General features: G+C 71.8%; 44 protein-coding genes, 4 tRNA genes and 1 other RNA gene. 27 read left to right on the top strand and 22 right to left on the bottom strand.

Annotation, left to right across the window (positions count from 1 at the left end; all coding sequences use genetic code 11):
* Positions 1–88 precede the first annotated feature (88 nt).
* An RNA gene (gene ffs / locus GCU69_RS12275) (signal recognition particle sRNA small type) lies at positions 89–183 on the bottom strand.
* Positions 184–313: 130 nt separating this feature from the next.
* Here ffs and GCU69_RS12280 point away from each other — a divergent pair.
* Positions 314–398 (top strand) — tRNA-Ser (locus tag GCU69_RS12280).
* Positions 399–879: 481 nt separating this feature from the next.
* Positions 880–2,667, top strand: coding sequence for a coagulation factor 5/8 type domain-containing protein (locus GCU69_RS12290; protein WP_098754447.1), 1,788 nt, complete (start codon positions 880–882; stop codon positions 2,665–2,667).
* A gap of 237 nt (positions 2,668–2,904) precedes the next feature.
* Here the strand turns inward: GCU69_RS12290 and GCU69_RS12295 are convergent, their stop codons facing one another.
* Positions 2,905–3,513 carry a TetR/AcrR family transcriptional regulator gene (locus GCU69_RS12295; protein WP_156206033.1) on the bottom strand — a complete coding sequence of 203 codons (609 nt, stop codon included), beginning with the start codon at positions 3,511–3,513 and terminating at the stop codon, positions 2,905–2,907.
* Between the two features lie 101 nt (positions 3,514–3,614).
* On the opposite strand from GCU69_RS12295, the gene GCU69_RS12300 reads away from it, so the two are divergent.
* From GCU69_RS12300 to GCU69_RS12330, 7 genes are all read left to right on the top strand, one after another.
* Positions 3,615–5,042, top strand: coding sequence for an amidase (locus GCU69_RS12300; protein WP_156206034.1), 1,428 nt, complete (start codon positions 3,615–3,617; stop codon positions 5,040–5,042).
* A gap of 232 nt (positions 5,043–5,274) precedes the next feature.
* Entirely contained in the window at positions 5,275–6,249 is a 975-nt protein-coding gene (locus tag GCU69_RS12305) for a DUF72 domain-containing protein (protein WP_098754445.1), read from the top strand.
* Between the two features lie 333 nt (positions 6,250–6,582).
* The gene (locus tag GCU69_RS12310) at positions 6,583–6,999 is read left to right on the top strand and encodes a YciI family protein (RefSeq protein ID WP_098752988.1); all 417 of its coding nucleotides are present in this window, start codon (positions 6,583–6,585) and stop codon (positions 6,997–6,999) included.
* Entirely contained in the window at positions 6,996–8,231 is a 1,236-nt protein-coding gene (locus GCU69_RS12315) for an RNA polymerase sigma factor (RefSeq protein WP_098752987.1), read from the top strand. The genes GCU69_RS12310 and GCU69_RS12315 overlap by 4 nt, the downstream gene beginning before the upstream one ends.
* Before the next feature lie 535 nt (positions 8,232–8,766).
* Complete coding sequence (locus GCU69_RS12320; RefSeq protein ID WP_156206035.1) at positions 8,767–10,311, top strand: M28 family metallopeptidase; 1,545 nt, start codon at positions 8,767–8,769, stop codon at positions 10,309–10,311.
* A 228-nt stretch (positions 10,312–10,539) separates the two neighbouring features.
* Positions 10,540–10,836, top strand: a complete 297-nt coding sequence (locus GCU69_RS12325; RefSeq protein ID WP_003999914.1) for a type II toxin-antitoxin system VapB family antitoxin — start codon at positions 10,540–10,542, stop codon at positions 10,834–10,836.
* A 144-nt stretch (positions 10,837–10,980) separates the two neighbouring features.
* On the top strand, positions 10,981–11,622 hold the full coding sequence (locus GCU69_RS12330; RefSeq protein ID WP_156206036.1) for a LytR C-terminal domain-containing protein: 642 nt from the start codon (positions 10,981–10,983) through the stop codon (positions 11,620–11,622).
* Between the two features lie 40 nt (positions 11,623–11,662).
* Here the strand turns inward: GCU69_RS12330 and upp are convergent, their stop codons facing one another.
* Entirely contained in the window at positions 11,663–12,301 is a 639-nt protein-coding gene (upp, locus tag GCU69_RS12335) for a uracil phosphoribosyltransferase (protein ID WP_098752984.1), read from the bottom strand.
* A 338-nt stretch (positions 12,302–12,639) separates the two neighbouring features.
* On the opposite strand from upp, the gene GCU69_RS12340 reads away from it, so the two are divergent.
* From GCU69_RS12340 to GCU69_RS33635, 5 genes are all read left to right on the top strand, one after another.
* A complete protein-coding gene (locus GCU69_RS12340) occupies positions 12,640–12,900 on the top strand; it encodes a hypothetical protein (RefSeq protein WP_156206037.1) in 261 nt (86 codons plus the stop codon).
* A 171-nt stretch (positions 12,901–13,071) separates the two neighbouring features.
* Complete coding sequence (locus GCU69_RS12345) at positions 13,072–13,608, top strand: tRNA adenosine deaminase-associated protein (RefSeq protein WP_235978436.1); 537 nt, start codon at positions 13,072–13,074, stop codon at positions 13,606–13,608.
* A 1,011-nt stretch (positions 13,609–14,619) separates the two neighbouring features.
* Complete coding sequence (gene tadA, locus GCU69_RS12350; protein WP_098752982.1) at positions 14,620–15,057, top strand: tRNA adenosine(34) deaminase TadA; 438 nt, start codon at positions 14,620–14,622, stop codon at positions 15,055–15,057.
* An 81-nt stretch (positions 15,058–15,138) separates the two neighbouring features.
* Positions 15,139–15,225: transfer RNA gene (locus tag GCU69_RS12355), tRNA-Ser, on the top strand.
* A 488-nt stretch (positions 15,226–15,713) separates the two neighbouring features.
* Positions 15,714–16,571 carry a hypothetical protein gene (locus GCU69_RS33635; protein WP_235978437.1) on the top strand — a complete coding sequence of 286 codons (858 nt, stop codon included), beginning with the start codon at positions 15,714–15,716 and terminating at the stop codon, positions 16,569–16,571.
* Between the two features lie 155 nt (positions 16,572–16,726).
* Here GCU69_RS33635 and GCU69_RS12365 read toward each other — a convergent pair whose 3' ends face one another.
* The 14 genes from GCU69_RS12365 to GCU69_RS12430 form a co-directional block, all read right to left on the bottom strand.
* A complete protein-coding gene (locus GCU69_RS12365; RefSeq protein ID WP_156206039.1) occupies positions 16,727–17,986 on the bottom strand; it encodes a tyrosine-type recombinase/integrase in 1,260 nt (419 codons plus the stop codon).
* Positions 17,987–17,996: 10 nt separating this feature from the next.
* Positions 17,997–18,239 carry an excisionase family DNA-binding protein gene (locus GCU69_RS12370; RefSeq protein ID WP_235978438.1) on the bottom strand — a complete coding sequence of 81 codons (243 nt, stop codon included), beginning with the start codon at positions 18,237–18,239 and terminating at the stop codon, positions 17,997–17,999.
* 53 nt (positions 18,240–18,292) lie between these two features.
* Complete coding sequence (locus tag GCU69_RS12375; RefSeq protein ID WP_156206041.1) at positions 18,293–19,318, bottom strand: AAA family ATPase; 1,026 nt, start codon at positions 19,316–19,318, stop codon at positions 18,293–18,295.
* A complete protein-coding gene (locus GCU69_RS12380) occupies positions 19,315–20,175 on the bottom strand; it encodes a bifunctional DNA primase/polymerase (RefSeq protein ID WP_156206042.1) in 861 nt (286 codons plus the stop codon). The genes GCU69_RS12375 and GCU69_RS12380 overlap by 4 nt, the downstream gene beginning before the upstream one ends.
* 86 nt (positions 20,176–20,261) lie before the next feature.
* Positions 20,262–20,513, bottom strand: a complete 252-nt coding sequence (locus GCU69_RS12385) for a hypothetical protein (protein ID WP_156206043.1) — start codon at positions 20,511–20,513, stop codon at positions 20,262–20,264.
* Complete coding sequence (locus GCU69_RS12390; RefSeq protein ID WP_156206044.1) at positions 20,510–20,710, bottom strand: hypothetical protein; 201 nt, start codon at positions 20,708–20,710, stop codon at positions 20,510–20,512. The genes GCU69_RS12385 and GCU69_RS12390 overlap by 4 nt, the downstream gene beginning before the upstream one ends.
* 18 nt (positions 20,711–20,728) lie before the next feature.
* A complete protein-coding gene (locus GCU69_RS12395; RefSeq protein WP_156206045.1) occupies positions 20,729–20,917 on the bottom strand; it encodes a hypothetical protein in 189 nt (62 codons plus the stop codon).
* 20 nt (positions 20,918–20,937) lie between these two features.
* Positions 20,938–21,189 carry a hypothetical protein gene (locus GCU69_RS12400; protein WP_156206046.1) on the bottom strand — a complete coding sequence of 84 codons (252 nt, stop codon included), beginning with the start codon at positions 21,187–21,189 and terminating at the stop codon, positions 20,938–20,940.
* Positions 21,190–21,329: 140 nt separating this feature from the next.
* Positions 21,330–23,600, bottom strand: coding sequence for a cell division protein FtsK (locus GCU69_RS12405; RefSeq protein WP_408055799.1), 2,271 nt, complete (start codon positions 23,598–23,600; stop codon positions 21,330–21,332).
* 151 nt (positions 23,601–23,751) lie between these two features.
* A complete protein-coding gene (locus GCU69_RS12410; protein WP_156206047.1) occupies positions 23,752–24,087 on the bottom strand; it encodes a hypothetical protein in 336 nt (111 codons plus the stop codon).
* Positions 24,084–25,085: a DNA cytosine methyltransferase gene (locus GCU69_RS12415; RefSeq protein WP_156206048.1), complete on the bottom strand. Its 1,002-nt coding sequence runs from the start codon at positions 25,083–25,085 to the stop codon at positions 24,084–24,086. The genes GCU69_RS12410 and GCU69_RS12415 overlap by 4 nt, the downstream gene beginning before the upstream one ends.
* Entirely contained in the window at positions 25,082–26,059 is a 978-nt protein-coding gene (locus GCU69_RS12420; RefSeq protein ID WP_156206049.1) for a DUF2637 domain-containing protein, read from the bottom strand. The genes GCU69_RS12415 and GCU69_RS12420 overlap by 4 nt, the downstream gene beginning before the upstream one ends.
* Positions 26,056–26,697 (bottom strand): GGDEF domain-containing protein, encoded by a 642-nt coding sequence (locus tag GCU69_RS12425; RefSeq protein ID WP_156206050.1) that lies wholly within the window; start codon positions 26,695–26,697, stop codon positions 26,056–26,058. Before GCU69_RS12425 ends, GCU69_RS12420 begins: the two co-directional genes overlap by 4 nt.
* Positions 26,694–27,005, bottom strand: coding sequence for a hypothetical protein (locus GCU69_RS12430; protein ID WP_176604570.1), 312 nt, complete (start codon positions 27,003–27,005; stop codon positions 26,694–26,696). The genes GCU69_RS12425 and GCU69_RS12430 overlap by 4 nt, the downstream gene beginning before the upstream one ends.
* A gap of 390 nt (positions 27,006–27,395) precedes the next feature.
* On the opposite strand from GCU69_RS12430, the gene GCU69_RS12435 reads away from it, so the two are divergent.
* The 3 genes from GCU69_RS12435 to GCU69_RS12445 all read left to right on the top strand — a co-directional run bounded on the left by GCU69_RS12435 (position 27,396) and on the right by GCU69_RS12445 (position 29,850).
* The gene (locus tag GCU69_RS12435) at positions 27,396–28,184 is read left to right on the top strand and encodes a GntR family transcriptional regulator (protein ID WP_156206051.1); all 789 of its coding nucleotides are present in this window, start codon (positions 27,396–27,398) and stop codon (positions 28,182–28,184) included.
* A 2-nt stretch (positions 28,185–28,186) separates the two neighbouring features.
* Positions 28,187–28,957: a glycosyltransferase family 2 protein gene (locus GCU69_RS12440; RefSeq protein WP_156206052.1), complete on the top strand. Its 771-nt coding sequence runs from the start codon at positions 28,187–28,189 to the stop codon at positions 28,955–28,957.
* A gap of 671 nt (positions 28,958–29,628) precedes the next feature.
* Positions 29,629–29,850 (top strand): hypothetical protein, encoded by a 222-nt coding sequence (locus tag GCU69_RS12445; RefSeq protein WP_156206053.1) that lies wholly within the window; start codon positions 29,629–29,631, stop codon positions 29,848–29,850.
* Positions 29,851–30,083: 233 nt separating this feature from the next.
* Here GCU69_RS12445 and GCU69_RS12450 read toward each other — a convergent pair whose 3' ends face one another.
* A complete protein-coding gene (locus GCU69_RS12450; RefSeq protein ID WP_176604571.1) occupies positions 30,084–30,653 on the bottom strand; it encodes a hypothetical protein in 570 nt (189 codons plus the stop codon).
* Positions 30,654–31,347: 694 nt separating this feature from the next.
* Here GCU69_RS12450 and GCU69_RS32640 point away from each other — a divergent pair.
* The 4 genes from GCU69_RS32640 (at position 31,348) to GCU69_RS12465 (ending at position 33,907) form a co-directional block, all read left to right on the top strand.
* Entirely contained in the window at positions 31,348–31,488 is a 141-nt protein-coding gene (locus GCU69_RS32640; RefSeq protein WP_170315836.1) for a hypothetical protein, read from the top strand.
* Between the two features lie 140 nt (positions 31,489–31,628).
* Entirely contained in the window at positions 31,629–31,922 is a 294-nt protein-coding gene (locus GCU69_RS12455; protein WP_098752981.1) for a Dabb family protein, read from the top strand.
* 131 nt (positions 31,923–32,053) lie between these two features.
* On the top strand, positions 32,054–32,884 hold the full coding sequence (locus tag GCU69_RS12460; protein ID WP_098752980.1) for an RNA polymerase sigma factor SigF: 831 nt from the start codon (positions 32,054–32,056) through the stop codon (positions 32,882–32,884).
* 189 nt (positions 32,885–33,073) lie between these two features.
* Positions 33,074–33,907: an RNA polymerase sigma factor SigF gene (locus GCU69_RS12465; protein ID WP_098752979.1), complete on the top strand. Its 834-nt coding sequence runs from the start codon at positions 33,074–33,076 to the stop codon at positions 33,905–33,907.
* Between the two features lie 701 nt (positions 33,908–34,608).
* Here GCU69_RS12465 and GCU69_RS12470 read toward each other — a convergent pair.
* A complete protein-coding gene (locus GCU69_RS12470) occupies positions 34,609–34,806 on the bottom strand; it encodes a hypothetical protein (protein ID WP_098752978.1) in 198 nt (65 codons plus the stop codon).
* Between the two features lie 221 nt (positions 34,807–35,027).
* Here GCU69_RS12470 and GCU69_RS12475 point away from each other — a divergent pair, with 221 nt between their 5' ends.
* The 4 genes from GCU69_RS12475 (at position 35,028) to GCU69_RS12490 (ending at position 40,316) form a co-directional block, all read left to right on the top strand.
* Positions 35,028–35,510: a MarR family winged helix-turn-helix transcriptional regulator gene (locus tag GCU69_RS12475; RefSeq protein WP_098752977.1), complete on the top strand. Its 483-nt coding sequence runs from the start codon at positions 35,028–35,030 to the stop codon at positions 35,508–35,510.
* Between the two features lie 17 nt (positions 35,511–35,527).
* On the top strand, positions 35,528–38,107 hold the full coding sequence (locus GCU69_RS12480) for an MFS transporter (RefSeq protein ID WP_098752976.1): 2,580 nt from the start codon (positions 35,528–35,530) through the stop codon (positions 38,105–38,107).
* Positions 38,108–38,253: 146 nt separating this feature from the next.
* The gene (locus GCU69_RS12485) at positions 38,254–39,108 is read left to right on the top strand and encodes a YceI family protein (RefSeq protein WP_156206054.1); all 855 of its coding nucleotides are present in this window, start codon (positions 38,254–38,256) and stop codon (positions 39,106–39,108) included.
* Between the two features lie 317 nt (positions 39,109–39,425).
* Entirely contained in the window at positions 39,426–40,316 is an 891-nt protein-coding gene (locus tag GCU69_RS12490) for an endonuclease/exonuclease/phosphatase family protein (protein WP_156206055.1), read from the top strand.
* Positions 40,317–40,739: 423 nt separating this feature from the next.
* Here GCU69_RS12490 and GCU69_RS12495 read toward each other — a convergent pair whose 3' ends face one another.
* The 3 genes from GCU69_RS12495 to GCU69_RS12505 all read right to left on the bottom strand — a co-directional run bounded on the left by GCU69_RS12495 (position 40,740) and on the right by GCU69_RS12505 (position 41,919).
* Positions 40,740–41,237 carry a hypothetical protein gene (locus GCU69_RS12495; protein WP_143671173.1) on the bottom strand — a complete coding sequence of 166 codons (498 nt, stop codon included), beginning with the start codon at positions 41,235–41,237 and terminating at the stop codon, positions 40,740–40,742.
* Between the two features lie 339 nt (positions 41,238–41,576).
* Positions 41,577–41,649 (bottom strand) — tRNA-Arg (locus tag GCU69_RS12500).
* A 180-nt stretch (positions 41,650–41,829) separates the two neighbouring features.
* Positions 41,830–41,919 (bottom strand) — tRNA-Ser (locus tag GCU69_RS12505).
* A gap of 611 nt (positions 41,920–42,530) precedes the next feature.
* Between GCU69_RS12505 and GCU69_RS12510 the strand changes: the two genes are divergently transcribed.
* Together GCU69_RS12510 and GCU69_RS12515 are read left to right on the top strand one after the other, a co-directional pair.
* The gene (locus GCU69_RS12510; protein ID WP_156206056.1) at positions 42,531–42,998 is read left to right on the top strand and encodes an SSI family serine proteinase inhibitor; all 468 of its coding nucleotides are present in this window, start codon (positions 42,531–42,533) and stop codon (positions 42,996–42,998) included.
* Between the two features lie 226 nt (positions 42,999–43,224).
* A partial coding sequence (locus tag GCU69_RS12515; RefSeq protein ID WP_156206057.1) for a PAS domain-containing protein occupies positions 43,225–44,971 on the top strand: 1,747 nt, incomplete at its 3' end.

The following is a 44,971-nucleotide window of genomic DNA, read 5'->3' on the forward strand; positions in this document are numbered from 1 at the left end:
CCTCGCGGGCGGACAGAACGCACGGGCCGCACCGGCGGCCCGCGCGGGTCGCGCGGCCCGGTCTGGCCGCCCGGGCCGGACGGGGAACGCAAACGCCCCCCACGCACCCGCCAGAGCCCACTTACCCTTGCTGCCTTCCGGCCCTGGGGGAGTTCGGTGAGATGGCGCCACGTGAGGGGCTGGCCCCACCCTAACCGATCCCCGGGGGTGGAATCGACCTCGCCCGCCACCCACGTCAGCTCCCGGACTCCATGATCCGGATCCCGCGGACCGGGTTCGCGAGCACTGCCTCACGTCTTGTATTGTTTGCGGCGGAGGATTCGCCTAGTGGCCTAGGGCGCACGCTTGGAAAGCGTGTTGGGGGCAACCCCTCACGAGTTCGAATCTCGTATCCTCCGCCCAGCCTCACCGGGCTGAACGAAGGCCCCGACCGCTCGCCGGCCGGGGCCTTCGTCGTGCCCGCGGCAAAGGCCCGGAGTCCACTTCCCGGCCCCCCGCCCCCTGTCCCCCGTCCCCCACGCCCACGCCCACGCCCACGCCCAAGCCCAAGCCCAAGCCCAAGCCCAAGCCCACGGGAGCATCCGCACCCACCGGGTGACGGTCAGGGCAGGCATCGCCGTGGCCGGCTCCGCCGCAGCAGACATCACCTCGGCAGGCTTCACCTCGGCAGGCTTCACCGCGGCAGGCTTCGCCGCGACAGGCACCCCCGTGACAGACCCCGGCCACCGGCTTCTTAAGTCCGGCTTAAGGCCTGCTCTCTTGACGTGTTCAGCACAGCCAGGGAACCATCACCACCAAATGAGAGCGCTCTCAAGAGCGTTCTCCGCCCGCTTCGTCGTGCCGTGTCCGCAGGTCACGGCTGAGGAGAAGTGTTCCCCCATGCAAGCTGCCCCCACAGCTACCCCGGCCGCGCCGCCCGGGCGCCGCAAGAAGAGGCTCACCGTGTTCGCGGCCGCCGCCGCGGCCCTGCTCATGGCCTTTCCCGCCACCCAGAACGCCTTCGGTGAGGATGCCCCGATGATCGAAGGCGGCGGAGACCTCGGTCCCAACGTCATGGTGTTCGACCCGTCCACCCCCGACATCCAGGGCAAGGTCGACGAGGTCTTCAAGAAGCAGGAGTCGGCGCAGTTCGGCGAGGGCCGTTACGCGCTGATGTTCAAGCCCGGCCGTTACGACAACATCAACGCCCAGCTCGGCTTCTACACCTCCATCGCGGGCCTCGGCCTGAACCCGGACGACACCACGTTCAACGGTGACGTGACGGTCGACGCGGGCTGGTTCGACGGCAACGCCACCCAGAACTTCTGGCGTTCGGCGGAGAACCTCGCGCTCAACCCCGTCAGCGGCACCAACCGCTGGGCCGTCTCGCAGGCCGCGCCGTTCCGCCGGATGCACGTCAAGGGCGGCCTCAACCTCGCTCCCGACGGCTACGGCTGGGCCAGCGGCGGCTACATCGCCGACAGCAAGATCGACGGCAAGGTCGCCCCGTACTCGCAGCAGCAGTGGTACACCCGCGACAGCGAGGTCGGCGGCTGGGAGAACGCCGTCTGGAACATGACCTTCTCCGGTGTCGAGGGCGCGCCCGCCCAGAGCTTCCCCGACCCGCCGTACACCACGCTCGACAGCACGCCGGTCTCCCGCGAGAAGCCCTTCCTCTACTTGGACGGCGAGGAGTACAAGGTCTTCGTGCCGGCCAAGCGCACCGACTCCCGCGGCACCACCTGGGCCGACGGCACCCCGGAGGGCGAGTCGCTGCCGCTCGACGACTTCTACGTCGTCAAGCCCGGCGCGACCGCCGACACCATCAACGCCGCCGTCGAGCAAGGCCTGCACCTGCTGTTCACACCCGGCATCTACCACGTCGACAAGCCGATCGAGATCAACCGGGCGGACACCGTGGCCCTCGGCCTCGGCTACGCCACGATCATTCCCGACGGCGGCACGACGGCCGTCAAGGTCGGTGACGTCGACGGCGTCAAGCTCGCCGGGCTGCTCGTCGACGCCGGCCCCGAGAACTCCGAGACGCTGATCGAGGTCGGCCCCGAGGGCTCCTCCGCCGACCACTCGGAGAACCCGACCTCCCTCCAGGACGTCTTCGTACGGATCGGCGGCGCAGGCCCCGGCAAGGCCACCACCAGCATCGTCGTCAACAGCAACGACACGATCATCGACCACACCTGGATCTGGCGCGCCGACCACGGCGACGGAGTCGGCTGGGAGACCAACCGCGCCGACTACGGCCTCACGGTCAACGGCGACGACGTGCTCGCCACCGGCCTGTTCGTCGAGCACTTCAACAAGTACGACGTGCAGTGGAACGGCGAGAACGGCCGGACGATCTTCTTCCAGAACGAGAAGGCGTACGACGCCCCGAACCAGGAGGCCATCCAGAACGGCGACACCAAGGGATACGCCGCCTACAAGGTCGCCGACTCGGTCGAGAAGCACGAGGGCTGGGGCATGGGCAGCTACTGCTTCTACAACGTCGACCCGACGATCCGCCAGCACCACGGGTTCCAGGCCCCGGTGAAGGACGGCGTGAAGTTCCACCACCTGCTGGTCGTGTCGCTCGGCGGCAAGGGACAGTACGAGCACGTCATCAACGACACCGGTTCGCCCACCTCCGGCGAGGACACGATCCCGTCGCAGGTGGTGTCCTTCCCCTGAACCGTCCGGTCCGGCCCGGCGCCTGATCCGCCGCGCGTCTCGTGATCCCGCCCGCCCCCGCGGGAGCGGCCCGGCCCGACGAGGCCGACGGCCCGGGCGGCCCGGGCGGCCCCGGTTCCGCCGTCCCTGCCGCTGCGGGCGGGCGTACGGCTGACGGCCCGTGAGCCCGGGCCCCGGTTCCACGCCGGGGCCCGGGCTCGTGTCCGGGTACGGGCGTCCGCGGGCCGGGTGCCGGGGTCATCCGCCGCCCGGCGCCCCGTCCGCCCCGCCCCACAGCGCGCGGAGACGGTCGTCCAGGATGCCGAGCGCGTCCTGCGGCGTGAGGTGACCGACCAGGACGTGTGCCGTGAGGCCGTCCGCGAGGGCGAGCAGGGCGCGTGCCTCGCGCCGCGGGTCCGCCGCCGGCGGCTCCGCCACCTCGGTGACGAGCCCGGTGACCAGCTCCTGCAGCGCCTCGTAGTCCTCCCGGAGCACCCCGGCCAGCCGCGGGCTGACCGCCGCCTGCGCGACGAAGGCCAGCCACACCCGCGCCTCGCCGTGCTGCTCCCGGCGCAGCAGCGACAATTCGGTGACGGCGTGGCCCAGAGCGCTCCTGGCCGACTGGGCCGGGCTCCCGGCGAGCCGGGCTTGCGCCCGGCCGAGCACCCGGGCGCCGACCTGGCCGAGCGCGAAGACGAGCATCTCCTCCTTGGTGCGGAAGCAGCGCTGTACGGCGCCCATGGACACGTCCGCGCGTGCGGCGACGTCCCGGAGCGTCACGCCCTCCAGCCCGCCCTCGTCCGCCAGCAGGCACACCGCGTCCGCGATCCGCTGCCGCCTCGCCTCCTGGTCCACCTGTCTCGGCATGTCGTCGGCTCCCGGCTTCCTCGGATGTTTTTCCGATGCGACCGCATCGCAACCAGTCCAATATTCCGATGCAACCGCATCGGAACAGGGGCAGGAGCGCCATGGACAGCACAGAGAACGCCTGGTGGGCACGGACCGCGCAGGCCCAGGCCGCAGCCGTCCGCAGGCGCGAGGTGTCGGCCGCGGAGATCGTCGAGAGCCATCTCGCCCGCATCACCGCCGTCGGCCCCGCCGTGAACGCCGTCACCCAGCTGCTCGCGGACGGGGCCCGCGCGTCCGCCGCCGAGCTGGACCGCCGGATCGCGGACGGCCGCGACCCCGGCCCGCTCGCCGGGGTCTGCTTCACCGTCAAGGAGAGCATCGGCATCCGCGGCGTACCGACCACGCACGGAGCCGAGCGCTTCAAGGACTTCACCGCACCCGCCGACGCACCGCCCGTGGCCCGGCTGCGCGCGGCCGGCGCCATCCCGGTCGGGCACAGCAACATGCCGACCCTCACCCTCGCCGGCGTGCACAGCCGCAGCGAACTCTTCGGCGACACGGTCAACCCCTGGCATCCGGGCCGCACCCCGGGCGGCTCCAGCGGCGGCGACGCGGTGGCCGTGGCCTGCGGGATGGCCGGGCTGGGACTCGGGAACGACGCCGGCGGCTCGGTGCGCGTCCCGGCCTCCTTCTGCGGGGTCGCGGCGCTCAAGCCCGGTTCCGGCCGGTTCCCCGCGGACCACCGGCTCGGGCCGGACGATCCCGCGTACGGCTCGCAGTCCCTGGTCGTCGACGGCCCCCTCGCCCGTACGGTCGCCGACCTCCGCGCCGCCTTCGACGTCCTCGCCGGCGCCGACCCGTCCGACCCGCGCGCCCTACCGGTGCCGCTGCGCGGGGAGCCGCCGGAGCGGCCGGTACGGGTCGCCGTCGTCGCCGACCCGGGCGGCGCGGGGGTGCACCCGACGGTGCGCGGGGCGGTGCTGCGGGCGGCGGACGCCCTGCGGGAGGCCGGTTACGCCGTGGAGGAGGTCGCCGACGTACCCCGGCTCAACGAGACGCTCGACGCGTACGGGGCCCTGGTGATGACCGAGTTCGCCCCCTCCTGGCCGGTGGTGCGGACGCTGCTCGGCGAGGCCGGCCACCGGTACATCGAGCTGGGGATGGCGAAGCGGGGTCCCGTCGACGGGCCGGAGTATCTGCGGCTGACCGGTCTGCATCTGAACATCCGGCGCAGCTGGGCGCAGTTTCTGGAGCGCTACCCGCTGGTCCTGGGCCCGGTGTTCACCGAACCGCCGGTCGAGCCGGGGCTGGAGTCCCGTGACGCGGCGGGTCATGAACGGGTCACCGGCGCGATGCGGCTGTGCTCGGCCACCAGCTTCGCGGGGCTGCCCGCGGTGGCGGTCCCCACCGGCCTGGCGGACGACGGGCTGCCGACCGGCGTCCAGCTGATCGGCCGGGCGTACCGGGAGGACCTGTGCCTGGACGCCGCCGAGGAGGTCGAACGGCGGCTGGGGGTGCTCACCCCGACGGACCCGCGCGGCGCCTGAACCGGGCGGCGCCTGAACCGGGCGGCGCCCGAGCCGGACGTCGCCTGGACCGGACGGTGTCTGAACCGGACGGTGTCTGAGTCGGCCGGACGCGCCCGGGAAGCCGCCCAACCCGCCACGCGGTGCCCGGTCCTGACGCCTCTGCACCGGTCCGGCCCGCGGGAGGGCGTCGCGGGACCGGCGCCCGTGACGGCCCGTCGTATCCGTTCCCGACGGGGGTAGCCGGGCCGGTATGGGCGGGACACTGGTCGGGACATGCTCGTGGACGGACCGTGCTCTGGTGGCGAGCGGCTGGTACCCACCGGGGCGGCGTGACGCCGAGGGGCGGCTGCGGTACTACGCCGGGCGCTTCCCGGTGGTCGAGGTGGACGCCACGTACTACGCCCTCCCGAGCGAGCGGAACAGTCTCCTCTGGGCGGAGCGCACCCCGCCGGGATTCCGCTTCGACGTGAAGGCGTTCTCCCTGCTCACCGGCCATCCCACCCGGCCGGGCGCGCTGCCGCCGGACCTGCGGTCCAAGCTCGCCGGGCGGGACGGCCGCGCGGGCCGCGGCACGGCCGGCCCGGAGCTGCTCGACGAGGTGTGGCGGCGGTTCGCCGGGGCGCTGGAACCACTGCGCGAGGCCGGGCGGCTGGGGACGGTGCTGTTCCAGTTCCCGCCCTGGTTCGCGCCCACCGCAGGGGCCGCGGAGCGGCTGGAGGAGTGCCGTCGGCGCACCGCCGGCTGGCCGGCCGCGGTGGAGTTCCGGCACCCGGGCTGGTGGCGGGAGGACCGGCGGGACGGCACGGCGGCGCTGCTGGAGCGCCTGGACACGGCTGCGGTGGCGGTCGACACGGCGCCCGGTCTGCCGCACTCCGTGCCGCCGGTGGCCCCGGTCACCGCGCGGCGGCTGGCGGTGGTCCGGTTCCACGGCCGCAACCCGGCCTGGGGAACGGGCAGCAAGGAGGAACGGTTCCGCCACCGCTACACCGATGCCGAACTCGCCGAGTGGCTGCCCCGGGTCCGGGACATGGCCGAACGGGCCGACGAGGTCCATGTGCTCTTCAACAACTGCTGCGGCGACGCCTCGGCCCGCGCCGCGGAACGGATGCGCCGGCTCCTCGGCGGCCCGGAAACGCCGGTACCGACGGAAACAACAGAAACGGCGGTACCGAGGGAAACGGCAGAAACGGCGGAAACGGCGGAAACGGCGGGACCACCCGGCTGACCCACCGGTGACGTTCGGGCGGACGTACGGACTCGGGCGACCCCGCCCCGGCGCCCCGCACGCGCCGGCCGCCCCGGCCCGTCGCCCGCGCCCCCGGGCGCCCCGTACCCCGCACTCGCAGGCGCCCCCGAGCACCCCGCACCCCGAATCCGGCACCCGCACCCGGCACCCGAATCCGGCGCCCGAACCCGCCCCCGGACCCGTCCGCTCATGGCCCGGCGGAGTGAATCGCAAAAAAATCCGCGCGAGGTGTCGAGAACCCGTCCCCCGCTCCGACGTCCCCTGTGAGAGTTGCCCACGAGGGGCGGCCGCGGAAGACAGAGGAGTCGAACCATGAAGTATCTGGTGATGGTGCAGGGCGCCCAGGCGGACTACGACGCGATGGCCGGCAAGGCCTCCGACCACAGCCCGGCCTGGAGCCAGGAGGACATGCAGGCGATGTTCTCCTTCATGAACGAACTCAACAACGACCTCGCCGAGACCGGCGAGATGATCGACGGCCAGGGCCTGACCGAGCCCGCGCAGACCCGCCTGGTCGGCCCCGGCAAGGACGGCCGCCCGGTGATCACGGACGGTCCGTACGGCGAGACCAAGGAGGTGCTGGCCGGCTACTGGGTGCTGGACTGCGCCAGCCTGGAGCGGGTCACCGAGATCGCCGCGCGCATCACGCAGTGCCCGGCGCCCGAGGGCGCGCCGAACCCGCCGGTCGTCATCCGCCGGATCCAGGAAGGCGGCGGAGGCGACGTGTGAGGCGTACCGCCGAGACCGAGGACCTGCTGCGCCGGCACGCGCCGCAGGTCCTCGGCGCGCTCGTACGCCGTTACGGGCACTTCGACGCCGCCGAGGACGCCGTGCAGGAGTCGCTGCTCGCGGCCGCCCGGCAGTGGCCCGAGAAGGGGCTGCCGGAGAATCCGCGCGGCTGGCTCATCAAGGTCGCCTCCCGCCGCCTCACCGATCAGCTGCGCAGCGACGAGGCGCGCCGCCGCCGCGAGGAGACGGCCGCCGCGCTCACCCCGCGCGACTCCTTCACCGCGCCGCCGCCCGGCGAGAGGCGTGCCCCGTCCGAGGACGACACCCTCACCCTGCTCTTCCTGTGCTGCCACCCGGATCTCGCGCCCGCCGCGCAGATCGCGCTGACCCTGCGGGCCGTCGGCGGTCTGACCACGGCGGAAATCGCCCGCGCGCACATGGTGCCCGAGGCGACGATGGCACAGCGGATCAGCAGGGCGAAGAAGCGGATCCACGGCGTCCCGTTCCGCCCGCCGGGCCCCGAGGACCACGAACAGCGGCTCGCGGCCGTGCTCCAGGTGCTCTACCTCATCTTCAACGAGGGCTATACGGCCACCTCCGGCAGCCATCTGCACCGGGCCGCCCTCGCCCGCGAGGCGATCCGGCTGACCCGCTCCGTACGCCGGCTGCTGCCCCGGAACGGCGCCGTGACCGGTCTGCTGGCGCTGATGCTGCTCACCGACGCCCGCACCCCCGCGCGCACCGGCCCGCACGGCGAACTCGTACCGCTGGACGAGCAGGACCGGAACCGCTGGGACCGCGAGACGATCGCCGAGGGGGTCGCGCTGGTGGAGGAGGCGCTGCGCCAAGGCCCGGCCGGGGTCTACCAGTTGCAGGCGGCGATCGCCGCGCTGCACGACGAGGCCGCACGCGCCGAGGACACCGACTGGCCGCAGATCCTCGCCCTCTACGACATCCTCGTACGCCGGGCCCCGGAGCCCATGGCCGAACTCGGGCGGGCCGTGGCCGTCGCCATGGTGCACGGACCGGGGGAAGGGCTCGCCGAGGCCGGGAAGCTGGAGGACCGGCTCGGTGGTCATCACCGGTTCCATGCCGTGCGCGCCCATCTGCTGGAGAAGGCGGGGGACACCGAGGGCGCCCGCGCCGCCTACGAGTCGGCGGCCCGGCACACCCTCAGCCTGCCGGAGTCGCGCTATCTGCTGATGCGCGCGGCCCGGCTGCCGCGCGACTGAGCGCCGCTGAGCGCGGCTGAATGCCCCCCGGGCCGGCCGGGGCCGGGGGACGGGACGGACACGCGTTACGAGCCGCTGCCGCAGCCCGGTCCGGCGGCAGCGGTCACCGGACCCGGCCGCACCGCAACCGCAACCGTCGCCGAACCGCAACGCGCCGCCGAGCCGCCCCCGACACCGAGCCACCACCGCCCGACACCGAACCGGACCGGACGCGCGCACCGAACCCGACCGTGTCCGAATCGGAGCCCGCACCCGACCCGGCCGCCGCCGGACCCGAGCCCGTACCGGACCGCGATCGTCGCGGACCGGGGCCCTACCCCCGTCCGCGGCCGTCACCGGCCCGGCCGTCTCCGGAGGCACTCCCACCGTTTCGGCGCCAAAATGACGATGACTTGCGGCACAGCCGTTCCCACCGGGGCGTGCGGTCGCTAGCTTTCCCTTCCAACACGACACTGTCCGCAACCCGGACGCCATCGACCGCACGCCGGACAGCGCACCCCGTATCCGTCATCGCCGTCTGCCGGAAGGACCCTCCATGGAGTCACGCACGGCCCGCAGAGCCACCGCGGCCTTCGCCGCGTCCGCCCTCGCCGCGCCCCTGCTGCTCGCCTCGGCCTCCCCCGCGTCCGCCACCCCGGACCCGGCCAAGAAGGCCGAGGCCCTCGCCCGGAAGCTGGTCGCGAAGTCGACCGCCGAGGGCGCCCACCGTCACCTGGAGCGGTTCCAGGCGATAGCCGACTCGGCCGAGGGGCACCGCGCGGCCGGTTCGCTCGGCCACGACGCCTCGGCCGCGTACGTGTACCGGACCCTGAAGAAGGCCGGTTACGAGGTCTCGTACGACGAGTTCGAGTTCGTCTACACCGAGACGCTCGCCGAGAAGCTGACGGTGCTCGCCCCCGAGCAGCGGGACGTCGAGATCTCGGCCATGACGTACACCAAGAGCACGCCGGAGGGCGGAGTCGAGGCTGCCCTCGCCGCCGTCCCGGTGGACGACACCAGCGGCTGCGAGGCCGCCGACTACGAGCAGGCGAACGTCACCGGCAAGGTCGCGCTGATCCGGCGCGGCGGCTGCTCCTTCGCGGAGAAGCAGGCCGCGGCCGCGGACGCCGGTGCCGTCGCCGCCGTCGTCTACAACAACACCGAGGGGGCCCTCTCCGGCACCATCGGCGACGCGGAGGCCGGCCGGATCCCCACCGGCGGTGTCACGCAGGCCGACGGCGAGGCCCTGGTGGCCCTGGCCGCGAAGGGCGGGGTCGAGGTCTCGCTGGAGATCCGCGAACTCCAGGAGCCACGCACCACCCGCAACGTCGTCGCCGAGACCCGCGGTGGCGACCCGGGCGGGACGGTCATGCTCGGCGCGCACCTCGACTCCGTCTCCGAGGGCCCGGGCATCAACGACAACGGCTCCGGTTCCGCCGGGCTGATCGAGGTCGCCCTGAAGCTGGCCGACACCCACGACAAGCCGGCGAACAAGGTCCGCTTCGCCTGGTGGTCGGCGGAGGAGAACGGGCTGCTCGGCTCCGAGGCCTATGTCACCGGGCTGTCCGAGCAGGAGAAGAAGCGGATTCCGCTCTATCTCAACTTCGACATGATCGCGTCGCCGAACCACGGCACCTTCGTCTACGACGGCGACGACTCCGACGGCGTCGGCGAGGGCCCGGGCCCGGAGGGCTCCGCGCAGCTGGAGAAGCAGATCACCGACTTCCTCGACGGCCGGAACGAGCCGCACGAGGGGACGGACTTCACCGGCCGCTCCGACTACGGGCCGTTCATCGAGGCGGGCATCCCGTCCGGCGGCACGTTCACCGGCGCCGAGGGCATCAAGACCGAGGCGCAGGCGGCCAGGTACGGCGGCGAGGCGGGCGTGGCGTACGACCCGTGCTACCACGCCGCGTGCGACGACCTGTCGAACATCAACATGAAGGCGTTCGACATCAACATCGACATCATCGCGAACGCCGTCGGCACCTACGCCCACGACCTGAGCAGGCTCGGCGAGCCGGTCGGGAGCGCGCCCAGCGACGGCGGCGCGGGCAGCGGCGGAGGACTGCACGACGGCCACGGCCGCGTGACGGAGTAACAGACGGCGGGAGGACCGGCCGGGCCCGGCGGCCCGTGCACCGGCTCTCACCCGTACGGCGCAGAGGGCGCCGAGCGGCACTCGCTCGGCGCCCTTCGCGCGCCCCCGCACAGCCCCCGCACGCCCCCTTTCACCCACACGCCCCATTCACCCGATGGTCTTCTTTACGGCTTTTATGCTCCTGCGCCATGGCTGCGCCCGGAGCGTCAGGACCGGTAGGCTTTCCGTGTGATCTTCAAGCGCATCGGAAACGGGCGGCCGTACCCGGACCACGGCCGGGAAAGCACCCGACAGTGGGCGGACGTCGCCCCACGCCCGGTCCGCCTGGACCAGCTCGTGACCACCAAGGGCCAACTCGACCTCGAGACGCTGCTCGCCGAGGACTCGACCTTCTACGGGGACCTGTTCGCCCATGTCGTGAAGTGGCAGGGCGACCTCTATCTGGAGGACGGTCTGCACCGCGCGGTGCGCGCGGCGCTCCAGCAGCGGCAGGTGCTGCACGCGCGCGTGCTCGAACTCGACTGACGCCGCGTTTCCCGGCCGGCACCCCACCCGGTTGCCCTTTCGGACCTTCTTGTTGACGGTGCGGTTGGCCCTTTCGGGTCGCTCTGCCCGCCACGCGTTGATCGTTTAGTAGTCAGAAATGACCACTCGGACTACCCTTGCTCCATGAGCATGCTGACACCCCCCGGCATGGGCGGTAAGTACCGGATCACCGGGAACCGGTACCCGCGAATGCGCAGGCCCCGGCACCGGCGCCGGTTCTTCGTCGCGGCCTCCGGCGCCGCGGTCGCCCTGTCGCTCGTGGGGTGGGGCTCGCTCCAGCTCGTCGACATCTTCACCGGCAACGGCGGCACGGCCCGGGCCGCGGGCGGCGGCAAGGGCTGCTCGGCGCAGCGGACCGGAGCGTCGCCCTCCGCCAAGGCGACGGCCTCGAAGCTCCCGAAGCCCGGCGAGATCACGGTGAACGTCTACAACGCCACGACCCGCAGCGGACTGGCCAAGGACACCGCCGACGCGCTGAAGAAGCGCGGCTTCAAGATCGGCAAGGTCGACAACGCCTCGGCGGAGTACGACAAGAAGGTCAAGCAGTCCGGACTGCTGCTGGGCGCCCCGAAGGCCGCCGACGGGGCGTTCGAGGTGCTCGGCACCCAGCTCGACGGGACGAAGACCGTCCGGGACACGCGCAAGAGCGAGGACGTGGACCTGATCATCGGCGACGCGTTCAAGAAGCTGGAACCGGCCAAGTCCGCGGAGCGCGCCCTGACCGCGCTGGCGAACCCGTCACCGGAGCCGTCGGCGAGCTGCTGACCCGCGCGTCCCGCCGACGGGGGAGGGCCGGACCGGACCGTCAGGCGCCGGCCGTGCCGTACATGCGGTCGCCCGCGTCGCCCAGCCCGGGAACGATGTAGCCGACCTCGTTGAGCCGCTCGTCCACCGAGGCCGTCACGACCGTGACCGGGGCGCCGTCCAGCTCGCGTTCCATCAGCTCGACGCCCTCGGGCGCCGCCAGCAGGCAGATCGCGGTGACGTCGTCGGCGCCGCGCGAGATCAGTTCGTTGATCGCGGCGATCAGGGTGCCGCCGGTGGCCAGCATCGGGTCCAGCACGTACACCTGGCGGCCCGAAAGGTCGTCCGGCATCCGGGTGGCGTAGGTGGAGGCGGTCAGCGTCTCCTCGTTGCGGACCATCCCGAGGAAACCGACCTCCGCGGTCGGCAGCAGCCGCACCATGCCCTCCAGCATGCCCAGCCCGGCCCGGAGGATCGGCACCACCAGCGGGCGCGGGTGCGAGAGCCGCACCCCGGTCGTCGCCGTCACCGGGGTCTCGAGGTCGACCTGCTCGGTGCGTACGTCCCGGGTGGCCTCGTAGGCCAGGAGGGTCACCAGTTCGTCGGCGAGCCGCCGGAAGGTGGGGGAGTCGGTGCGCTTGTCGCGCAGCGTGGTGAGTTTGTGCGCCACCAGCGGGTGGTCGACGACGTGGATCCGCATGCCGTCGACAGTAACCGAGCCCCGGACCGGCCCGCGCCCCGCGTCCCGTGCGGCCTGCGCCCCGCGTCCCGGACGGCCCCGCACGGGCGGCCCGGGGCAGACCTTGCACGGCGGCCCGGAGCGGAGCCGCACGGCGGGCCGGAGCCGGGTTCCGGGTTGCGCCGCCGCCGGTCCGGGCGGATGCCGACCCCCGGACCGGTGTGATGATCGGTTCGCATCATTCGGCCCGGCCGGGGGAAAGTGGGAGGACATGGACGTCCCGGACCGCGGGGCCCGGGACGTGGCCGACCGGATCTGCCGCCCCGCCGTGAGCGAGGCCGTATGGGGTGGTGTGGACCATGCCGGACCAGAAGAACAGCCGCGACGAACCCGCGCCGGCCGCGCCCGCCGGATCCGCCGGATCCGCCGGATCCGCCGGATCCGCCGCCGGCGAGCCCGGCGAGTTCGGTGAGCAGAGCGCGGCGGCCCGGCGCCGCCGGCGCGCCCAGTTCCTGCGGGAACTGAACGAGGCGAAGGAGCTGCGGGACCGGGTGCAGCCCCGCCGCGCCCGCGCCGCCCGGATGCGCCAGCAGATGCGGATGCGTACGTTCCGTTGGTGACGGTGAGCCGCCGCTTCCGGTTCTCCGGGCTGGACTGAACAGGGACTCTCGCAGGACTGGTGCACGACGCACAGCCGAAGACCTCTCACAACGGCGAGGTTTCTGCCACGATTCCGAGTGGACGGGACCGCGGTGCCGATCGTGGCCCCGTTCGCAGCCCGGCACACGCCTATGACCAGTGGGAGAGTCACGGTGTACTTCGCCGCACTGCTCGCGCGCACCGAAGACGGGTGGGAAGCGAGCGACACAGAACTCGACGATGTGGAGTCCCTGGCGGACCTGGCGGACCTGGCCCGCGAGGCTTCGACCGACGACGACACGGTGATCGCCTTCATCGAACAGGAGGACGCCTGGTTCGGCGTCGTCCGGGTGGACGGCGAAGAGGACCCGCGCATCTACGTCTCCGACGCCGCGGCGGCCGCCCGCAGCTCGTACGGCGAGATCCTGCTCACCGACGAACTGCTCGGACGGGACCCGGACGACCTCGACGTGCTGGTCGACCTCGACGGCACGGAGGACGGCGAACCCGACCAGGAGGAGGACGAGCCGTCGGACGACGAAGCCGTGCCGCCCGGCCCGATTGGAGAATCCGTTCTGCTGGAGGATCTCGGGATGTCGGCGAAGGAGCTGCTGTCCCTGGAGAGCGACGCGCTGGGAGCCATCGCGGACGCACTGGGCTGCGAGGAAATCCTGGAGGCCGTGCGCTGAGGGAGGACCCCCGCGAGCGAGGGTCCTCGGTCCACGGGCAAGGGACCTCGGCCCGCGAGCAAGGGACCTCGGCCCGCCCGCGAAACGAGGGCTTCGGCTTCGGCTTCGGCTTCGGCTTCGGCGTGTGAACGAAACGCGCTTCGAGCGGTGGTGGACGGGGCGGGCCCCGGACAGCGGACGGGGCGGTTCCGGGGCGGTGGCCGGTCCGGGCTTTGGGCAACGGACGGGCGGGCCCCGAGCACACACGGCACGCGGGCACGCGGGCACGCGGGCACGTGGACGGGCCGGCTCCGGTACACGAGGCACCACCCGGCACGGGGCCGGCCCGGGCGCGCGAAACGGCTCGGCTCCGTACGCGGCTCGCCGCACGCACGGCACGCCCCGTGCACGGCGCTCGGCACGCCCCGTGCACGGCGCTCGGCACGCACGGCGCTCGGACGGGGCGGGCGGGCACGGGGCCCCGGCCCGCGTCCGGCCGACCGGCGTCACCGCCCGACGATGACCGACACTGTCCCCATGGAACGCACCCCCGACGCCCGGCAGCCGGGGACCCCGCCCGGCCCGGGAACCCCCGGCCCGGCCCGGACCCCGACCGAAGCCCGGGCAGGGGATCCGGCGCCCGGCCCGTCCGCACCGTCCGGCACGGCGCCCAACCCGGCCTGCGGCTCTTCACCCGGCCCGGAGTCGACCCCGGCCTCCGCCCCTTCACCCGCCCCGGGGTCCGCTCCCGCGCCCAGCCCGGCCTCCGCCCCTTCACCCGCCCCGGGGTCCGCTCCCGCGCCCAGCCCGGAATCCGCCCCTCCACCCGGCCCCGGGTCCGCTCCCGCGCCCAGCCCGGAATCCGCCCCTCCACCCGGCCCCGGGTCCGCTCCCGCGCCCAGCCCGGAGTCCGCCCCTCCACCCGCCCCGGGGTCCGCTCCCGCGCCCAGCCCGGCCCCCGGCCCCGGCCCGGCCGCCGAGCCCGCGTACGGCCCCGTGCCCGACCCGGTGCGCGCCCCCTGGGTCGCGCCGATGCGGCTCGCGCTGGAGGAGGCCGTACGGGCGCCGCGCACCGGTGACGTACCGGTCGGCGCCGTCGTACTCGGCCCGGACGGCACCGTGCTCGGACGCGGCCGCAACGAGCGGGAGGCGACCGGCGACCCGACGGCGCACGCCGAGGTCCTCGCGCTCCGGGAGGCGGCGCGCGCCGCCGGGGAGTGGCGGCTGTCCGGCTGCACGCTGGTGGTGACGCTGGAGCCGTGCACGATGTGCGCGGGCGCCAGCGTGCTGGCCCGGGTCGACCGGGTCGTTCACGGAGCGCTCGATCCGAAGGCCGGCGCCGCCGGATCCCTCTGGGACGTCGTACGGGACCGGCGGCTGAACCACCGGCCGGAGGTCGTCCACGGGGTGCTCGCCGAGGAGTGCTCCGAGCTGCTCACCCGCTTCTTCCGCGGCCCCGGCGGCGGCTGACCGCACCCCGCGGACCGCTCACCGGCGGGGCCCCGGGAACCGATTTCGAACCACGGGGCACCATCCGCTAGGCTTCCTCTCGGTAGCGTGTCCGAGCGGCCGAAGGAGCTCGCCTCGAAAGCGAGTGAGGGGGCAACTCCTCCGTGGGTTCAAATCCCACCGCTACCGCAGGTGGACGAAGGGGCCCGGCTCATCGAGCCGGGCCCCTTCGCGCGTCTCCGTCTCAGTTTCCGTCTCAGTTGGTCCGGCCAGTCGCTGCCCGGCCAGGCGCACACGGCTTTGCTGCCATCCCGGGCGTGGCTCTCGGTGGGATACGTGAGACTGTCTTCGTGTCCACGATCGGTTTCCTCATCGCGGTTTCCCCATGGTTGATCTTGGTTGGGATGCTTCTGCTTATCATCCCTGGACCGGTTCAACGCTGGGTGTCGACGTCCATTGAGCGCTTCGAGCGACGGCGCGCCGACTTGGGTCTGCGTCGAGCTGCTCCGCTTCTGACGCAGATACTGCTACTGCCACCTCGTATACAAGATCGAGTCGGCGGCCACGGATTGGCCGCTCTGTATGTAGTGCGGTGGTGGCGCGCCCGACCCCTGGCCGGGCCAATTAAGACAGTCCGGTTTTTCTTGCTGCTATTCGTCTTGGCGCACGTTGCTGACATGGCCGACTGGGAGAACTTAAGGTTGAGCGCTGATCCGGGACCGCAGCCCGGCATAGTGCAGGAACTGCTCAGCAACATTTTGGCTGTGCCGATTTCGGTGCGTGACTGGGATATGTCTGCGATCGGTAAGGTAACGGGGTTTCTCCTCTTCACCCTAATCCTGATCGTTGAAGTGCGAGTCATCAATCGCATGAACCTCAGCAATTCTGGCAACGGCGCGATGTATGCCGCCTATGACCTAGAAAGCCTCGACGGCTACCCGATCAAGGAAAGTGCGCGAACGGAGGACCGGCGCTCCTGGCCTGTCGTTGCACTGTTTACGGTCGCAGCTCAGTGCGCCACGGTTCTCCGTCGCTGGGAGGAAACCCAGCCGGACTGCCAGATCCCGCGAGTTTCCATGCAGCCGGTTGAGCGCGCCGTCTGGATGGCCCATCGCACCCGCCGAGCCAGAGCCAGACGGCACAATGAAAGGCAGTTCAAGACTCATGCCGCGCTGGTGGTGGGCGCGCTACGAAGGGCCGAAGCCCGGCAGGACTCCGAGCCGGGCCGCGCCCTTGAAGACCTCATCGTGATGTTGCTGACGATCGCCGAACGCTACGCCGAGGGCCGTGTCGACGACCTTCTCGACGCAGGCCAATTGGCCGGTGTGGCTCCGGCCGCACCAAGGGAACGCCTACGGCTTCTCGTGGTGGGCGCCGTGGTTGTGCTGGTCATGGCTGGTGCGTCCGTCATTGGATTGCCTGATGCTGCCCTCGTTCCTTTACTGCCGGCAGTGGTGCTGTTCGTTGCAGTCATCTTCAACCGCAGTCGGATACCAAGTGCTGGGCAGCTCACCGATTTCCTCATCCCTCGGTGAGGCCGGAGAACCTGCTGCAGCCCTCTCCGCTCACCACAGGACAGCATTATGGGCGGATAGCGCATCTTGAGTTGTAGCATCCTGGTCGGCACGTCAGCATGATCCGCGAGGGGGCCACCTCGACATTAAGCAGCCCCCTCGACTTATTTTATCAACTATGCGCGACCACTTGGACCGTCGATAGGACTGTTTCTTTCCGGTTCCCAGATGAGTCCATCGACCTGCCGGGCAACATCGCTACGGACGGAGTCCACCATGTGCTGATACCTCGCAGCCATGGCCGTGGAAGACCACCCCATCAGCCCCATGACGGCCCGCTCCGGTACTCCCAGGATGAGCAGCACCGTGGCCGCTGTGTGCCGGGCATCGTGCAACCGGCCGTCTCGAACCTTGGCGACGGACAACAGCTCCTTCCAGTCGTCGTAGTCCGTTCGGGGTGACGTTCCACGGCCGGTCTCGGTGGCGAAGAGCCAGCCCTCGTCTGTCCAGCGGTCGCCGGCCGCCGCCCGCTCGGCTTCCTGCCGGGCTTGGTGGGTGCGCAACAGGTCCACGAGCTGTTGGGGCAGTCCTACGGCCCGCCGCCCCGCGCGGGACTTCGTGTCGGCCGTCTCCGGGTTCGTCCGGCGCCGCTGCGGGCAGTACCCGGCTTTTCGCCCGCAGGTGTCACCGCAGCCGTGCGCGTACCGCGGCCGCCGTCGACTGCGGCGCACCATGATGACGCCGTTGTCGAGGTCGACGTCACTCCACTTGAGCCCGAGCGCTTCGCCCTGCCGGAGCCCGAGGGCGAGCGCCACGGCCCAGCGAGCGGCGTTGCGGCGGCGGTCCGCCGCCCGGAGCAGGCGGCGGACCTCTTCGACGGTGTACGGCTCGATCTCCTCTTCCCGGACGCGCGGCGCCTTGGCGAGCCGTACCGGATTCTGCCCGAGGTGCCCACGCCGTACCGCCTCGTTCAGGGCCGTGCGGAACGTCCGGTGCACCTGGTGAGCCGTGGCGGGCCTGCTGCCGGTCGCCTGCATCCTCGCGTAGAAGTGCTCGATGTGCTCCGGCTTGAGCCGGTCAAGGCGGTGCGCTCCGAGGCCGGGGATGAGGTGCTTCCGGACCGCGACACCGTAGCCGACCATCGTGTTCTCGTTGACGGCGAGCGGGGCAATGTTCTCGATCCAGTGCGTCAGCCAGGTCCTGACGGTCCAGGCCCGGCCCGGCTTCCGCACACTCTTGGCGTCACGCTGGCGCTCCAGGTCCCGCACAGCCGCGGTGACCTCGGCGCGGGTCTTCCGCTCGACATGGCGGCGGTCCGGCTTGCCGTCGTCTCGTACGCCGACGGTCACACGGCCGTGCCACTTGCCGTCCTTGCCGAGGTAAACCGATGACCGGCCGTTCGGCTGCCGGGTGCGCTTCCTGTTCTCATCTGTCATGGGGATCTCCTCAAACGGCCACGGTGTGAGCCGGGCGGTGGGGCTGGCGGCGACGGCTGTTCACGAATTCGGGAACGGCATCGGCCGGCACCCGGCGCAGCCCTCCGACCGTGATGGACTCCAGCTCGCCCGAGCGGATGAGCCGAAAGCAGACGGTCCGGCCGACGCTCAGGCGCCGGGCGGCTTCTTCGACGGTCAGCAGCACGACCGTGGGGTCGTAGGCCAGCTCACCGGATTCGGGCCGATCGCCCACGGTCCGGCCCTCCGGCTCGGCCGTGACATGTGACAGTGCGACAGCTGTGACAGTCATGACCCGCCCCCGTGTTCGGGAGCGCGGTAACCACCGTCGGCGCGCAAGAGCTGTGAGTCCGCGACCATGCGGGAACAGGTCTGGCGAACCAAGCTCGGGTCGATCCCGGTCGCCTCGGCGATGCCCTTGGGCTTGGCTCCCGGGTTCGCCCGGACGTAGCGCAGGACATCGGCGCGGGTGTCGCCGATGGTGTGGTCGGTGGCGGGGCCGTCGAGCAGCTGCCAGGCTCCGGCCGCCGCGTGGAACTGCAGCGCGTATTCGGCTTCGTCCACGTCGCGGCCGGTGACGTGTAGTACGCCGTCGGCCTTGCCGCGGGCCCGCTTGAGTACGAGCGTGGCGTCTGCGGCTCCGGCCAGTCCGTTGGTGCCGGAGACCTCGGTGAGGAAGTCGTCCGAGCCTGCCTTGCGGACGTGGTGGACCAGGACGACGGCGACGCCGTAGTGATCGGCGAGCCGCTTTGCGTGGCCGACGGCGGCATAGTCGGCGTCGTAGGCGGAGGCTCCGGGGGCGGAGGCGCCGCGCATCTTGGCGAAGACGTCGATGACGACCATGCGGGCGTCCGGGTTGCGGTCCAGCCAGTTGGCAATTGCCTCGTTCCCGCCCTGCGGAAGCGGCGGGCACTGGGTGGCCAGGGTCAGCCCGGCCGGGGCCGGGGCGCCGCCCAGGATCTTGCCCATACGGGACTGGAGACGGCGCGGCGTGTCCTCCAGGGCGAGGTAGAGCACCGGGCCGCCGTCGACGGGCACCGTGTCGAACGCCCGGCCGCCGGCCGCGACCGAGAGCCCGAGCCCGAGGGACATCCAGGACTTGCCGACCTTGGGCGGCCCGCACAGCAGGTTCACGCCCTCGGAGAGGATGCCGGGCACGGCCCATTTCGGCTCGGGGAACTCGGTGGCCATCAGCTCGGCCGCGCTCCAGGCGGTGCGGGTGCGCTCCCGCGAGCCGGGCTCGGCCGGGGCCGGGGGCGGACCCTCCGGCACGGAGTACAGGTGCTGCGGGGTGAGCGGGTCGAGGGTGGTCATGCCGCCACCTGCCGGGGGCGCCGCGCTCCGGCTCGCAGGCCGGAACGGATCGTGCGCTGCGTCTCGCCGGGCCTCTGCCCGACCTGAGCGGCGGCGTCGGCGAGCCAGGCCGCGACGGCGTCCTCGGCGAGCGCGCCCCCGGCAACAAGCTGTCCGAGGGCGACGGCGGCGAGGTACAGCGCGTTGTTGTGGCCGTCCGGGGGCGAGGTGGTCACGCGCTCCAGCTCGGCCGTCACGGCGGCGCGCAGGTAGGCGCCGCGGCGGTCGGTGGCCAGCGGCACCGCGATGGGCTTTTGCGGCGGCAGGGGTGCCGGGCGCAGCAGCTCGGCGAGCCAGCTCGGGAGCGGCGCGGGCTCGGTGTCGAGGGTGACGGCGTAGGACCGGCCGCCCACGATGCTCCCGGCCGCGACGACGTAGCCGCCGTGCGCGCGGGTGTCGACCTTCGGGGCGAGCTTGCCCGCGCTGTTACGCAGCTGCTCGCCCTCGGGAGCGGTGAAGTACAGGTGTGCGCCGCCGCTGCCCGTGGCGACCGTGTACGTCTCGGGCGGGTGCGGGGTGGCGGCCTTCTCCTGACACAGGGCACGGAAGGTGTCGGCGCCGTCCGGGCCGGTCTCCTCGGGGTGCTTGGGCCTGTCGAGGTCGACCACGACCAATCCGGAGGGACCGGCAGCGATGCCGATGTTGTACGGGGCGTGGGCCCAGCACCGGGCGATGCGGTCGGGGTCGGTGGTGGCCCGGGTCTCCCACGAGGTGATGACGGGGCGCTTGCCGCCGGGGATGAGGGGGAAGACGTGCCAGCCGCGTTCGGCGGCGGCCAGGGCGGTGCGGGGCAGCGCTGAAGCGCTGGGGTAGGGCATTCTGGTGTCTCCTTCTCGGCTTTCGGCCGGGTTGGGGACCGTGGCGGGCGACACTTCTTGGTCGGAGGCGCCCGCCACGGGCACAGCTAGGCCGCGTTGCGGCGGTGGGTCGGGAAATCCAGGACGGTCGCGAGCGGCTTCGGCGCGGGCTGGCGCGGCGCCTTGACCCGCCCGGCCGGTGGCGGCTCCGGTGCCTCGGGTACGGGCTGGAAGGCGGCGCAGGCGGCGGCCTCGGCCTCGTCCCGGCGGCGGGCCCGTCGGTGGCCAGCCACGCAGACCGGTCCGGCGATGGCGGCGGGGGCGATGAGCACGGCCGCCGCGATGAGGTCGGCGCTCACGGGGTGTCTCCCTTCACGGTGTCGAGGAGTTCGGGCAGGGTGCCGCCGACGGCGGCCAGGCGCTCGGCGATGGCCTGCCAGGAATCCGGGTCGATGCTCATCAGCCCGTGGACGGCGGCCGGGAGGTCGCCCCGGGCGTGCGCGTTGAGGGCGTCCCGAAGCTCTCCGGCGGCCATGAGCGTGATGCGTTCGGGCATGGGCGGTGCCTCCGTCTCTCAGAGGTCGCGGACCGCGTCGACCACGGCGCGGGTGAGGTCGGTGACCGGCTCGGCCGCCCCGGTGCTGGCGAGGTAGAAGCCGAACATCACGGCGATGAACGCGGAGCCGTAGCCGAGGGATTTGAACTTCAGCAGCGCGGCCAGGGCGGCGCCGAAGAGGACGACGAGCGAGATGGTGACGACCATGACGGGGTCTCCTTGTCGGGTCAGCGGGTGCCGTCGCGGTGGATGCGGGCGGCGAGGTTGAACAGGTGGCGTCCGATGCGGATGCGCTTGCGGTCGCCTCGGCAGCGGCGGCAGGTGCGGCCGGGCTTGAGCCGTCCGCGCCGGTCGCGCTTGAGCTGGTAGCCGAAGCCACGGCAGCGGCGGCAGTTGCCGAACGGCGAAACCGCACACAAAGCGCTGTAACCGAGCGTGACGAATATGAGGAGTAGGGCAGCGAACGCGGCGAGGGTCACGAAGGGCCTCCAGGGCGGTTTTCGGGTGGTGTCGCAGGTGGGCCGCTACTTGATGACGGGCTGATCAGCGGCGGTACGGGTCGCTAGCGGGGTCGCTACCGGTAGCGGGTGCTGTTGCTGCCGGTAGCGACCCCGGACGGTCAGCTCGCGTCGCGCTTCTTGTCGCGCTCCGTAATCGCTGTGGTGATGTCGGCGCGGACGATGCCGCGCTTGTTCACCCGCTCGCCGTCGATGCGGCGGCTGATCTGCTGAGTCCTGATCCGGTACGGCTTGAGCGCTGTGGTGAGCTGCTCGGCCTTGGCCTTGGGCTCCATCTCCGCCCACGGGCCGTAGACCTCCGGCCGCAGCTCGGCCAGCCGGTCCACCACGGCCTCGGACCACACCTTGGGCTCATCGCCCGGGACGACGGCGGCGATGTCGTCCAAGAGGGTGTCGGCCGTTTCCCGGCGCTCCGGGGTCTGGCCGGCCGCCATGCCCGTCAGGGTCCCTGCCTTGATGCGCGCTTGCCTTGCCCGGTCGCAGATCAGGTCGGCGGCTGGGTTGTCGACGTAGTACGTGCGCACGATCTGCGGGTCGTCGGCGGCTCCGGCGAGGTAGCCGATGCCCTTGTCGGACCTGGTGAACGAGGTCGCCCGGATGCCGTTCTTGTACATCGAGGTGCCCAGAATCATGTCGTTTTCGGTCTGGCCCATGACACGCAGGCAGAACCGCATCCCGACGCTCGCGCTGATGGCGGTGGGCAACGAGTCGCGGTCCGGGCGCTGGGTGGCGAGCAGCAGGATGACGCCCAGGGCCCGGCCGCGCTTGATGATGGCCGTGCACAGGGCACCGGCTTCCTTGCCGTAGGTCTCGTTGGCGAACAGCTCCTGGCACTCGTCGATCGCCAGCACCAGCGGATGCAGCCCGAGCGAGCGGTTCCCCGCGAGAGCGGGCGTGACCTTGTTCTCCGGGCACTTGTCCTTGGGCAGCGAGGCGATCACCTTCGCGCGCCGCTCCAGGTCCGCATGGACGTACCGGATGGAGTCGAGCGCCGCGGCGCAGGTGGCGTCGTCAGGGCCGGAGCCGTAGTCGGCGGCGACCTTCTTGCCGATCGGGTCCAGGTCACCGGTGCCCTTCAGCTCCCAGACCAGCAGCTCGGCCAGCGGGTCGAGCGCGGCGGCCAGCAGCGGCGTGCGCAGGGAGAACGTCTTGCCCATGCCCGGCATGGCGCCGACCAGCAGGTTGTCGTACATCAGCGTCACGTCGACCCGCCGGCCGCGCTGGTCGGTGCCGAACGGCAACGGCTTGAACAGCGAGGCGGCACCGTTCTTTGCCAGCGGCCAGACGGCCGGGGGCACCTTGTTGAGCGCCTTGTCGCCCACCCACAGCACCATGCGCCCGGCGTGCTCATCCGGGACCGGCTCCGGCCACACGCAGCCCAGCGGGCGCCGCAGGCCGGAGGCCAGCCGCTCGCGGCGGTCGAGGATGTCCGCGACCGTCACGCCGTACGGGAGGTCGACGTCCGCGCGCCAGCCGGGTCCGTCGCGGGTGATGGGAGCGGGGAACTTGATGCCGTCCCCGCCCTTACCCAACGCCTTGTTGATCTCGGCGTGCCCCAGGGCGCCCAGGGCGCGTTCCACGATGGTGGACGTCAGCTTCTCCACCTCGGCGTTCACCACGGCGCGGGTGATGACGGGGCGGTCGGCGGGCGCTCCGGCGAAGCCGAATGCGGCAACCGTGGCGGCCACGGCGACGGCCAGCAGCCAGCCGGGGGCGAGAACGTAGAGGGCGAGAGCGGCGGCGGGGCCGACGATCAGGGCGAGGGTGAACAGGATGCCGCGCATCCGTACCCGCGCGTCCCGCTGCCGGGACAGCTTGAGGTAGTCGGCCGCGTCCTCCCGCCGTACGGCGGCCAGCCGGACCGGCTCGCCCTCGGCGTCGGCCACCCACCGCAGCGAGCCGCCGATGAACCGCGCCACGCCGACCGGGGCCCGTGCGGCGAGCGTCCCGGCGTAGAGCGGCAGCCGGACGGCATGGAAGGCCAGGGAGTGACCGGTGTGCCCGGCCAGCCACCCGAGCGCGTCAAGGAACTCCGGCTTCGACCGCGCCCAGGCCGGGATCACGTCCCGGCGCTTAGCGGCCCGGATACGGTCCATCAGCCCCGGGCCGGTCGGCTCTGGGGAGTCGACCATCACTGGCCGGTCGTCGTCCGACTCCGACACCGGCGTATCGGGCCGGGAGTCGGACGACTCGCCAGCCGACCCGTGCGGGGCGCGGTCGGCCGACTGGTCGGCGGTCGGGTCGGCCGACTCGGTGCGGGCCGACCGTGCCTTGCCGAGGTCGACCACGTCGGCCCCGGAGTCAGCGGTCATGTCGGCTTCGAGTCGCGCGAACAGCTCCCGCTCATGGTTGTTGTCGTCTGCGTGCTTCACTGGGACTTCCTTCCTCAACGGGAGGGGTAGGTCGGGGCTCGGTCATCGCTTTGGTCGGTTGAGAACCGGGCCCCGGCGGGTGTTGAACCTAGGGCCGCTTGAGCCCTGGAACCCTGAGAAGAAATCAGGGCTGATTGGCGCTCAGGGTTGGCTACAGGTCGAACAGGCCGCACTGATCAATCGGGGTCGGGGGAAGCTGCTTGCGGGCCCGCCGGGCGGCGGTGGTGTGGCAGTCGGAGCACCAGGCGCGCAGCTCGCCGGCCGGGAGCCGGGCCGCGGCCACATCGGTGGCGAGCGGGTCGACGGGTGCGGCCATGAGCCGGACCAGGTGCCCGTGTTTGCTGGTGTAGTGGTCGTGCTCGTGCGGGCACCGGCCCTCGCCCTTGGTGTGGGGGCTGCCGCAGGCGCCCTCGCACTGGCAGCGGTAGCCGGCCGTCTCCATCACCGTGGTGAACACGGCGGCGCCGACGATGGGACGGGACTTCACGCCGCCACCCCCCGCGTGCCAGCTTTCGCGCGGCTTCGGAGCAGCCGCAGGGCGACAGCCGCTTGCAGCGGGACGACGCCGTTGCCCAGTGCCTTGAGCTGAGCGGTGCGCGACAGGCCCGGCACGGCGGTGACGTGACCGGCCTCCAGGCCCATCATCCATTCCACGAACGCGGGGCTCAGGCGTCCTCGATCGTCAGTTGCCCAGGGGGCACGACGGCCCGTGACCGCCTCCCACCGCGCGACGGCCGGGGCGTACTCGCCCCAATCCGGTGCGCCGCCGACGGTAGCGCCAGGTCGCCCTTGCTGCCGCGTTGGTTCGGGCCGCCCTTCTCCCCGTCCGACGCGCGCGGCGTCGGCAGCAGGGAAACGACCGTCCGAAGGTCCGGGCCGCCCTCCCCGTGCTCGCCGGTTCCGTTGGTGTCCGAGGTCCGCGGCGTCGGCAGCAGCGTCACCACGTTCGGCAACTGATCCGCGTATCCCCTCCCCTTGCCGTCGCGGGCGCGGGGCGTCGGCAGCCGTGGCGAGGACGATGAGCCGGCGGCGCTGATGGCACGCGCCGACCTGGTCCGCGCGTACAACGCACCACTCAACATCGAACCCGAGGTCGGCAAGGTCGCACAGGACAGTGTCGAAGCCGAGTCGAAGGTGGTTCGCGACGTTCTCAAAGATCGCGTATCGGGGTCGTAGAACCCCAAGGGCACGGGCAATGTGTGGCCAGATGTGCCGGGCATCCTCGGTCCCCTTCCGCCGACCCGCGGTACTGAACGGCTGGCACGGATAACCGCCGATGTAGATGTCGACCGGCTCGACCTCACACCAGTCGGCCACCGTGATGTCCCCGAGGTTGATCACCTCGGGGTGGTGGTGGGCCAGGATGCGTGCGGCGCCGGGGTCGTTGTCCGCCACCCACGCGAGCGAGCCGCCGAACACCTGCTGTACGGCGATGTCCAGCCCGCCGTAGCCGGTGCACACCGAGCCGATCCGCCAAGCGCTCATGCCGCCGCTCCGTCCTCGTCGACCGAGTGCAGACCGCGACCGCCGGCCCGCTCGCCAAGCAGCCGATCCCGTAGAACCCGGGAGCTGGCAGCCGAGCAGTGCAGCGTCGTGCGGATCGCCTCCGCGTTGATCGCCTCGTTCTTCCACTCGGCCGTGACCTCGCGAGCTTCGGCCAGCAACTCAGCCGGCGTACGGGCCGGCTTGGGCTTCGCCTTGCCGCTGGTCTTGCGGGAACGACGCTTGGGCTTCTCCTGCTCCTGGTCCTGCTTTTCGTCGGCCGCCTCCGGCTCGGTGTCGGAGGGGGCCAGTTCACCGAGCTTGAGCAGCACGCGGGTGCGGCGCGGGGTGCGCTTGCGCCAGCGTCGCCCGTAGCGCTCGCGCAGCTCGGCACGGTCCAGCTGGCGTTGCCGCTCGCGGGTGAGCGCTTCGGTGTAGGAGGTGATCTCCCACAGCGTCATGCGCCGCCACAGAGCGAACGTCGAGACCGGGGCCAGCAGCCAGCGGGAGCGGCGGATCTTCTCCATCCGGCGCCCGGTCACCGCGCCGATGCGGGAGGCGTAGACGTGGGCGGCGATCTCGGAGAGCACCACCCACAGCAGCGGCATCGTGCCGTGCGCCAGCTTCGCCGACAGGGTGTGCCCGGCCGCGACGTTGAGCCAGCAGGTGACCAGCGTCAAGGCCCAGGGCACGAAGCGGACCCAGGCGAGCGGCATGTTCACCCGGATCAGCAACAGGTTGGCGGCCGTGAACACCGGGATCGCCACGTCGATACCGACGGGCAGCATCCACGGCGCCCCGAACCCCCACCGCTCGGCAGCGCCCGCGACGGCGTCGAAGGAGGAGACGAGACCGAGGATGCCGACCGCGCCGGCCGCCACCGCGACCGAGCCGAGAAGCCCTCGTTCCGGCTTGGACAGCGGCGGCACCCCGGCCGCCTCCGTCTCGGGTGCGGGCTTGGTGAGATCGATGCTCATCGGTCGGCACCCCCGTGGGCGCCCGGTCGTCCGGCGCGGCGGCCGTTGACGGTCGGGTGCGGCTCGGTGGTGTCGTCGGCGATGTGGTAGCCGCCGCCGTTCTGCTTGGCCGCGTACATCGCCTCATCGGCCCGCCTCAGCAGCCAGGGCAGATCTCCCGGCGGCCGGGCGGACCACGCGGCACCGATGGATGCGCCCAGGGCCAGCGGGCGCCCCTCGTAGGCCACCGGCTCGCACAGCCGCTGGTGCAGCTGCTCCAGCTCCCACGCGAGATCCGCCGGGCTGTAGACCGGGGCCACGGCGGCGAACTCGTCGCCACCGAGCCGCGCGACCTGTCCGGCGTTGTCGGCGGACCAGTCGGCCAGGCGCCTGCCGATCGCGCTCAAGGCGGTGTCCCCGGCCGCGTGGCCATGGGAGTCGTTGAGGACCTTGAAGCCGTCGAGGTCGACCACGAGCACGGCACGCGGCCCGTACGCCAGCAGGCGGCGGGCGTCCGTCTCGAAGGTCTCGCGCGTTGCCAGACCGGTCAGCGGGTCCCGGCGTGCGGCGGCCAGCTTCCGGCGCATCCACATCGTGTGCAGGGACCAGGCGGCGGCCGTGGGGGCCGCGGCCGCGAGTGCGGGGAGCAGGGTGCTCATGCCGCCACCGCCCCACGGTGGCCGGCGGACCGGCTCTTGCGGCCGCTCGGCAGCGGGTGCACCTTCAGCAGCTGCGGGGCGTAGGTCTCGATCGCCTCGGCAGCGATCTGGCTCACCCGGTCCGGCAGGCCGGGGTCGTCGGCGAGGATGTCGCGGGCGGCGTCCAGCCGGGCGGCGCGCTCCTCGTCGGTTTCGTTCTCCTCGCCGAGCCACAGCTCAAGCGGGGTGCCGAGTGCCAGCTCGGCGAACTCGGTCGGCGTCAGGGCCTCACGGTCCCCGACGAAGGTGCGGGTACGCGCAGAGCGCATGGTCAGCTCCTCGTTACGTCGGTGGGTTGGGGAGCCGTGGCGGCCGACACTGCTTGGTCGGAGGCGACCGCCACGGTGCAGGGCAGTTCAGAGATGCGTCGCCCCGTGGAGCGGAGCGAACGGGTGCACGGCCTTTGCCGTGCGGGCCGCCTTTTCGGAGGAGGCGGTGACCTCGTCACGCTGTTCAGTTCTGAAGCAACCGGCGCTGCCTTCGGCCCCTTTCACAGGGCCTTCCGGGCGCAGAGCAGCTGAGGGCACAAGATCCCTAGAGATCCTGTCCTCAACTCCTCTTTAGGAGTTGCCATGACTATGCCGCACCACCCGAAGGTCGTCAACACCTCTTGAGGACTTATGCTGAGACGGACGACGATCAGGGATGGGTGAGCACGGATGGCGAAGGCGTACGAGCGCATCGCGGACGATCTGCGCGGGCAGATCCGAACCGGTCAGCTACAGCCCGGGGCACGACTCCCCGCGGAGACGAAGCTCGTGGAGCAGTACAAGAAGAGCCTGCCGACCATCCGCCAGGCGCTGAGCACGCTGCAAGCCGAAGGGCTGATCGAGAAACAGCACGGCCGGGGCAACATCGTGCGCAAGCCGCGCCGCCTGGTGGAGCGGCGCAACGACCGGCACCAGTGGGAGAAGGACCGGGCGCGCGAGCCTGAACCCAAGCGCCGGGAGACAGGCGCCACTGAGCACGACACGGGCCTGTCTGTGTCCGATCTTGTCTTCAACGCGGAGTACCGGACCACCGAGGCCGGCCCGGATCTGGCACAGGTCTTCGGCGTTCCGGAGGGCACGCAGCTGCTCGAACGCATCTTCCGAACGAGGTACAGGGAAGAAGACGCACCGTTCAACGTGTCGCACTCGTACCTGCTCTACGACCTGGCCGCCAAGAACCCTGATCTGCTCGATGAGTCCTACGAACCCTGGCCGGGCGGCACACAGAACCAGCTGCACACGGTGGGCGTCGAGCTTGACCGCGTCGAGGAACGCGTCACGGCCCGGCCGCCGACCGTCGAGGAGATCGAGGACCTGGGCCTGACGTCCGGCACCGCCATCCTGGTCCTGCGAAAGGTGTGCATCGACATCAACGACCGCGTGGTGGAGGTATGCGACGTGACCTTGCCGGGAGACCGAACAGAGATGGTCTTCACCACCCCACTGGCACGGTGGTGACCATGACCAAGCTGATCTCGATCGTCACCGCCGTCCACGCGCCCGGCGCCCAGCACCTACCGGACGCCTACAAATCGGTAGCCGAACAGCAGCTACCGGACGGCTGGGACTGGCAGTGGATCATCCAAGAAGACGGCGAGACGGACGCCGTTTCCGGCTGGGTGCCAGACGACCGCCGGGTCAGCTTCGCCCAGGGGCGACCGGGCGGCCCGGCCATGGCGCGCACGATGGCGCTGTCACGCTGCGACGGCGAGTACATCAAGGTCCTGGACGCCGACGACATGCTCACCCCCGGCGCTCTCGCTCGCGATGTACAAGCCCTGTCCGGGCCGACGGGCGCCAGCTGGGCAACGTCCCGAGTGCTCGATCTCCTGCCCGACGGTTCCACGGCCGGGTTCGACCAGGACCCGCCAGAGGGCCCGATCGAGCGAGGCACCGTCCTCGAACACTGGAAGGCTCACGACTTCCGGGCTCCGGTCCACCCGGCAACGCTTTGCGTGCGACGTGACCTGCTCTTGGCCCTGGGCGGCTGGATGGCGCTGCCGGCCTCCGAGGACACCGGGCTTCTGCTGGCGCTCAACGCGGTCAGCCGCGGTTGGTTCACCGCAGAAACCGGACTGATGTACCGGAAGTGGCCGGGGCAGATGACCGGCCAGGCAGCGCACAGCCACGAGGCTGAGCGTTCCGCGCGCATGGCGGTGATTGCAGCTCGCGCGGATGTTCTGACGGCCATTCCCGGCTGGCGGTTCGACTTGGCACCTGAAGAGCGCTGAGCGGCGGCTGTCCGGTCACGCATGGTGTAGGCCGAGAAGGGCATCTCACGCGTCAGGGTCCACAAGTGGGTGCCTAGGGGGAGCAGGGCACACCGCTCCAGCCTTCCACGCACGACAACGCACCGCACACCGGCGACAACTGCCACCGAGGTGCGCCGCCGGACCAGGACCGAAGTCTCAGTTCCCCCGGCCTCGGCGATCCTGAGCCTGGCTGCCTCCGCCCGCGAACCGAATCCTGGTTCACCACAACCACCACCGCTGCGGCACCGCGCCTGGCGGCCCCCCCCCACGTGAACAGCCCTGCGGGTCAATACCCGTTGCCGGACTGATAGGAACGGCTGACGGTCGTCCCGCTGACGCTGCAGGATTGTCCTATGGGCCCTGCATTCAGTGACCGTGCGGACAGCGACAGTGACTGGCGTCGTTGGAGGCAGCTCGGTTATGAGTACGACCTGCACTCCGGGCAGCCCATGGGACGGAGGCGTTGGCCTGCCGCACCCATGCCACCGCGCCGAGCCGGGATTTCTCGGCGTACCGGCGTCGAACTGTTCACGGTGGTCGCAACAGTTGCTTTGGTCCCTTTCATTCAGTCACTTGCCACACAGGCAGGAGTGCAGGTCCTGGAGAGCCTGCGGCGCAGGCGCTTGCGTCGTGCAGTGCAGCATCCGGGATTGGACCAGGTTGCCTACTTCGGCGCGAAGTCGATTCTCGTGGTCGAGGAGAGGGCCGGAGTCTCGTTCCTTGTGCCTGGAGGCCTCCCCAACGATGCCCTCGATGCGCTGACAAGGGCCGACTTGATGGCGTTGGCTGCGCCAGATCCCGAGGACGGGAAGGTTGTCATATGGTGGGATGGCGATTCCAGGGAGTGGCGGCGATCAGTCGAGGCCGGATGAACAGCGACCGCCAGCGGCTCAACGAATGACGGGCGCGCCGCGACGCGACTCGCCTGCACACCGAGCACTTCACCACCGCTGTGTCCTCGCTTGGTGGAGACTCCGCCGCCGTACGCCTCGCTGGTCTCCACTCCCTGGCCGGCCTGGCCGATGACGCCGCTATCCGGGACCTCGGCCGGACGTGTATCGACGTTCCTTGTGGCCCGCCCCCGGCCGTGTAACACGGACCCCGGTCAGCAACCTTCACGATCGTCATGACCGCGCGCATCGGGCAGCAGCAGCCCTCGGGACGTGTGCTCTTCCCCCGCAAAGGCTCCACTGACCCCGAGGTCCACCCGCGCGCACTCATGGAACCGATTGATCGCCGCAAAGGCCGTGGCGTGCAGCTCGCGCCACTCCTCCAAAGTGCCGGCCACGGCACCCCGGGCCTGCCACCCGATGGCGGCCGTCGCCTCCTGTACAGCGTGAGCAGCTTCGATGACGGAGTCACCGGCGAGCATCATCACCCGTTCGAACGCCAGACCCTGCGCGGTGCTCGCGTCTGTGAGGTCCATCGTCAGCTCGTGCTCGCTCCGGGGGACGGTCCGCATCTGCTCCCGCACCTCGTACACCAAAACGGCGGCATAGATAGAAGCGCGCACCTGCCCCACGTACGCGGAGTACGCGTCGAGCTTCTTCTCGTCCCACCGCGTCATCAGCTGACGCTCATGCCTCGCCCGCTCGATCAAATGGGTGGTGACATGAGTCGTGATCGCTCCTAGAAGCACAGCCGCGATGGTCACCAGCTGGCCGACCGCTTCCATTCGTCCCCCGCTCGCCCCGGCAACTCGGCCGCACGATCCTAGGGGGTGCTCACGGTCAGTGCCCGGCTCACTCCCGCATCATGCTCAGGTACAAGCGGCTGCAACACTCAGGGGCGTCACACCTGTCGCACTGTCGCGCCATACCTATGACCTGCGGAAAGCAGCGCGGCTTGAAGGCGGCGAGGCGTCACACCCAGGTGTTACAGCCCACCCGGCTTGCCGGGTGCGGAGAAGGGGCGCAGCCGCTGTGCGGCTCCCTCTCGTGCTGTGGCCCGTCTCAGTTCCCGTCTCATTCATGGACGTCCAGAGCCGTTCATCCGCGTACAGGGGAGGCCGACGGGTCCGGCTCCCGCACAGGTGTGAACGGGGATGAACACCGCCGGACAGCGTCCGGAACCGTTCGAACAAACCTCGAAAGCGAGTGAGGGGGCAACTCCTCCGTGGGTTCAAATCCCACCGCTACCGCTCTTCGCGAAGGGCCCCGCCGGTGCGGCGGGGCCCTTCGCGCGTCTCCGTCCGCGACGCCGCCGCCCCGTCCACGGCGCCGGTCCGTTGATCCCGCGGTTCCCCGCCACGTACGCTCGGTCCGCCCGCGGCGCACGTGCGGATACACTCACGCGACTGCTCAGGGGGCAGACCGCGTAAGGCTGGAGCAGGGAGGCCACTCGCCATGGCGCAGGCGAAGAAGATCGGCGTGTACATACTCATCGTGTTCGTGCTGTACACGATCATCACGTCGCCCGGCCGCGCCACCGACCTCGTCGGAGTGGCCTTCGAATCGATATCCAGCGCGGCGCAGGGAGTCGGCGAGTTCATGTCCGAGCTGGTCAACTGACACCGGTCGCCGGCCACCGCCGCCCCGGCACCCACCGGGCCGGCACCGACCGGGCCCGTGCACCCCGCCCCGGCACACCCCGTCCCGCACACCCCGAGCAGCCCCGCACCGGGCCACCGCGCGCCCGCTAGGAGACTCCCGTGATCCGCCACCTGGTCCTCTTCAAGCTCAACGACGGCGTGACCCGTGACGACCCCCGGGTCCTCGCCGGGGTCAAGGCGTTCGAGGAGCTGGGCGGGCTCGTACCGGAGCTGGCGTCCTGGGAGTGCGCCTGGAACATCACGGACCGGCCGATCGCCTACGACTACGCGATCAACTGCACCGTCGCCGACACCGCCGCCCTCCAGCGCTATCTGGACCACCCGGCGCATCAGGCGGGGGTCGCCCTGTGGCGCGAGTTCGCCACCTGGGTGATCGCCGACTACGGGATCTGACCCCCCGCCACGCCCCTCGAACAGCCACAACAGGCCCCGGACACGGTGTGGTCCGGTGCTTGCACAGAGTGCACATGTCTTGTGATGCTATGACCGCTTTTGCCATGTGTTGAACTCTGTGAAGGGGTGGCATGACCGCTTCGGCCCGCACTGCACCCGTGACGCCCTTCCGGAGCGACGCCGGCCGGGCCCGGGAGAAGCGCGCCGCCGACACCCGTGCCCTCACCCAGGTCCTCTTCGAGCAGCTCTCCGGGCTCACCCCGGGCAGCGCGGAGCACGCCCGCGTGCGCAGCGCCCTGATCGAGGTGAACCTCCCCCTCGTGCGGTACGCCGCCGCCCGCTTCCGCAGCCGCAGCGAGCCGATGGAGGACGTCGTCCAGGTCGGCACCATCGGCCTCATCAACGCCATCGACCGGTTCGACCCGGAGCGCGGCGTGCAGTTCCCCACCTTCGCGATGCCGACCGTCATCGGGGAGATCAAGCGGTACTTCCGGGACAACGTGCGCACCGTCCACGTACCGCGCCGGCTGCACGAGTTGTGGGTGCAGGTGAACGGGGCCACCGAGGACCTGACCGTGCTGCACGGCCGGTCCCCGACGACCGCGGAGATCGCCGAGCGGCTGAAGATCCCGGAGGAGGACGTGCTCGCCTGCATCGAGGCCGGCCGGTCCTACCACGCCGCCTCGCTGGAGGCCGCGCAGGAGGGCGACGGGCTGCCCGGGCTGGTCGACCGGCTCGGCTACGAGGACCCGGCGCTGGCCGGGGTGGAGCACCGCGACCTCGTACGGCATCTGCTCGTCCAGCTCCCGGAGCGCGAGCAGCGCATCCTGATGCTCCGTTACTACAACAACCTGACGCAGTCGCAGATCAGCGCGGAGCTCGGGGTCTCGCAGATGCACGTGTCCCGGCTGCTGTCCCGGAGCTTCGCCCGGCTCCGATCCGCAAATCGAATCGACACATAGCCGGAAAGAGGGATCTTCCGGGCTGCTTCCTGCACTAATAAATCGACAAGGCGCTACAGCGTGTTGCCGACATGTGACATTCTGCTGGAACCGCGTTTGGCGCGGCTCCTGTTCCGGTATTCAGGTGAAGGCTGCATTCCTCATCCGGGGAAGGCCGCTGCGACCCGTCCGCATCCTCAAGGGGGTGGCATGTCCGTAGAACTGGGCAGCTCGAAGGTGCTCATCAACGACGCACCGCACGTTTCCGACGACTGCGCCGCCATCGACACCCGCACCCTCTCCCGCTCCCTCTTCCTGCGGCTGGCCACCCTCGACCAGGACAGTCCCGAACGGACGTATGTCCGCGACACCCTGATCGAGCTGAACCTCCCTCTCGTCCGGTACGCCGCGGCCCGCTTCCGCAGCCGCAACGAGCCGATGGAGGACATCGTCCAGGTCGGCACCATCGGCCTGATCAAGGCGATCGACCGGTTCGACAGCGAACGCGGCGTCGAGTTCCCGACGTTCGCCATGCCGACCGTGGTGGGCGAGATCAAGCGGTTCTTCCGCGACACCAGCTGGTCGGTGCGGGTCCCGCGCCGGCTCCAGGAGCTGCGGCTCGCGCTGACGAAGGCCAGCGACGAACTCGCGCAGCAGCTCGACCGCTCCCCGACGGTCGCCGAGCTATCCGCCCGGCTCGGCGTCTCCGAGGAGGACGTCGTCGACGGTCTGGCCGTGGGCAACGCCTACACCGCCAGCTCGCTGGACTCCCCCGCCGCCGAGGAGGACGGCGCCGAGGGCTCCCTCGCGGACCGGCTGGGGTACGAGGACACCGCGCTGGAGGGCGTGGAGTACCGCGAGTCCCTCAAGCCGCTGCTCGCCAAACTCCCGCCCCGGGAGCGGCAGATCATCATGCTCCGCTTCTTCGCGAACATGACGCAGTCGCAGATCGGCGAGGAGGTCGGCATCTCGCAGATGCACGTCTCCCGGCTGCTCACGCGCACCCTCGCCCAGCTGCGCGAGGGCCTGGTCGCGGAGGACTGACGGAGAAGCGGCCGAGAAGCGGCCGAGAAGCGGCCGAGAAGCGGCCGAGGAGCGGCCGAGGAGCGGCCGAGGAGCGGCTGAGAAACAGCCGAGGAGCGACAAGAGCTGACGGACTGAGCGAGCACTGACGGGCGGCGGCCGGGAACACCGGCCGCCGCCCGTCACAGCAACGGCGGAAGGCCGCGGACAGCGGTCCGCCCGGCTTTCCCGCACCGATCGTCACGGCACTCACGGCACTCACGGCACCGCGCCGGGCACGGCACCGGGGAGGGCACGGCGACGCGGCGGCCGCGTGTGTTCACGGTCGCCGCTCACGGAGGCGTCGCACCGGGACGCCGCGGAGCCACGGCGCACGGGGCCACGGCGCACGGGGAGCCACCCGGGTATGCCCCCCGGATGCCGCGCACAGCGGGTCTCGCCCGGCGGACGGCTCGTGGCGTCGGCGTCACACCGGCCACACCGGCCGACCGCTCACGGCACACGGCACAGCCGCCGACAGCTCACGGCACACACGGCACAGCCGCCGACAGCTCACGGCACACACGGCACAGCCGCCGGCCGCTCACGGCGGACGGCACACAGCAGGCGCCACAACAGGCGCGCCCGCACCGGGCACCGGTACCGGGCACCGGGCATCCGCTACCGGGGCACCGCGCATCGGCGTACGGACGCGGTCCGGCCCGCCGCCCCCGCGCCCCGGCTCAGGACAGGGCGAGCCAGACCACCGCGGCGACGACCACGACGGCGACGACGACACCGGCGATCAGCCCGGTGCGGGGGCGGGACGCGGCGGGGGCCGCCTGCCGCTGGGGACCGCCCTCGTCGACGAAGGCGCGGAACATCTGGGTGCTGCCGGCCGGGTCGTGGTTGCCCGCGGGACCGTGGGGGTTGTTCGTCATGGGCGGGACCCTAGCGAACCGGCGGTTCCGCCCCAACCCCCGGGTAACCGGTCCGCTGCGCTTGCCCGCGGGCCCGCGTGCGCAAAAGCCCGGGTCAGAGCACTTGACCCGGCATGTGGGGAAGCTTTTGCCGTCCTTTACCCTGAACCCGACCCATTCATTTGCCTTCAGCAACCAACAGCTTCTATCGTTGCTCTAAGCAACTTAATGACGGAGGTGTCGTGGCCGAGCAGAGTCAGTACGAGGAGCTGGCCCGCCAACTCAGAGGGGTCGGCGCGGTGAAGCGCGACCTCGCCCGCAGCCTCCCCCAGGAGTGCTCGTCCGGTTCGGCCGCCGTACTGGCGCTGCTGCACCACCACGGGCAGATGCGGATGAGCCGGCTCGCCGAGCTGCTGACCATCGACATGTCCGTGACCAGCAGGCACGTCGCCCACGCCGCGGACCGCGGCTGGCTGGAACGGCAGCCGGACCCGCTCGACAAGCGGTCCCGGCTGCTGTCCATCAGCCCGGCCGGCTCGGAACTCCTCCGGGAGATCTCCGACCGTTACGTGGACATGCTGAGCGACACCCTCAAGGACTGGTCCGACGAGGACGTCGGCCGGCTCACCGAACTGCTCGCCCGGCTGCACAACAGCTTCGGCGACTGCCGCTCGCGCGGCGGACGTCAGCTGCCCGAGGCCCCGACCAGCCGAACACCAGCGTGAAGAAGAAAAGGAACCGAATGGCCACCACCACACCGGCCGGTGTGCGGGGGGACACGGCGAAGCACGGCGCACCCGCCGGAAACGCCGCGCCCATGTCCCACCGGCAGATCATGGAGGCACTGTCCGGGCTGCTGCTCGGCATGTTCGTCGCGATCCTGTCGTCGACGATCGTCTCCAACGCCCTTCCCCAGATCATCTCCGACCTGGGCGGCGGGCAGAGCGCGTACACCTGGGTGGTGACCTCGTCGCTGCTCACGATGACGGCGACCACACCGCTGTGGGGCAAGCTCGCCGACCTGACCAACAAGAAGGTCCTGATCCAGGCGTCGCTGATCATATTCGTGCTGGCCTCGGCCGGCGCGGGTCTGTCGCAGAACCCCGGGACACTGATCACCTTCCGCGCCATCCAGGGCCTGGGCATGGGCGGTATGACCGCGCTGACCCAGATCGTGATCGCCGCGATGATCTCGCCGCGCGAGCGCGGCCGCTACAGCGGCTACCTGGGCGCCACCTTCGCCGTCGCCACCGTCGGCGGCCCGCTGCTCGGCGGTGTCATCACCGACACCTCGTGGCTCGGCTGGCGCTGGTGCTTCTACGTCGGCGTGCCGTTCGCCGTCATCGCCCTGATCGTGCTGCAGAAGACCCTGAAGCTCCCCGTGCTGAAGCGCGAGGTGAAGGTCGACTGGGCCGGCGCGTTCTTCATCGCCGCCGCGGCCTCGCTGCTGCTCATCTGGGTGACCTTCGCGGGTGACAAGTACGACTGGATGTCCTGGCAGACGTACACGATGGTCGGCGGCGCCCTCGCACTCGCGCTGATCTTCGTCCTCGTCGAGTCGAAGGCGTCCGAGCCGATCATCCCGCTGCGGCTGTTCCGCAACCGGACGATCACGCTCACCGCGCTCGCCAGCCTGTTCGTCGGCGTCGCCATGTTCGGCGCCACCATCTTCCTCAGCCAGTACTTCCAGCTGGCACGCGGCCAGTCGCCGACCATGTCCGGCGTCATGACCATCCCCATGATCGCGGGCCTGTTCCTGTCCTCGACCGGCTCCGGCATCATCATCACCCGGACCGGCCGCTGGAAGGGCTGGCTGGTCGCGGGCGCCACGCTGCTCACCGCGGGCCTCGGCCTGCTGGGCACGATGCGCCACGACACCGAGTACTGGCACGTCGGCCTCTTCATGGGGCTCGTCGGCCTCGGCGTCGGCATGATGATGCAGAACCTCGTGCTGGCCACGCAGAACCAGGTGGACCCGCGCGACCTCGGTGCGGCCAGCTCCGTCATCGCCTTCTTCCGCTCGCTCGGCGGCGCGATCGGCGTCTCGGTGCTCGGCGCGGTGCTCAGCCACCGCATCACCGACTACGTCCGGGACGGCATGAGCGAGCTGGGCGGCGGATCCGCCGCCGGTTCCGGCGACGGGGCACTGCCCGACCTGGACAAGCTCCCGGGCCCGGTCCGTACCGTCATCGAGAGCGCGTACGGCCACGGCATCGCGGACATCTACCTCTACGCCGCCCCGATCGCGCTGGTGGCCCTGCTGCTGGTGCTGTTCGTCAAGGAGGTGCCGCTGAAGACCACCGGCGGCCTCCAGGAGACGGCCGACAGCGAGGCCGCTGCCGCGAACGGCGGCGCGGGATCCGCTGCGAACACCGACGGCACGACCGGCACGGTCTCCGACGGCGGTACGGCCACCGACGTCGGTACGGCCACCGGGTCCGCCGGCGACAACGCCGGGCAGCCCGCCGCGGTGGGCACGCGCCAGCCGTCCTGGGCCGTCGCGGCCGAGGCGGACGGCGTCTCCGGCGGCCGGGCCGAGCGGGCGCCCGCCGGTACGGGCATCGCGGTGACCGGTGCCGTGCGCGACGCGGACGGCACGCCCGTCTCGCGTGCCGCGGTCACGCTGATCTCGCTCAGCGGGCGTCAGCTCGGCCGCTCGGTGGCGCGCGCCGACGGCACGTACACCCTGGACGCCCCGGGCTCCGGTTCGTACGTCCTGATCGCGTCCGCCGAGGGCCACCAGCCGCAGGCGTCCACCGTCGTCGTCGGCGACCAGCCGCTCGGCTACGACCTGATGCTGTCGGGCACCAGCGGGCTCGCGGGCACCGTCCGTTCCGCGGCCGACGCCCGTCCGGTCCCGGAGGCCATGGTCATCGTCACCGATGTCCGGGGCGATGTGCTGGCCACCGGGAAGACCGACACGAACGGCGCCTTCGCGTTCGGCGACCTGGTCACCGGCTCCTTCACCGTCGCGGTGAACGCCGCCGGGCACCGGCCGCTGGCCATGCCGGTCGAGGTCGCCGGGCACGGCACGACCCGGATCGAACTCGAGCTCCAGTCCGGCGCGCAGGTGCAGGGCACCGTCCGCGCGGGCGCGGAGCGCGGGCCGCTGCCGGACGCGCGGGTGACGCTGATCGACGCGGCGGGCAACGTCGTCGCCACCTCCACGACGGGCTCGGACGGCGCGTACGCGTTCACCGACCTCGACGCGGGCGACTACACCGTCATCGCGAGCGGCTACCCGCCGGTGGCGAACCCGCTGACCGTGGCCGGACGAGGAGTCGACGGCTACGACATCGAACTCGCCCACCCGGACGAGTAGACCCCCCGGTGGCGGGGGCGCATACCGAGCGGAGTGCGCCCCCGCCGTTCTCCGGGGCCACGGGTCCCGGCCCGGTGCCGACCGCGGGCAGGGGACGGCCCACGGCGCCGGGCCGGGACCCGACACATACCAGGACAGGAGCTTTGATGACCATCAGCGGCGCGGAACCGGGCACGGGGCCCGGCGCGGGACTGCGGGCCCGGATCCGCACCCGGGACGGCTGGGCGGTGCGGCACGCGATCCTGACCGTCACCGACATGACCGGCAACCAGGTCGCGCGGGCGACGGCGGACGAGGACGGAACGGTGCGGACCGACGCCCTGCCCGCCGGCGCGTACACGGTCATCGCCACGGCGGTCGGCTACGCCCCGGCCGCGTCCACGGCGATCGTCACCGCCTCCGGCCGGGCCGACGTCGGCACGGTCGTGCTCGCCCGGCAGGGCGGTGTGGAACTGCCGCCGCCCGGCGTCTGGACGCTGGACCCGGCGCACTCCTCCGTCGCCGCGGTCGCCCAGCACCTCGGCATATCGAGCGTGCACGGCCGGTTCACCGACTTCTCCGGCCGGATCGAGATCGCCGAGGACACCCGGAAGTCGACGGTCGACGCGGTCATCCGCGCCGGCAGCATCGACACGGGCAACGGCATGCGGGACGGGCATCTGAAGTCCCCCGACTTCCTCGACGTCGAGCGCTTCCCCGAGATCGGCTACAGCGGTACGGAGGTGGAGCCGGCCGGGCCGGACCACTGGACCGTGCGCGGCGAGCTGTCCCTGCACGGGGTGGTCCGGCCCGTCGAACTGGACCTGACCTATCTGGGGACCGGCCCCGACCCGTGGGGCGGGGTGCGCGCGGCCTTCCGCGCGACCGCGGAACTCCGGCGCGAGGACTTCGCGATCAACTACAACCAGGTCGTCGCTGCGGGCGTCGCGGCGATCGGCACCACGCTGCGGGTGGAACTGGACATCCAGGCGGTGCAGGGCGACGGGCTGCCGGAAGCCTGACCGGAGCCGGGCGGACGGCGGCGGGCCCCGGCACGCGCACACCGCCGACCCGGGACACAGCGGGTGCGGACCGGTGATGACGCTGACGCGTCGGCAGCCGGGCCCCGAGGTGGCCGCGTTCGGCGGCCGGGCGCCGCCGGGGCCGCGTGTCCACTGGGGCGCCGCCGGGCCCGCGTTGCCCAGCGGAGCGCCGCCGAGGCCGCGTTTCCCGTACACCGGGCGGTGTCCGTACATCCGGCGACGTCACGCCACATCCGGGGGTACGGTCTTCGCGCCGGGCCGGGACCCGGTCCGCGTCGATCTCCCGAGGAGTGCCGATGTCGTTGCGCCGCCGAATCCTCCCCCTGCTGCTCGCCGCCGGACTGCTGGGCGGGCCGGCGGCCGTTCCGTCCGCGCACGCGGACCCGGCCGCCGCGGGCCCGGACGGCTTCGGCCGCGCCGTGCCGCTGCGGGTGGCGACGTACAACATCGCGGCGGGCGCCGGGACCGACCGGGTCTTCGATCCGGAGCGGACGGCGGACGCCCTCCGGGCGCTCGACGCCGATGTGATCGGCCTCCAGGAGGTCGACGTCCACTGGGGTGCGCGCAGCGAATGGCGCGACCTCACGGCCGGACTCGCCGAAAGCCTCGGCATGCACGCGTACTTCGCGCCGATCTACAGCCTCGACCCGCCCGCGGAGGGGGCGCCGCGCCGCGAGTTCGGGGTCGCGGTGCTGTCCCGCTTCCCGGTCCTGCGCGCCGAGAACCACGAGATCACACGGCTCTCCACCCAGGACCCCGACCCGGTGCCCGCGCCGGCACCCGGTTTCGGCGAGGTCGTGGTGCGCGCGCACGGCGTGCCCGTACACGTCTACACGACACACCTCGACTACCGGGCCGATCCGTCGGTGCGGCAGGCGCAGGTCGCCGACACCCGGCGGATCATGGCCGAGGACTGCGACCGGCACGGGCGGTGCCCGCGTCAGGTGCTGACCGGGGACTTCAACGCGGAGCCGGGGGCGGCCGAACTGGCGCCGCTCTGGGATGCCTTGACCGACGCCGCCCCGGCCGGGGACGGCTTCACCTACCCGGCCGGCACCCCGGCGAAGCGGATCGACTACGTCACCGTCTCGGACGGCATCCGGGTCCGCCGCGCGGAGGTCCCGCAGACGCTCGCCTCGGACCACCGGCCGGTGGTCGCCGACCTGCTGCTGCGGCGGGGGCGCTGACGGCGGGAACATGAAGCCGGGGGCGGCGGGCGGCGCCGGGGCGCAGGGCCCGGCCGCCCCCCGGGCCGCCACCGGGCCGCCACCGGGTCCGCGAACGCGCCGCGAAGGCGGCGAAGGGTCACGAAGGCGCCACGACGGGTACGGCCGCCACGGCCCGGCCGCACCCGCCGCGACGCTCCGAAGAACGCGAACCCCTGTGCCGGGACGAGACCGGCTCCCCCTGGAGACCGCCACCGCGACGCTGCGGCACACCGGAACCGGCCGTCGAGCCCCTGGCACTCCGGCCGGACTGTGCCGTCGACCTGGTCGAGGCCGGGGTCCGGAGCCGAGCAGGCTGCGAGGAGCTGACGGCGGGCCGGGGACGACGCCAGTGGTCGCAGCGGGCTGTCAGTAGCCGCAGTCGTCTCAGTGGCCTCAGTGGCCTCAGTGGTCGTCGATGATGCTCACGGCGGTACCGTCCTTGATCTCCACCTTCGCCGAGACACCCTTCTTCGCAGCCGCCTCCAGCTCAGCCTCACTGCACTTCTGCGCCGCCTGCCCACCGGCATCACCACAAATGTCCCCCGTGCCCTGGATGTCAGTGCTCGTGGACGTGAAGAACGCCTGCTCCCGGTCCTTCATGTCACTGACCGTGTACTTACCCGGCGCCAAGTAGGAAACCGTGCCGAACCAGGTACCGCTGACACCCTTGCCACCGGCCTCTCGACCGGCCTGCTTCTTCGTGTCGTCGACGCCGTCCCGGCCCTCACCGGCACCGGACTTATCCGTCGAGCCCTTCACGTCCTTCGAGGAGGAGGCGGACCCGTTCGACTTCTGGTCGCCCGAGTCGCTGTCACTGCCTCCGCAGGACGTGAGCAGGGCGGTGGTCGCGATGAGAGCGGCAGTGGTGAGAACGGTCTTGCGGCGGTTCGTACGAAGCATGGTCCGGATCCCCCTGGTGATGTGCATGGTGCAGCCCGCCGGCTGAGCGGCCGCGTCGTTGCTCGGTCGGTCTTCATCCTGACCGGCACCACGACCTCGGGGGAAGCGCGGTTACGGGCTCATGACACAGCCGACGACGGCAGGAGACACCTGGGACGGGACGTGGTCAGAAGTCACCCGCCCGTGGAAATCGACGGAGAACGCCGCGCACCGCCCCTGTCGGGCGTGGACCACAGCCGCTGCTGCCGGCGCAGGCATGGATGGCCCCGGACCATCACTGGTGTCACCCGCTGATGTCAGAGGGCCCCTGGGAGATTCCCAGGGGCCCTCTGAGCTGTGCGCGCTCGGCAGGATTCGAACCTGCAACCTTCTGATCCGTAGTCAGATGCTCTATCCGTTAAGCTACGAGCGCTTGTCTTCCCGGCTGATTTCCGCCGGTCGGCGTTGCGGGAACAACATTACATGACCGGCCGCCGGAGGCGAAATCCATTGCCCTCGCCCTGCCTGACCTGGGAAAACGCCGGAAGCGACCCCTGGAACGGCGGAAGCCCCGGCCGACGGCCGGGGCTTCGGTGATCTTGCGAAGATCGAGCGGAGGCTCCGGGATTTGAACCCGGGATGGGGGGTTACCCCAAACCGCATTAGCAGTGCGGCGCCATAGACCAGACTAGGCGAAGCCTCCACACCCACCCGTGAAACCGCGAGTGGTGTGTGCAGATGATGACACAGCCCTGCGGGCCGCGACCAATCGCACCCTACGGTACAAGGCGCGTGTGCGGCAGAGCAAAAGTGTTCCCTGGTCGGGGCCGGGCGTGGCGGCGGTGGAACCGTGCCCACCGCCGAACGCACACCGGCCCGGCCCGAGGATCCCCGGAGCGCGGTTCGCTCCCGGGGCGCGGCTCGGCACGGGGAGCGCGGTTCACTCCCGGGGCGCGGCTCGCTCCCCGTGGCCGGCGGCGCCCGCGCGGTCCCGCCGCGCGTGGCCCCTCCCCCCGAGGCGCCTCCCCGCGAGGTCCCGCCCCACGCGGTCCGGTCCCGCCCCGCGAGGTCCCGCCCCGCCAGGTGCCCGTACGCCGCCCGTTCCCCCCTTCGGCCGGTGCGGCCGCCGGACGGGTGGAACCGCTCGCGCGTACGGGCGCGGCTGGGTTGCGCAACGCGGCGGCGGGCCGAGCGTTGATACAGGCGGGGCAGTGGCGCCGGACCGGACCGGTCCGTGCGCCGGAGTCACGGCAGCCGCAGGCGCCGGCCGGCCCCGTCCCCCTCATTCCACCGCAGAACACACAGGAGAACCCGATGCCGTTCCGCCGCCTCACCGTCAGCGCGCTCGCCGCGACAGCCGTCCTGACCGCCGCCCCCGCGGCCGGCGCGCTGCCGCTCCCCGTGCCGGCCCCGCTGCCCGCCCCCGCCCCGCCCTCCGCGCCCCCGGCCGGGTCGGACCGGCTGACCGTCACGATCGGAGGCAGCGGCAACCGCGCCGTCGACGGCACGTACACCCTCGACTGCCACCCCCGCGGCGGCACCCACCGCAGCGCCCCGGCGGCCTGCGACCGGCTCGACGAGGTCACCCGTTACGGCCGCGACCCCTTCGCCCCCGTCCCCGCCGACGCGAACTGCCTCATGATCTACGGCGGCCCGGCGACCGCCCGGCTGACCGGCACCTGGGCGGGCCGTCCCGTGGACGCACGTTTCAGCCGTTCGAACGGCTGTGAGATCTCGCGCTGGGACAACCTGCTCCCGGTGCTCCCGGACGTCACCGGTTGACCTGCGACGGGAGGGCGGAACAGCCGCGATGACCCGCACCGGCGCGATATGTCCGGCGTACGCGGACGTGTCACGAGTCGCACAAGGTCATCGCCCGCCCTCCCCTCATCCGCCGTCGCCCCCGGCACCACTGCCCGTAGACTCCCTCTAGTGACAGACAACCGGACGCGCGGCAGGATGACCGAGTCTGTCGGCAATATGCAGTGAGCAGGAAGGAAGCGCCGTCGTGAGCAGCAGGCCATCCCGAGGCACTGCTCGCCTCGCCGCCATACTCGACGCACTCCCCGACGCCCTGCTGCTCGTGAACTGCAACGGCACGGTCGTCAACGCCAACACCATCGCGCTGGAGACCTTCGAGTCCCCCGGTACCGCCCTGGTCGGCCGGGGCCTGCTCGACCTGCTGCCCGCCTTCGACTCCAAGCGCATCCCCGGCTCGATGCGCCGCCCGGACGAGGACGACGAGGGCGGCCGCACGAAGCCGACCCGGATGGTCGCCCGGCGCACGGACGGTTCCGAGTTCCCGGTCGAGGTGACCAGCGCGAACCTGGAGGACGGCCGGACACCGTACGAGTCCGCGTTCGAGGCCGCCTACGCCGACCACCACAACGGCTACACCGGCGACGAACTGCTGATGCTCGTCGTGCGGGACCTCACCGGCACCCTCGACACCGAGGCCGAACTGGCCCGCCAGCAGCGCCAGACCGAGATGATCCTGCGGGCCGCGGCCGAAGGGGTCGTCGGCGTCGACAACGACGGCAAGGTCGTCCTGGTCAACCCCTCCGCCGCGCAGATCCTCGGCTACCGCGCCAGCGACCTCGGCGGCAAGGAGCTGCACCCGCTGGTACAGCACTCCCGCGCGGACGGCACCCCGCTGCCGTACGAGGACTCGCCCCTCGCCGACACCCTGAAGTCCGGACTCAAGCACCGGGTGCGCGGGCAGGTGCTGTGGGCGAAGGACGGGCGGCCGGTGCCGGTCGACCTGACCACGGCGCCCGTCCGGGACGGCGACCAGCTCGTCGGCGCGGTCATGACCTTCACCGACCGGCGGCCCTACGACTCGCTGGCCGCCCGGCACGCCCAGCTGCAGGCCGTCCTCGGCGAGTCGCTGCGCGGGCCGCTGGAGCAGCTGCGCGGCGAACTGGGCGGGCTCGCGGCCGATCCGGCCGGGCAGCTGTGGCCCGAGGCGAACCAGATCCTGCACCATCTGACCGCCGGGTACTCCCGGATGACCACGCTCGTCGACAACGTCCTCGCCTACCAGCGGCTCGACGCGGGGCAGGACCGGCTGGAGCGCGCGACGGTGTCGCTGGACGCGGTCGTCGCGGCCGGTGTCGAAGGGGCGATCGAGCTGATCGGGCCGGGCCGCGCGCAGTTCGCCGTGCACGCCCCGCCGATCGAGGCGGAGGTCGACGGGCAGCGGCTGGCGACGGCGCTGGCGCATCTGATCGCGGACGTCGCGGGCGTCGACTCGACGGGCAACACCATGGCGGGCGGCGGCTCCGGCGACTCGACGATCGTCGTGGCGGCGGCGCAGCGCGGCGAGAGCGTACGGATCGAGGTGCGCGGCCCGTTCACCGGGGGAGACCCGGTGCACGGTCCGATCGCACGCGGCATCGTCCGGCGGCACGGCGGTGTGCTCCAGACGCACGAGGTGCCGGGTGCCGGGGGCAGCGCCTTCGTGCTGGAGGTTCCGCTGGCCGCCGCGGCCGGGTCGCGGCCCGCCGCGGAACGGGACAAGGACGCCGACACCGGTACGACGGTGATGCCCGCGCCGTCCGCACCCGGGCGGGGCACCCCGGACGCCCCGGGAGCCCCGGGGATGCCGAACGCCAGCGCGAGCGCGGCTCCGGACGCGTCGGACGGCCGGGGCGGTCCGGGCGGCCGGAACGATCAGGACAGTCAAGGCGGCCGGGGCGGCCCGGCCGGTCAGGACGCTTCCGCTGCCGTCCCCGGCGCCCGGGGTGCCTCGGACG

The organism is Streptomyces lycii, assembly GCF_009735685.1.
Lineage (GTDB): Bacteria > Actinomycetota > Actinomycetes > Streptomycetales > Streptomycetaceae > Streptomyces > Streptomyces lycii.

Excerpts from the sequence above, each read along its gene's own strand:
- GCU69_RS12290 (WP_098754447.1), top strand. The coding sequence starts at position 880 with ATGCAAGCTGCCCCCACAGCTACCCCGGCCGCGCCGCCCGGGCGCCGC.
- GCU69_RS12470 (WP_098752978.1), bottom strand. The coding sequence starts at position 34,806 with ATGACGAACAACCCCCACGGTCCCGCGGGCAACCACGACCCGGCCGGC.
- GCU69_RS12415 (WP_156206048.1), bottom strand. The coding sequence starts at position 25,085 with ATGAGCGCTTGGCGGATCGGCTCGGTGTGCACCGGCTACGGCGGGCTG.
- GCU69_RS12430 (WP_176604570.1), bottom strand. The coding sequence starts at position 27,005 with ATGCGCTCTGCGCGTACCCGCACCTTCGTCGGGGACCGTGAGGCCCTG.
- GCU69_RS12465 (WP_098752979.1), top strand. The coding sequence starts at position 33,074 with ATGTCCGTAGAACTGGGCAGCTCGAAGGTGCTCATCAACGACGCACCG.
- GCU69_RS12435 (WP_156206051.1), top strand. The coding sequence starts at position 27,396 with ATGGCGAAGGCGTACGAGCGCATCGCGGACGATCTGCGCGGGCAGATC.
- GCU69_RS12440 (WP_156206052.1), top strand. The coding sequence starts at position 28,187 with ATGACCAAGCTGATCTCGATCGTCACCGCCGTCCACGCGCCCGGCGCC.
- GCU69_RS12375 (WP_156206041.1), bottom strand. The coding sequence starts at position 19,318 with ATGACCACCCTCGACCCGCTCACCCCGCAGCACCTGTACTCCGTGCCG.
- GCU69_RS12300 (WP_156206034.1), top strand. The coding sequence starts at position 3,615 with ATGGACAGCACAGAGAACGCCTGGTGGGCACGGACCGCGCAGGCCCAG.
- GCU69_RS12295 (WP_156206033.1), bottom strand. The coding sequence starts at position 3,513 with ATGCCGAGACAGGTGGACCAGGAGGCGAGGCGGCAGCGGATCGCGGAC.
- GCU69_RS12450 (WP_176604571.1), bottom strand. The coding sequence starts at position 30,653 with ATGGAAGCGGTCGGCCAGCTGGTGACCATCGCGGCTGTGCTTCTAGGA.
- GCU69_RS12390 (WP_156206044.1), bottom strand. The coding sequence starts at position 20,710 with ATGCCCGAACGCATCACGCTCATGGCCGCCGGAGAGCTTCGGGACGCC.
- GCU69_RS12340 (WP_156206037.1), top strand. The coding sequence starts at position 12,640 with ATGCCGGACCAGAAGAACAGCCGCGACGAACCCGCGCCGGCCGCGCCC.
- GCU69_RS12320 (WP_156206035.1), top strand. The coding sequence starts at position 8,767 with ATGGAGTCACGCACGGCCCGCAGAGCCACCGCGGCCTTCGCCGCGTCC.
- GCU69_RS12510 (WP_156206056.1), top strand. The coding sequence starts at position 42,531 with ATGCCGTTCCGCCGCCTCACCGTCAGCGCGCTCGCCGCGACAGCCGTC.
- GCU69_RS12330 (WP_156206036.1), top strand. The coding sequence starts at position 10,981 with ATGAGCATGCTGACACCCCCCGGCATGGGCGGTAAGTACCGGATCACC.
- GCU69_RS12395 (WP_156206045.1), bottom strand. The coding sequence starts at position 20,917 with ATGGTCGTCACCATCTCGCTCGTCGTCCTCTTCGGCGCCGCCCTGGCC.
- GCU69_RS33635 (WP_235978437.1), top strand. The coding sequence starts at position 15,714 with ATGGCCGACTGGGAGAACTTAAGGTTGAGCGCTGATCCGGGACCGCAG.
- GCU69_RS12420 (WP_156206049.1), bottom strand. The coding sequence starts at position 26,059 with ATGAGCATCGATCTCACCAAGCCCGCACCCGAGACGGAGGCGGCCGGG.
- GCU69_RS12425 (WP_156206050.1), bottom strand. The coding sequence starts at position 26,697 with ATGAGCACCCTGCTCCCCGCACTCGCGGCCGCGGCCCCCACGGCCGCC.
- GCU69_RS12305 (WP_098754445.1), top strand. The coding sequence starts at position 5,275 with ATGGGCGGGACACTGGTCGGGACATGCTCGTGGACGGACCGTGCTCTG.
- tadA (WP_098752982.1), top strand. The coding sequence starts at position 14,620 with ATGCGGCTCGCGCTGGAGGAGGCCGTACGGGCGCCGCGCACCGGTGAC.
- GCU69_RS12380 (WP_156206042.1), bottom strand. The coding sequence starts at position 20,175 with ATGCCCTACCCCAGCGCTTCAGCGCTGCCCCGCACCGCCCTGGCCGCC.
- GCU69_RS12480 (WP_098752976.1), top strand. The coding sequence starts at position 35,528 with ATGGCCACCACCACACCGGCCGGTGTGCGGGGGGACACGGCGAAGCAC.
- GCU69_RS12490 (WP_156206055.1), top strand. The coding sequence starts at position 39,426 with ATGTCGTTGCGCCGCCGAATCCTCCCCCTGCTGCTCGCCGCCGGACTG.
- GCU69_RS12485 (WP_156206054.1), top strand. The coding sequence starts at position 38,254 with ATGACCATCAGCGGCGCGGAACCGGGCACGGGGCCCGGCGCGGGACTG.
- GCU69_RS12495 (WP_143671173.1), bottom strand. The coding sequence starts at position 41,237 with ATGCTTCGTACGAACCGCCGCAAGACCGTTCTCACCACTGCCGCTCTC.
- upp (WP_098752984.1), bottom strand. The coding sequence starts at position 12,301 with ATGCGGATCCACGTCGTCGACCACCCGCTGGTGGCGCACAAACTCACC.
- GCU69_RS12365 (WP_156206039.1), bottom strand. The coding sequence starts at position 17,986 with ATGACAGATGAGAACAGGAAGCGCACCCGGCAGCCGAACGGCCGGTCA.
- GCU69_RS12345 (WP_235978436.1), top strand. The coding sequence starts at position 13,072 with ATGACCAGTGGGAGAGTCACGGTGTACTTCGCCGCACTGCTCGCGCGC.
- GCU69_RS12310 (WP_098752988.1), top strand. The coding sequence starts at position 6,583 with ATGAAGTATCTGGTGATGGTGCAGGGCGCCCAGGCGGACTACGACGCG.
- GCU69_RS12460 (WP_098752980.1), top strand. The coding sequence starts at position 32,054 with ATGACCGCTTCGGCCCGCACTGCACCCGTGACGCCCTTCCGGAGCGAC.